The following is a 55,002-nucleotide window of genomic DNA, read 5'->3' on the forward strand; positions in this document are numbered from 1 at the left end:
GGACGGAATGGAGCGGGAGCGCTTTTATAACGATTATGCAACGGCCCAAGGTACAATGAAGTCCGTACTTGAGCTGGTCTTGTCCATTCAATCGGAGCTCAAGAAAATTGCCGAGCGTTTCCGTACAACGGATGAAGACGCGTTGAGCAAGGCTCTTTTGGTGGCTTTGACTGCGGCACAGACTCTTACGTCCCTCGGTAAACATAAAGGCGATGGATCAGGCAAAACGTCTGGTCCTCCGGAGAATATGGATGATTGGAAGAAGAAGGATCCCGAAGATTACAAGAATTATGAGGAAATGTTGAAGAAGGCTGAGGAAGTGGGTGACGAAAAACTGGCGCAGCAGCTTCAGGCCAGCATGAACAGAAGAGGGCGAGACGCGTACGATGATCTACCGAACCAACAAGGATACGGGCAAAATTGAGAATATGATCGTGGTCACGCGTGGAAACAACGATATAGAATATATTCCGTGGCGTGAGTATAACTAAGCCACGGAGTCAGGCCTTGTAGCCTCCGTTTGGGTACAAGGCAGGTAGAACCGAGGGCAGGCATATAGGGAGCCTGCCCATAAACAAACACCCGCGCAACCTTCATCACAGGATGGAAAGGTTGCGCGGGTGTTTGTGGTTTGGCTTACCGTCCAGCCACGGTCAGGTGACCGGGCCAGTAAGGGGGCTTTTTTTACCCAAAGATTAATGTGTCTCTTCGTCCAGAAACGGTTTGTTCACCGCATAATACATGAAGCCCATCAGCAGCACGCCGCCCACCAGATTGCCGAGCGTTACCGGAATCAGGTTGTGAATAACCCCGCCGAATGAGATAGTCCCCGGATGGTTCAGCACCAGCGCAATCGCAAATGTACACATATTGGCGACGCTGTGCTCATATCCCGAGATGAAGAAACAGAAGACAAAGAGCATCATGGCGAACATTTTGGCTCCATTCTCCTTCATGAACATCGGCACAAAGAACGCCAGACATACGAGCCAGTTACACAGGATACCCCGGAAGAAAAGCTGCATGGCCGGAGCTTCCATCTTGTGCTCTACAACACTCAGCAGAAAACCATTCACTTGAGAAGAATCGAACAGACCCGTCAGATAGATTAACAGGGCAAATACCGCCGCACCCATCAGATTCCCACTGTAACTCGCAATCCACAGCTTCACCACTTCGAACCATTTCAGTTTTTTGCGTAAGGCTGCATACGTGTAGTAGAACGTATTTCCTGTGAACAGATCACCGCCACCATAGGCGATCAGAATAATTGCCGCGCCGAACGTGAGGGCAGCCATAGGGTATGTAAAAGGGGAATCCTCCATATAAAAGAAGTTACCCGTCTTGAACGCCACGATGACGCCAAACCCGATAAACATGCTGGCGAGCATGGAGCGTGCAAGGTACCTGATCAAGCTTTGTTTATAAATCTTGTGTTTCTTCAGAGCTAATTGTTCGACGTTGCGTAAACCTTCCGTTTCCATAATTCGCCTCCTGTTTTCCTGATGTCTTGTTTACATTATAACGAAATTATGGAAGTTGGGGAGAGGTGGTCTGGATTTGTGGTGTTTATTTAACGGGATTAAGTCTGGGGCGGAAGAATGATCGGACGAGCAGCCAGCGCCTCTTCCACAATCTGTTCGGGTGTCAGGTCTCGATCATCCCAGAAAATCAGATTGCTGATCTCCGCATAAGGCGTCTCTTGCTCTAACTCGGTTAGCATGTCATCCAGCTCATCTTCGGTTCCTTCGGCATTCATCAGCTTGCGAACCCATTCTACCAAATGCGAATGATTGGACATATCGATACCTCCTGAATGATTCATAGAGTGAACAATCTAGTCTTTCATGGGTTGATCCAATGAATCGTACGTAACGATCACCGGTAAAAATTTGGGCTCAAGCATCAGGCTTATGAGTTGTTCGTCTTCACCAGCATAAGAAATGAAATAGCTCCCAAAATGAGATTCATAGATGAAATCCCTGTATTGAAAGGAGCGTTCGGGGTGCTTTATGTTCACATAAAGCGTAATTACCCCTCGGGCAAAGGTTGCTTTCAACATAGGAATTTGGGCCAAAAGTATAATAGCGACAAGAACAATTGCTGTGCGTTTAGCGAGACGGGTCAGATGGATTCCCCCATTATCGTAAGATTATTTTTACTAATTAATGAAGGTCCATCTAAAACAGATGTCACTCCACAAGTATAGCAAGATTGCCAAACTGCTCTGTCTTTTCCATGCGTTCGAATGCTTTCGCTGTTTCCTGCAGCGGGTATAGGCCATCGATTACAGGATGTATATCATGTTGCTCCACCCATTGCAGCATCTGGGAAAACTCTTCACGGCTGCCCATGGAGGTACCAATCAGACTAACTTGAGGGAAAAAGATCGAGCGAATTGGAACAGTCAGATCATCTCCCGAGCTTGCACCGTACATCACGATACGTCCATCTGGTTTGATTATATCAAAATATTTCGGGAACATGGCTTGTCCGATGCTATCCAAGATGAAGTCAACAGAATCGAGATCGTTCTGCAGACTCCAGTCTGCATGACTGTCCAGAGCTTGGAAAGCGCCCAGGCGCAGGGCCTCTTTTCTCTTGGCTTCACTTCTGGATGTAACGGTTACCTTGGCACCAGCGACTACAGCCATAAGCAGGGCATAGGTCGCTACACCGCCGCCAATGCCAGGAATGAGGATATGCTCACCGTGCTTAAGTTCGCCACGAGTGAATAAGGCGCGGTATGCTGTCAAAGCCGAAAGGGACAATACCCCTGCTTCCGCCCATGATAGATGAGAGGGTTTGGGTAAGGCATTTCTGGCAGGCAGCGTAATATATTGTGCGAGAGTTCCATCCGTAGGGCCCCCTACAATATCGGGCACAATGGGTACGTCAACTGTGTGGTCCCAACCGAGAGTAGGGTGGATGATGACCTCATCACCTACAGATAAGCCGTTTACACCTTCGCCAATCTCCACGATTACGCCTGCTCCATCGGAACCAAGAATGAGTGGTGTGTCCTGGGATGTACGTCCTGCCATGATGAACAGATCACGATGATTAATTCCAGCGGATTTTAGTTGGATCTGCACTTCCTCGGCTTCTGGTGCCCGAGATATTGACTCTGTATATTGAAGCCCTTCAAGGCCGCTTTGACCTGAATGTATAATAGCTTTCATTTTCAAAATTCCTCCTTGTGTATATAAAACTTCACTACTGAGCCTCATTGTACAGATGGGGCAGATTCACGTAAAATGAACAAAAATGAAGGTCAGTATCAATTCAGATAATAGATAACAAGCAGGTGATCAGGGCATGGATGCAGGAGATTTAAAAATATTTCAGGCGGTTGCCCGCGAAGGCAGTATCAGCAAAGCAGCGTTAGCGCTGAATTATGTACAATCCAATGTAACAACACGGATTAAACAGTTGGAAGATCAACTGCAAGTGCTACTGTTTTATCGCTCCAATCGGGGAATGTCGCTCACACCAGCGGGTGAGAATTTGCTTGGATATGCGGATAAAATATTACAATTGTTATATGAAGCGGAGCAGGCAACGCAGATCGGAAATCCACCTGCAGGGATGCTTCGTCTTGGAGCGATTGAAACGGCGGCCTCCCGTTTTCTGACGCCGCTGCTTGCTGCATACCGTTTATGTTACCCCGGGGTGCAGCACTCCCTAACGACAGGTGGTACACATGAACTCAATCAGAAGGTCATTAAACATGAGCTGCACGGAGCTGTAATATATGGGCCGGTGGATCACCCTGAGCTGAACTATATGAAAGTGTATGACGATGAATTGGTACTGATTGCGGAACCCGGGACCCATATAATGCATGATTTATTGCGTAAACCCATGTTATTCTTTGAAGTAGGCTGTACTCATCGTGAACAGGCAGAAGCCTTTTTGCAAGATCAAGGCGTCCATATCCTCAATGTCATGGAATACGGAACACTGGACGCTATTCTGAATGGCGTATCTGCCGGGTTGGGTGTGTCATTACTCCCATTCTCCTCGGTTACCAAGGCAGAACAAAGAGGTGAGGTTGCAGTATTATCTTTGCCTGATCCGTATCGCAGGTTGGAAGTGGGATTTGTGCATTCCCGGAGTGAGCATCGATCCGGAGCGCTGGGTGCATTGGTGCAGATGATGACGAACCAAAAAAACAGAACAATAAAGGAGTAAATAACCTTGAAGAATACAGAGTTAACATTAGCAGAAGCTTTTAACCAGGCAGAGTTTATTATAGGCGGTCACGGCAGTCGTAAAGTCAAAGTACTTCAGGAAGCGCTGAAACAGATGGATGGGGAACAGTATAGTGATCATTATGGCAACGGCAAAATCATTGATCAATTTCACCAGCAGATGGCTGATGTTCTGGGTAAGGAAGCGGCTGTATTTTTCCCTAGTGGTACGATGGCACAGCAAATTGCCCTGCGTATCTGGTGTGACCGCAAAGGCATCAAGCGGGTAGCCTATCATCCTTTATCTCATCTGGAAATCCATGAGGAGGATGGACTGAAGGAACTGCATCACATTGAATCCATTTTGCTGGCGGATAAGGACCGATTGATTCGATTGGAAGATGTGGAGGGGATGAGTGAAGAGATTTCCTGCCTGCTGCTTGAATTGCCACAACGTGAGATTGGTGGACAATTGCCCGCATATGAAGAGTTGGAGGCCATCTCGGCCTACTGTCGTGAACGTGGAATCAAGCTTCATCTGGACGGGGCACGCCTGTTCGAAATCACGCCTTATTATCAGAAGACACCAGCGGAGATTTGCAGTCTGTTCGATAGTGTCTACGTATCTTTTTACAAAGGCATTGGAGGCATCGCTGGGGCTATATTGGCAGGGGATACGGATGTCATGCAAGAATCGAAAATATGGAAGCGTCGGCACGGCGGCGATCTGATCGGCCTATATCCGTATATTCTTAGTTCTCAATATTATTTCAATGAACGAATTGGCAAAATGGGGCTTTATTATGAGCAGGCCAAGGAATTGGCCACCTTGTTGAATGCGTGTCATGGTATAAGTACATTGCCAGAAGTACCCGTCTCCAATATGTTTCACGTACATTTTCCCTTGGCTCAAGCCGAGGTGGAGCGTATGCTGGCATCCATGACTCAGCAATTCGGCATAGGGATGACTTCATACTTGCAGCAGACAAGTGCTCATAGCTGTGCCTTTGAATTGTCAACGGGGGATCGTTATCAGAATGTGCCCAAGGACAAGCTGCGTTCGGCGCTGGAATGGCTGGATGAAGAGCTGCGGAAACATGTGAACTAAAATAAGCTATGGTTATTCTGCCTTATCCACTTGCTGGATAGGGTATTTTTGTTGTCTTTTTAACAGTCCCATTGCATGAATGAGCATTGCACCTTAGCCCAAAGTCCGATTTGTTTATAAACATAGTGATTGAACGGATGCACGAACCTGTAGCAAAAACAGGTATGTAGATTCATTCCAATATTTTCTTTATCATGTAAAATATTTAAAGTAAATATATTCCATATAAGGAGTGGCGAGCAAAACAATAACGTTTTACTAATTTCAGGAAGAGAAAGGATGAGTATGATGTTTTCACGTCAAAAGTTTACGTTAGCTGTAATGTCACTCGCTTTATCTGCAACAATAATGGGAGGTAGTGCAGGATGGTCCGGAGAGGTGTCTGCAGCCACTGCAACCGATTCAGGAATATCAATCAATGCCGTCTTATCAGACATGCCTTCGGAATTGAGATCATCCATTGAGTGGGTGTATACCAATCGCATGATTAAGGAAGGGTCAGTTAACCGGAAGAACCTGATCTATGACCAGATCTTTGCAGGCAAAGGCACCATCAATTATGTGGTACGCTGGCAATCGACCAAGAACCTGACGTTGCAACAGCGCAAGGATATTGAGAAGATGCTTGGACGACAAATGAATAACTGGACCAAACACCTGAAAGGATACGATGGTTGGCCTTATGGCGATATTGCGGTCAAAGTTGTTGGGTGGGCTGTAGCCAATCCAGCACAAATGCTGGACAAACAGTCTAATGAAATCGTGTATACGACCACAACCGTGGATGAGCTAAGTAAATCAGATCCGCGCATTCCGGCAGCTTTACCTTATGCCCCAAGTGCACTGTCACGATTTGAACACTTCACCAATCCGAACTATGTCTATCCTGGGGGACTGGACAAGCGGTTTGACATGTATCTGTGGGGTACATCCAACTTTGGCGGGGGTGCTGGTGGAGACTGGGGACAACGGGTATCTGATGACTACATTTTGAGTACGGTGAACAATAATGAAATACAAATTACCGAGCATGAAATTGGACATGGTTTCGGAATGCCAGACTTCTACGAAACACAGGATCGTCCGCCGGGTGGTTTCCCGTTACCTACGATTATGTGGGCAGGCAACTCACCTACAATTACAAATTGGGATGTATGGTTGCTGCGTTATATATGGAGCCAACTGAAGAAGGATACCGCCCGTTTCCCGATTACACCATCCACCAATCAACCTGGTAATGTAGCTTTGAGCGCCCGAGTGACAACCTCCTATGTTTCTCCATGGGAAACGATTAGTGCACTGAATGATGGTTTGGACCCGGCGCATTCCAATGACCGTACTCAGGCTGTGTATGGGAACTGGCCTGAAACGGGAACGCAATGGGTGCAATATGAATGGGATCGTGAGTATACGGTGTCACAAAGTGATGTTTACTGGTTTAAGGATAATGGGGGGATTGATGTGCCTCGCTCGTACAAGGTTCAATACTGGGATGGGAATGCATGGCGTGATGTGAGTAACGCCAAAGGTTTGGGCACACAGGCGAACACGTATACTACCACGACGTTTGATCCGGTAAGCACGACAAAGATCCGTCTCCAGATGGTGGCGAATAATCCGGCCTCCACAGGCATTCTGGAATGGAAGGTAACAGGTGTCGCGTTATAAGATAGGATTCGATTAATGTGAAATGGCTGATCAGTGGCGAGAGTCCTGATTCAGCCTTTTTGTGCAGGAAAAGAAAGATAGGTGACGAAAGGTACTTTAATGCTGCAATAATGCAGCTTCTGGTATCACCACGTCATTAATAGTGAACATATTCGTGGACCTCAATTTCATTGATTTTCATTTATAGAGGGGGAGTTCAAGTGGAGTCGATAAGTTTTGAGCAAAAGCATAACGTGAAATTGCCCGCTGAGCTACAACCATTTCCAATTGGTGGATTTGGCGAAGGAAGCATCGCTATACTGAATCAGCCATTTGGGTTCAGGAACAGATGAAGTAACTCAGCTATCCATTCACTGATCCCAACATAGCAAGGTTTGCTCATTGCTCCTGCATGTATTTGCGATAGAGGGCAGGCGTAATCTCCTCGAATTTTTTGAATGTTTTGATGAAATACCCCGATTCATTGAACCCCAGTTCATCACTGATCTGTGATACGGGCATGTCCGTAACTTCCAGTAATTGCTTGGCCCATTTGATTTTGAGTCGTGCAATATAAGTCGTGAAGTTCTCTCCCGTTTCCTTGGCAAACAGCCTGCTGAAATAACTTGGACTCAGGTGGCACAGATCGGCCATTTGTTTGAGCGAGACTTGCTCACTCTTGTGACTGTGAATATATTCAAAAGCAGGCTGGAGCACCGGGCTGGAGCTCTCTGTGTCACTTGGGCTGTTCTTAAGATAGGCATCCGCAATCGCATTGGTCATTTCTTTTTTGATCGACTCAATATTACGGATCGAGTATCCAGGCAGAATGGTGGACAGATTCAGAGACTCCTGATGACCCGAAGCTTTCTCGAACATTTCCACCAGCAAATTTTTGTTGAGAGCTTCCTCCACAATGTAGTTACAGAGTAAAGAAAGCATGTTGGAGATTTTTACAACCTCTTCATAGGTCATGACAGGCAGTTGGTCATAATCGTCTTGTAATTCCTTTAGCTTCGCAGCATGCATAGGTACGTTTTTGGACGTGACGATCTGTTCCAAATCCGTCCCTTTCTCCGGGTCAGCGAGCTTCACTTGTCCTGCCATTACGGCACCGATATATTTCCCATCGATCGTGATCGGAATCGCGATATCCACGATATTGAAATGACACAGGTAGACATAAGGCTCATTCAATCGAACGGCTTCCAGACCACCACGAGAATCACATTTCTGGCAGTAGGGGAGCAGTTCGGGATCTTTGCGAACATTTTGGCAAAAGGCCTGACAGCTGCTATGGCTGGTAACGGGAATGCCTTTATAGTCGACAGTTAGAATAGCCAGCTTGGTCACAGTGGCAAGAGAATCCTGTAGACGTTTCCATTTATTCAGATCAAGGATTTTATTGATATGCAGATATTCTTTAATCATGGGTGATCCTCCATAGCTAGCCTGATGAATGATTTTGTTCGTTAAAAGTTAGCAAGTTGTACATATTAAGATGAGTTAATGACGGGTAATGTATAGATGATGTCAAAATTAACCCATTGCATGACAATAAGATACCATGATTCCGTTGAAAAGCAAAAAATTACGATTGCAAATTATAATAATTTGTTATCAAATTCCACTGTAACCCTTACATGCATGGTATATATTTAGGTTAATTGTGAGCATTCAAAAATTAATGTATAAGTTCATCCAAGAATTACACCAGGTAGCCTTGTTGAAGGTACGTAGGTCATTTATGCAGTGAACGAACTTAACTTATATCATCCATAGGAGGTTTATATCATTATGAGAAAAGCATTTATTAGTCCAACGAAATATGTGCAAGGTGAAGACGAATTGTTGAACCTCGGTTACTTTGTGAAGTCCTTTGGTGAATCTGCATTGCTGATCGCACATCCGGATGATGTACAGCGGGTAAAGGCGAAGCTTGATGCAACGGCACAGAAATTCGATATTACGTTTGTTGAAAGCGGTTTTAGAGGAGAATGTTCGCGCGAGGAAGTCGCTCGTCTCCAGGAAATTGCGAAAGAAAAAGGATGCACATGTACCATCGGTCTTGGTGGCGGTAAAGCGATTGATGCAGCCAAATGTGTGGCAGAGGGCGAAGCGTTAATCATCTGTCCAACCATCGCAGCAACAGATGCACCAACAAGTCACTCGGCTGTGTTGTACACGCCGGAAGGCGCTTTTGATGACTACGCTTATTTCAAACAAAGCCCAAGTGTTGTTCTCGTGGATACAACGGTTATTGCAAACGCACCAACACGTTTCCTCGTATCGGGTATGGGTGATGCATTGTCTACTTATTTCGAAGCAAGAGCTACAGCGAAATCATACTCTCGTGTGAACGCAAGTTTGCCAATGGGTTCCCGTGAAGGATACACACCATCCGCAGTAGGTACGAATGCAGCACTTGCCCTTGCAAAACTGTGTTATGAAATGCTACTGACTGACGGATTAAAAGCGAAAGTAGCCAGTGACAGCAACGTCGTGACTCAAGCGCTGGAAAACATCGTTGAGACAAACATTCTGTTGTCTGGTCTTGGATTTGAAAGTGGCGGTCTGGCCGCAGCACATGCGATCCACAACGGTTTGACTGTTCTGGAGGGTACACATCACTTCTTCCACGGTGAAAAAGTATCCTTCGGTACGATTGCACAACTCGTCCTTGAAAATGCACCGACCGAAGAGTTGCATGCAGTCATGGACTTCTGTCTTGCAGTGGGACTGCCTGTAAGCTTGGCGGATATCGGTGTAGATACCATTAGTCAGGAAGAGTTATTGAAAGTGGCCGAGATCGCATGTATTCCGGAAGAATCCATTCACGCCATGCCGTTCCCGATCACTGTTCCTGAAGTGGCTGCTGCTATTGCGGCTGCTGACCGTATGGGACGGGACTACAAAGCAGCTCGCCGGGAGATGAAATCGTGAAGAAAATCATCAATCAGGCTGAAAATGTTGTCATGGAAATGTGCAACGGGATTGCGCTGGCGCACCCGGAGCTTGAATTTTTGAAAAAATATAAGGTCATTAAACGCAGAGAGATTAATGCCGATAAAGTCAGCCTAATCAGCGGCGGTGGTAGTGGTCATGAACCTGCTCATGCAGGTTACGTTGGCAAAGGTATGCTGGATGCTGCGGTCTGTGGAGATGTATTCGCATCTCCTTCCCAGATTCAGGTGTATCAGGCGATCAAGGCCACAACCAGCAAGAAGGGTACGCTGCTAATCATCAAGAACTACAGCGGCGACATGATGAACTTCAAGAACGCGGCGCATCTTGCAGAGGAAGATGGCATTGACGTGCAATATGTCCGGGTTGAGGATGACATTGCTGTACAAGACAGTCTGTATACGGTAGGACGCCGCGGCGTTGCCGGAACCGTACTGGTGCACAAAATCGCTGGAGCCGCAGCCGAAGAAGGCCGCAGTCTGGCAGAGGTGAAATCCGTTGCCGAGAAAGCAGCCCAGAACGTACGCAGTATCGGATTTGGATTCACTTCCTGTACCGTGCCTGCCAAAGGAACACCGACATTTGAAATCGCTGAAGATGAGATGGAATTCGGTGTAGGAATTCATGGTGAGCCAGGCATTCGCCGCGAGAAATTAGTATCTGCGGATGAGCTTGCAGGACGCATGGTCGAAGCGATGCTTGCAGACATGAAGCTGGACAACGATGCATCCGCTGAGATTGCTGTGCTTGTCAACGGATTTGGTGCTACACCTTTACAGGAGCTTTATTTGCTCAACAACTCGGTTCAGCGTGAGCTGGCAAAGCGTGCAGGTCTAGGTGTAGCCACTACGTTTGTTGGTAATTACATGACGAGCATCGATATGGCAGGCGCATCGGTAACCATCCTGAAACTGGACGATGAACTGAAAACGTTGCTGTTCAAGGAAAGTGATACACCCGCTTTCAAAGTGTCTGGTCCTCCAGAAGCGCAAGTGGCATATTCCGAAGTGTTGGAAGCCGTCGTGACTGAAGATGCGCAAGTATCCTATGAAGTGGAGACACCTGCATCTTCTGCGGTAATCAATAACAATCAATTCTTCCTGGATAATATCGTCTACCTGATCGATAAGATGGGTGAGATCATCATCAAGAACGAAGTGCCGTTCTGTGAACTGGATTCCCATGCGGGTGATGGCGACTTTGGCATGAGCGTAGCGAAAGGGTTTAGACAACTCAAGCGCGAATGGAACCATATCGTGAACGAAGAGAAAAAGAATATCGGTTCATTCCTCGATGCCTGCTCTCTTGTCATTATGGAATACTGCGGCGGTGCATCCGGCCCAATCTGGGGTTCGGCATTCCGGGCAGCAGGCAAAGCTGTAGGTGACAAGCAGCAATTGAACGTTGCAGATTTTGCTGACATGATGCAGGCGGCAGTGCAAGGGATACAGTCCACAGGCGAACGTTCCTTCGGACGTGGTGCCGTTGTGGGTGACAAAACATTAATTGATGCACTCGTTCCTTGTGCCGATGCCTGGACGCAAAGTGCGAAGTCTGGAGATGACTTCCAAACGGCATTTGCCAAAGGTGCAGAAGCGGCGGTAGAAGGTGCGAAGAAAACCAAAGACATCGTGGCACGTATGGGGCGCGCGGGTGCTGTTGGCGATCGCAGTCTGGGCTATCCGGATGCTGGTGCGTATGCGTTGGGTGTTATTTTCACAGAGCTTTCCGAGTCAATGAAATAAAAATGTGTGCAGTCGGTAACTTTAAAAAAATCGACAATAAAACGAGCCTCTAGAATCGCTTCTAAGGCTCGTTTCGCATTTCGGGAACATATTTAACCGATAGTTTTCAGTGGCCTCAATTTTAATTGGTGGCTTTTTTTATTGATCGTTTACGATCTGACTCCTATTTTAACGTGGTTTTGCTCTGCTAATTTATTGAATGCGCTAAGTAGATTCATTTTAAGAATAGGGTGTTACCCCTTTTGTATATAGGTTATCCACTAACTTGAAAAATTCTTCTGGAGATAAATCCTTTTGTCGCTGAAGCCAAAGACGAAATAAAGAAAGTGATGTTGATATGTGAAACTCAATCAAGTATGGCGTTATTGAACTGTTTGACGGTAAGTTTAATTCCAATCTATCGAGGGTGATTTCTCTCTTCAAGCGTTCTATAAAACGAATACTGCCATAGTCGCCCAAGAGGGCATTGAGAACCGAGAGATATTCCTTTTTTTCCAAACAATGAAGCGCATTTTGAATAGTATGTGTAGATAGTTCTTTATTCGCCAATTCTTCTTTTATGTAATTCAATAAATTATTTTCAACAAAGTTTAACAATTCGTAAATATCAGTAAAGTATTGATAAAATGTGCTGCGGTTATACCCCGCCTTATTCGCAATCTCTTGAACCGAGATTTTTTCAATCGGCTTTTGACTATATAACTCACAAAAAACATCTATAAATATTTGTCTTGTTTTTTCTGTTATTTGGGGCTGCTTTTTCATTTTTTACACTCCTATTGTGAACAAGAATATCATCCGACAAATCATAAAAAACTGACGTTTGATGAAGGCATAATAAAGATATATGATCACATCATACAACACGTTGTCTGATAGTCAAGATGAATTGTTTAAAAAAGGGGTGACTTTTATGTCAGTAAAACAAAATAGAATTTTAATTTTTGGTGCAGGTGTCATAGGAAGCATATATGCAATGAAATTCATTGAAGCAGGGCTTGACGTTACTATGTTTGCACGTTCTAATCGATTTAAAACATTGAAAGAAAATGGCCTGCAATATAATGAAAAAGGTGCGGTTAAATCTATAAAAGTTAATGTCATTGATACGATTGAAAATGATGATGTATATGATTATATTTTCGTTACAGTTCGTTATGATCGATCCGAATCAGCGTTGTTAGCACTAAAAGACAATCAAAGCAAAAATATTGTTACAATGATTAGTAATTCAATTGGATTTTCTTCGTGGCTAGATATTGTTGGGGATAGACTTTTACCAGCTTTTCCCGGTGTTGGTGGACAGATTAAAGAAGGAATATTGTATGCTCGATTTCCACCAAAGATTCTAGTATCTACTGTGTTTGGAGAAATTAGTGGTTTAGTGACAGAACGTGTAGAGCACCTGGCAAAAATATTTAAAACAGCAAAACTTCCTTACGCAATTAATAAGGATATGAGAGCGTATCTTATAACACATGCAGTATCGGACATTGCAATGATTAGCGTTTTACATTTTGAAAATCAAATCATTGACGAAAAAACAGCCAGAACCAGAAAAACGGCACACCAAATAACATTCACTTTAAAAGCGTATTTAAGGGCAATACAAAAAGCGGGCGTAGCTATTGATCCATCTGCATTTAAAATGGTGCTTAAATGTCCAGATTTGATTTTGGATTTGTTCTTTATGATATGGCTACGGACTAAAATGGTGAAGGATATGATGTTGCCGGGCTATGCGAGTAATGCAAACAACGAAATTGTGCAGCTGAAGAACGGTTTATTGAAGTTTTTAAGTCGATATGATATCACACCCTAAGAACGAAAACAGAGATAAGGTGCTGTAACAAACCATTTTTTCTAATGGCAGCATCCTGATCCATCAATTTTTCATAGGCGTCCATGGCCTTCATACTCAGCTTCTTGTTTCATACACTTGTTCCACAATCGATATCATCGGATGTTTTTCCATCGTTTGCGCGAAGGAGTAGAACGTTTCCTCATCCCGGAGCAGATCGCCATTCTTATGCTGCTCCAGCCGTGCCCAAACCCGTTCAATCGCATCTACCATAAAGTTGGCGGTCACTTTTAAGAATTAGTGAACAATTTTGGGTTAGTAAGTTGTGACGTCATGCTACTAATAAAAAAGGTGAATCTGGTGATAAAGTTGAACGCTTCGTTTGATCAATTCATATCCTTAACTTTGGAGGCAAGTAAGGAGACCGCTCTGTAGCCATTTGGCTTGCAAGAGCGGTCTTTTTAATAGGGGAGGTAACTCGCAGATGAGAAACTTGGCGTGCCAATGCCAAATAGTGTAATCTGGAGAACAGATGTAGAAGGAGGCTTCACCAACTATTTAAGATAATGAAGTCTTTATACAAGTACCCCACTTTGAACGAGAAGGGATCGGGATGATTCGATGACGCAAAAAATCTATTATGACTCCGCGTACACACGGGAGTGGCATACACAAATTACAGGCAGAGTGGACAAGGAAGACGGTATATATGTCACGCTGGCGGAGACGGCTTTTTACCCCCATGGAGGCGGACAGCCTTGCGATCTGGGGCAGATCGGCGGCGTTGACGTGTTGGATGTGATTAGTGAAGATGGTGAGGTGCTGCACAAGCTGGAGCGTGCACCGGAGCAGAACGACGTGGATTGCCAAATCGATTGGCAGCGCAGATTCGATCACATGCAGCAGCATACCGGGCAGCATTTGCTGTCGGCTATTACGCTGAAGCTGGCAGATGCGATGACGCTCAGTTTTCATCTGGGGACAGATTATATCACGATTGATGTGGCCGCAGCCGAACTGGGAGCCCATCAACTGGCTGCAATTGAATTGGAGGCCAATCAGCAGATTTACCGAAATGCCAAAATCAGCAGTTCCTGGGTCACTGCGGAAGAAGCGGCACGACTGCCGCTGGTGAAGCAGCCTTCCGTAACCGAAGATATTCGAATCGTGGAGATCGAGGGTGTGGAATATAACGCTTGCGGTGGAACACATGTATCAGCCACAGGTGAGATCGGAATTATTAAACTGTTAAAAACCGAAAAAGTGAAGGGTGGCACCCGCATTTATTTTAAATGTGGATACCGAGCACTGAATGAGTTCAACGCTGCGCAAAGCGTGCTGACCGGAATTTCCGCCAAATTGAAGACCAGCCGGGAAGAGCTTGCGGATCGAATCGACAAAATGGAAGCAGAACAAAAGCAGCTGCAATCAGAGCTGAACGCTGTGAAAGCTTCCAATGACGCTTATTATGCGCAAGAGCTTTTATCTGCACGGGAAGGGCTTGTCATTGCTCAAATCTTTGAAGACAAATCGCTCAAGGATATGCAGAGTCTGGCCACCAAGCTGACATCAGAACATGAGGGACTTGTACTCTTTGCGAGCATCTCGGAGGCCAAAGTTGTTTTGGCACAGAACGGACAGCCGCCGGAGTGGGCTTGTGGACCTTTCTTCAAGGGCAATCTCGGAGCCTACCAGGGCAAGGGTGGCGGAAGCGACAAGATGGCTCAGGCGGGCTTTGCCAGCAGCGAAGATGCAATCGCATTTTATGAATTTACGAAGGACCAATTGGGACATCACTAATCAACAAGCCGGCTGATTGATAGGGATTGTGTTCATCGCATCTTGAGGCGGATCATACATGCAAAGGAGGTACCCATGGATGACAGAACGCATTCCGTGCATACGAGAGGGGTGCCCAAATACGATTTTGCCAGCAACGGCTGCCAGAACAGGTGGGTACTGCATGCCTTGCAAGCAGGAGATGGAACGTGAGGCACATCAAAGATACATTGAAGCCAATCGGCGCGACGTGAACTTGTATGAGGGAATGACAGATCCTGTGGAGATTTTGAAAATCATGCATACACGTCAGGTTCATAATCCACTAATCCGTTATGTGGCATATGAGCAATCCAAAGAACAGGTATATCTGTCCTTGTCTGCGGAGCAGCAAGCACTAATGATCGATTATGCGATGCAGCTGATTCGTGCAGGGGATGATGATACAGGTAAAGATATTTTGGTATATCTGATCTGTTATCATGATACCTCGATGTGTGCACAGATTCCTGAGCTGCTGGAGCACAAAATCTACTACCCTGTCATTTTGTATAAGAGTGCCTCGGCCGAAGTGCGTGATCAACTCTTGCAGCAGGTGAACACCGATGATGAGCATCGGAATAATCTGTTGCTCATGCTCGCCTATATTGGAGATGAAGTGGTCGTACGTCAGTTCCAGCAATGGAGTCAGTCGCCACCTCGTTGGGCAGATCAGCTGCATGTCGCACCAGAGCACTATACAACCGAGGCTGGTTGGGAGCTAACGAATGAAGGCCGGCGCAGGGATTTATTCATCACCCCAAGTTATTCACTCTATAAAGTAAAAGAGAATGAAGGGGCTGATGACACATCAATTGGCGATCCGATCTCCATGCTGTTGACCCGTGCCGATAACTGTGAGTGGTGTGGCAGTCCGTTAACGACCTTAATTGATATGGATGTACGGCATCCAGCACTGCAGAACGTTGCTTGGAACAGTGAGCGACTTCAAGTGCAGACTTGCGTTATATGCAGTTGTTATGGCGTCGTTTATATGGAGATGGATTCAGCAGGTGAACCGTGCTGGAGTGTGCATAATGTGATGCCGATGGGAGCGGATGATCTTGACCCGGACGACTATGTTCAGCTTGCACCGGATGAAGGCCGGCACTTTCGGATTCCGACTGCACCACGTCATGCGTTCCATGGCAGTGAGTGGGCGATGGAGCCTTCTACATCCCAGATTGGGGGCCATCCCGGATGGGTTCAGGATGCGGAATATCCGAATTGTCCATGCTGCTCTTCAAGGATGAGGGTCGTTGGACAAATCGATTGGAGCGAGGTTGAGGAATACGGGGATGGCATGTATTACATGTTCATTTGCGAGCCGTGTCAGATGACTGCGGTATCTTATCAACAATCCTGATGAAGGAAGCAATGATCTGTTTATTTCATAGATGCGATTTAAATTGTAATGACAGCTGCATACCCAAAAGGGGCTATCCCATATGTTTTCAACATTATGGGAAGCCCCTTCGTATGATCAGAGGCTGTCCTCTAAGTCATGAGCATGACACTGGACGCCCCTTGTTCTCGTTACTTTGGTCTAACGAACCTGGTACACGTTATTTGCTCCCATTTGTACCTTTCTGAGATGTAACGAACTACAGAGTCGTTATTTCATCGATGGGGTCGATTTTAAGGCTCTGACGCCGTTGTTACACCGAAATAACGTCACTGAGATTCGTTAAAATTTACATGCTTTGAGAATCTGCCATTTAGGGTGTAACAGGTTCGTTAGCGTCTCGGCAAATGGAGAAATGATACTTCAAGATAGTCTCACTATTGACCTTTTTCTTTAACGTCTAGAGTTCTGCCGATGCCTGTGTCAGAAGGCCAGCCAGCCACTCATAGTCTGGCGTATCTTTTTCCTTAATCTTGATTGTTTTACGTTCCGCTGGGCCTTCAAATATCCCATCTGGCAGCTCAAGTCCGGTTGCATTGAAGATTGTGAAGGATACTGCCGGCTTGGAAGGGGAGATGACCGCCGCATATTTACCGTTTTTCAGAAAATGAGGTTTCTTGTACTGCACACGTTCCTGTACTTCGGGGATGGACTCATGTACCAATTCCCGCAGTTTACTTGCAACCTGGGCTTGCCAGGGAACCGTGATCTGTTCGATAAAATCAGTGACTTCCGCATTCCTATTCATGCTTGTCCACCCTCCACATTGATCTGATTGTGTGCTTCCCATTCCGGTCTTAGAATTCCCATCAATAAGCGATCATAGCGTTTTCCATCACGATACACGGCTGATCTGGCACGACCTTCCAACTGAAAGCCGACCTTTTCATAGGCACGGATGCCCTTTGCATTATAGGCGATGACATCCAGACCTACCCGATCCAGATTTAATTCATGGAAGGCATACCGCAAAATAAGATTCAAGGCTTCCGTTCCGTACCCCTTGTTGCGATGCTCTGCGAGTCCAATGCCAATGGCAAGTTGTCCGCAGCGGTTGTTCCACTCAATGCTGTGAATGACAACGAATCCGATTAGTTGTTCATCCCCAAGCGTTCGAAGCCGAAAGTAAACTTCCTTGTCCTTCGTCTCGCCTTCGTCTTCAAGCTGCTTTTCCGAATAAGGGATGGCAATATCCGTATCCACATTTCGCAAATATTCAGGATCTTCATTCCATTGCAGCATGGTCTGCACGTCTTCTGCACGGGGCGGAGTCATTTTCAATCGTTTGCTATAAAACAGATTTTCAGTTGATAGTGTCATGATGGTCTCCTTTTCACAAATGAAGTTCGCTTCACCTCAAAACGACAATAAGCTATATGGCTGCTACGCAATATTCCTCGCTCCTTTTGGTTTCAGATAGCCTCACTATAATGGAAATTTCAGGGTATCTCAATAGACATTTCATTCGTGTATTTGAAGCTGTTGTCAGAAAACCTGTCATGGTAGTACTATATAAACAATAGTCATGTATTCAGTGATACAACACACAACAAAATTGTCGGCAGGAGTGGTAGATATGGAGATCAAAGTAGACGATTTGAGCGGTCATCAAGTCATTGGATTAATTGCAGAACATTTGCAGGGTATGGCAGCAGATTCGCCGCCGGAAAGCATTCACGCCCTGGATCTGAATGGATTGAAGAAACCTGAGATTACATTCTGGTGCGCATGGGAAGCGGAAGAGCTGCTGGGCTGCGGTGCCATGAAAGAATTGAATTCGGAGCATGCAGAATTGAAATCGATGCGTACAGCATCGGCTCATCTGAGAAAAGGCGTGGCGAGACAAATGCTTGCTCATATTATCGAGGTTGCCAAGGATCGGGGCTATAGACGGATTAGCCTGGAGACAGGTTCGATGGATTCTTTTATCCCGGCGCGGAAGCTGTATGAGGACTTTGGATTTGTATACTGTGAGCCATTTGCAGATTATATTTTGGACCCGAACAGCGCTTTTATGACGAAGGAATTATAATTGCATGATAAGCAGAAACGAATTGCAGGGACACAGGAAACCAGTATTCTGTTGCATACAGACCGCTGGTTTTTTTGCATGTAAATGTTTGTTTTTTTTCGAAGTGCTGGACTGCAACAAATCATACATATTGGAGATCGCAAGAAGAGTAGAATGTATTCAAATGAACGAATTGGATTGCTTACAGATTGCTTTGTATCATTGTGGGGTATAAAACATAGGTTATGTCAGCATTCGTTTGGGATGAATTGGCCTTACGGAACTGCTGGGCTGAGGCATGGACAATAGGGTATACTGGACATTATGTTTATGTAAACATGAAACAGAATCGTATACGTTTTTTACATCAGGAGGATTGGAATTGGCTCAGACAGAAGGAACATTGCAGAAGAAACTTAAACCAAGACATATTAGCTTTATGGCTATGGGCGGTGTCATTGGAACCGGAATTTTCAAAGGAAGCGCTGAAACGATTGGACTCGCAGGTCCAGGCGTCATTGTAACGTACATTTTTGCAGGATTATTGCTACTGGTTGTCATGGCTGCGATGGCGGAGATGGCTACGGTGTACAAGAACAAAAATATGAAAGACTTTGTGCAGGAAGCGTTCGGCAGCAGAGTCTCCTTTATTATGGGATGGATGTATTGTTTCCTCTGGTTATCGGTATGTGTCATTGAGGTGATCGCAGCAGGGAGCTTTTTGCAGTATTGGTTCACGGAAGTGCCGCTGTGGGCGTTGAGCCTGGCGTGTGCGGTGTTTATTATACTGATTAATCTGCTGAGTGTAGGCGTATTTGGGGAATTCGAATTTTGGCTGGCTGGTATTAAAATCGCTATGATTATTATTTTTATTATCCTTGGGGCGGGTCTGATCTCCGGAATCATTCCAAGTGACAACACGCCTTATCTGCATAATTACACGCAAGCAGGCGGTTTCTTCCCTAATGGATGGTCATCGATCTTCTCGGCATTATTGGTCGTCATGTTCTCGTATGGAGGATCTGAGCTCATTGGCTTAACCTTAACGGAGACGGAAAATGCGGACAAGGTGATGCCCAAAATTGTGGGGAACTTCATGCTGAGAATCATTTTGTTTTTCACGCTGCCGATTCTCATCATCTGTGGGCTCATTCCGTGGAATGAGTTGGGGCCCGAAAGTAGTCCGTTTGTACAGGTACTGGCTTCTACAGGGCTTCCGGGTGCAGCACATATTATGAACTTTATTTTGGTGACCGCCGTTCTGTCTGCTGCAAATTCGGGCATTTACGGTGCATCCCGTATGATGCACTCCATGGCGGTAGGTGGTGAAGCTCCCAAAGCATTATCACAAACGAATCGCAACGGCAGCCCGGTAAATACACTGCTGGTATGTGCTGTGATTCTGCTTGGAGGCTCCATGCTGGGGCTGTTCGCACAAGATCAGCTCTTCCGCGTGTTGCTGGCAGTTCCGGGGTTTGTCGTGATGCTCGTGTGGATTTGTATCGCCACATCACAGATGAAGCTGCGCAAGAGATATCCGGTACAACCGACATTTAAGGTCTGGGGATTTCCTTACGTAACTGGAGCAGCTGTGCTGTGTCTCGGCGTCATTGCCGTCATGTTCGTATTTGATGAAGGCAACCGTTTCAGCATCAGCATCTGTCTATCTGTACTCGTGTTACTGATTCTCTGGTCTCTGATTCGATTCAGAAAGGCAGATTAAAACGGCATCTCGGCGTTCGCGCCGAGGTGTTTTTTTATCGCTATCCTCATCCAATATTTTCTTGCCTAATTCGACAACTTCATATACTATTTTCACATTACATAGTGCTTCAAGCATGTTGTTTTTGGGTAGGGAGTAGTCGAAAAGGCTTACATACAGGCGTGAGAGGAAGAGGATTGGATGGTCGGGTTTTTCAAGAAACGTTTGGTTGTTCGTATTGTTGCCATTGTTACATTGGTCATTATGATTATATCTGTGGGAAGCATGTTGCTTCAGCTGGCGAATATGAAGCTGGCCGCGCAGGAGGCCATATCGAGTTACAATATTCAAATTGCCGAGAGTTATGTGAAACAGCTGGATACAGGGCCGTATGTGGAATTTGCCAAAGATCCCAAGGAAAATGACGTGTTCTTGAAGATTCGTGATGAGCTGGATGATTTTCGTGTGAGCATCGGTGCGATGTATGTGTATTTTGTGAAAATAGACGATACAGGCATGCCTCTCATTATGGTGGACGGCATGAAAGATGCGGATAAAGCATCACCGATCAATGAAGTGACAGATATCCCAGGTGATGCAGTCCAAAAGCTTCTGCAAGGGAAAACAGCCAGTTCTCCCATCATTAATAATGAGGAGTATGGCGAATACATTTCCTCATACGCTCCGATTTTGGACAGTAATGGGGCCTTAACGGGTGTGATAGGAATCGATACAGCTGTGTCGGTCATTGGAAGCATTGAGTCAGATATTATGAAATCCAGCATTCCATTGTATGCCCTGTTGTTATTCATTACGCTTGCAGGCATCGCGGTTGTATTGTGGTTCATCGTAAGAGGGCTGCGACCGCTGAAACCGCTGAAGGCAAGCGTCGAACAAATGGCGCAAGGTGAGCTGGCGGAAGCCAACCGAATCCTGACGGCGTATCGGCTGCAAAGTGAGGATGAGATTGGCAGTACATTCAAGGCGATGATTCATATGTCGGGGGACTTAAATAAAATGATCGGCGATATGGTCGCGGGTGTCTCGGTTACCACCGATATCCTCGCTAAATCAACGGAACAATTCAGTCGTGATGCAGAAGACATGTTAGTGATGAATAAGAGCGTTGACCAGTCCGTGCAGCAGATCAGACAGGGGGCACACACCCAGAAGCAAGGTGCTAGCGACAGTGCAAATGCGATGGAAGAAATCGCAAAAGGAATTACCGACATTTCAGAGTCTTCTACAGCTGTGTCCGACGCTGCAACAAGTGCGCTTGCTACGGCACAATCGGGTAAGCAGAGCATGACGCAAATGAAGAAACAGATGGAGAGCATTTCCGCTGTATCCGCTGAAGTTGTAGCCATGGTCCAAGTGCTTAACAACTTCTCGCAGCAAATCGGCGGTGCGCTTCATACGGTGCGGGATTTTGCGAGTCAGACCAAGCTTCTGGCGCTGAATGCTTCAATTGAAGCCGCTCATGCAGGAGAGCATGGGAAGGGATTTGCCGTTGTTGCCGATGAAGTACGGAAGTTAGCGGAGGCTTCAAGCACATCCGTGCAGACGATATCGGATTTGTTACTCGGTATTCAGCAGGAATCCCGGCACATCGGAACACAGATGGATGTTACCTCGCAAGAAATCAGCCAGGGGGTGACGAGCACAGCAGAAGCAGAGCTTGCCTTCACGCATATGGTCGATGCGTTTCGTGTGGTGACACATCGTATCCAGGAGGTATCTGCAGCAGCGGAGGAGATATCGGCGGGTTCCGAGGAAGCAGCAGCATCGGTCAACACGATCTCGCAAATTTCATCTAGCGTTTCAGATCATTCAGATGAAATTTACCGTTTGACAGGTGAACAGTCAAGCATGTTCCAGATGGTCGCACAGACGTCTACCCTGCTGAGGCAGCAAACGATTGAGTTGAGCGAAGCTGTAAGAAAAGTAAAGGTATAAGGGAAGCAAACAGCAAGCTGAATCCTTTTCAAATATGCAACACTCCGGTGCAAGCACCGGGGTGTTTTTTTAACACCCCAATTATGCCTCAGACCCTGTCATCATAACTGATCCAGCTCAATCGCCTGTCTGAAGCGTTGGGCAAAGCGCTCTGCGGCTGCAGCGACTTCCTTGGATTCGGTCTGTACGAAGCCGATTTGCATTTTAGGTTGGTCGATCGAGGCGATCTCTACCATTTTCGCAATGCCTTCTTTCCATAGCGGATGTTGGTGGAAGGAGAAGTCATGACCAATGGTGGCGGCAATATTGTTTCTTAGAACGGTGCTGATCGCTTCCGAGTTGTTCGTTTTGAACAGGATGGACAGAGGGCCATGATCATACGTGAATTCCTGAAGGAAATCTTCAATGAATCCATCACGATACAGAGCAAGCTTATGTTCTTTTAGTTGTTCGGGAGTAACCCGGTTAAGCTTGGCTAGTTCGGATTGGTGATGAGTGCATACAACCAGTTTGCCTGAATACATGGGACTGAAATGCAGTCCATCGAATTCCCGTAATTGTTTAGCGTAGATGGCGATGAAGCCCAGGTGGGTTCTGTTGTTACGGATGTCCTCAATAATTTCCATGGAACCTTTCTCTTCAATGGCAATATTCAATTGAGGGTGCTCGCGTTTCATATCTGCAGCCGTTTGCACAAGGTAAGGCATCACACTTGGAAAGGTGGCAACATGCAGGTCTCCGGTTAAATATGATGTCTCGGCATTCAGTGATTTTAATTCATCAATTCGCTGCAAAATATCGAGTGCCTTGGCAATAAACGGTTTGCCTTCAGGGGTGGGAAACGTCCCATGCCGCGAGCGTTCAAACAGAATCATACCCAGCTCATTTTCAAGACGATGCACAGATTGGCTGATCGCCGACTGAGTGACATGCAGATGCACCGAGGCAGCCGAGAACGATTGGGTTTTGGCAATTTCAACGACATATTCAAGCTGTTCCAGATTCATAGGTTCATCTCCGTTTTAGCATTAGTACAAGTAATATTAACATTAGTATCTATAAATATGAATAATACGTGAACAGCGATATAATTAATAGACAGTAGTTGAATTTCAGATATGGATAACATTAACCAAAGGGGATGTATCTCATGAAAGCAGCAGTCTGGTATGCCAAAAAAGATGTCCGGGTTGAAGAACGGGAAATACCGGTAGCCCAATCAGGACAAGTGAAAATTAAAGTCGAGTACGCAGGAATCTGCGGCAGTGATTTGCATGCTTACCATCATGGCGTAGGCATTCAGGAAGGGCAGAACCACCCGCTTTCAGGACAGAAAGCGCCGCTGACACTTGGTCATGAGTTTGCAGGAACGGTCAGTGAATTGGGAAGTGATGTAAGCGGTATCAGTGTAGGGGACCGTGTTGTTGTTGAACCGCTGTATCATTGCGGACAGTGTGAGTACTGTATTCAGGGGCGTTATAACCAATGTACCCAATTCGGATTTGTGGGACTGAACGGCGATGGTGGCTTTGCTGAATACGTTGTGGTTGAGGCGTATATGGTGCACCAATTGCCGGATAACGTATCCTTTGAAGAGGGCGCACTGGTTGAGCCTACAGCGGTAGCTTTTCATGCGGTTCGCCATAGCAAACTAAAAGTAGGTCAGAAGGTTGCTGTATATGGTGCAGGTCCGATTGGACTCCTGACGATCCTGTCAGCCAAAGCTGCAGGGGCTTCCACGATCTATGCAGTCGATGTATTTGAAGAACGCCTGAACCTGGCTGCCAAGCTGGGAGCCATTCCGGTGAATAGTGCCAAAGTTAATGCCACTGAAGTGATTTTGCAGCAGTCTGGCGGAATAGATGTAGCATATGAAGCGGCAGGTGTACAGCCAACCATGGATAGTGCCGTAGCCGTGATCAAAAAAGGTGGAGAAGTTGTTGTCATTGCAGCAATTCCGAATCCACTTCAGGTGAATTTCTTCGACCTGTTAGTGAAAGAAGCGAACCTGACAGCAACGCTGGCCTACCGTCATATCTTCCCTGAAGTCATCTCGTTGATTGCTGAGGGAGCACTTGATGTGAAGCAGGTGATCACCAGAAAAATCAAGCTGGACGACATCGTTCAGGAAGGACTTGAACTGCTCATGACCGACAAGAGCCATGCGAAAATTCTGGTGGAAATCGGCGGTTAATAGTGTGGAAAATGGTGCGAATAGCATTTGCTGCTCGATTTCGATTCTTTAGCTTAGAATAACGCTAAAAAGGGATACCCTCCGTCATGTTCATGACCGATGGGCATCCCTTTTTTGTGCTATCCTCGCTGATTACCATTTGCAAGAGTTATGAATCATAACGGTAGCAGATTGCTTTCCCTCCACCACTCTCGGAACTGAATTCCGGATCTTCTACAAAACCGAAACGTTCATATAATCGAATTGCGTTGACCATCTGGCCGCCCGTATATAAATACACCGTATTTTTGCCCATGTCTTTGGCAGATTCAACACATTGTTGAAGCAATTCTCTGGCAATACCGTGACCTCTCCACTTGGGATCAACGCCCAACAGTCGAATAAACGGATAATCAATAGGCAACTCGAAGTTTGGGTAAGCCTTATGCGCGGTCTCAAACAATTGGACTGTTCCAACAATCTGATTATCCATTTTGGCAATCCATAATTGCTTGATATAAGGATTGCTCGGCGATTCCCGAATATCCTTCAAATAATGTTCCCATTGTTCCTGTGTTTGGAATGTGTCCCGGTACTCGGAGTAACTTTCAATGAGAATATGTACAATTTCTTCATGGTCAGCTTCTGTAGCGGGATGAATCGTTACTGCCGTTGTCATCTCAAGTTCTCCTTCTGATCTTGGTTTGATAATAGATATAGTTGACTTGAATTGTATCACACCTGATGGTACTGGATTAATTCAAATTTTCTATATATGACTCATGAAATTCTATGAGTTGGTATATCCGCACAAGCATATCCAAAGTTCGCACGTATTTGGTTCATTATAGGCGGTTGAGCTGTGTGGAATACAAATTATTGCGATATTCGGTGGGGGTATTGCCCTCGTATTGCTTGAACATGCGCAGGAAGAGTTTGTAATCGGAAAAACCGCATTGTCCCGCTATTTCTTTTACACTGGCATTGGTATTGAGCAGCATCTGCTTGGCCCGGCGAATCCGTTCCGTGAGGATATAGGTTTTGAGGCCAATGCCTTTCTCGCGTTTCACCATTTTGGAGATATAGTCCTTGTTAAAATTAAAAGTCTCGGCAATCTTGCCAACTGTAATGTCAGTATGCAGATGAATATCCACCCACTTGCAGATGTGGTCAACGATCGCATTGTGCGGTCGATAACCCGCCTGTGTGTTGCGTTCCAGTTCTTTGAGCAGCAGCAGCAATGCCGCGTCTGCTTCTTCCGGCGAGAACGATGAACTATGAAGTAACTGCTTGAACAGCTGATTGGCCGTGGACGGTACCTGAATGGTCGCATGGGTGGGATACTGGTCGAACTCTTCCTCAATCGAATCATAATGAACCCAGTAAAAGCTGACGGGAGCATCGCTGACCTGATAGCCGTAATGGGTGCGTCCAGCCCTCAGAAACAGCAGATCATTTGCACGAACCACGAACTGTTCTTCCTCCTCCGCAATGTACATCTCGCCTTCTAGCATCAAAATGACCTCATGAACAGGCATGCTGCGCTTCATGTGGCTCCAATTGCCTTCGGATATGAACTTGCCGCACAGGTAATGTTCCAATCGCTTTTGCATAGGACGGATTTCTCCACCTTTTCTTGGATTATGAGTCTGATGTAGTTGTATTTTATTTGATAATATGAGGATATTCAAGGCCTGTATGAAGAAAGATCGCAAGGGATGCATGAATCGCAACACGGATTTTACCCTTTTTACATCCATATAAGTACTTCTAAATATCCACTATATACCGAGGAGGAGCGAGCAGAATGATTGAAACCAAAAAGGGATTTCTGGGACCTGAGCATGTAGATCTGTTAAATGGCGTTTTTCAAACGTCACAGGAAGTTGGAGAAAAGTATTTGTTATCTTTGGACATTGACCGTTTTCTGGCACCATGTTTTGAGGCCCATGGGTTACCTGCGAAAAAGGAACGGTACGCGGGTTGGGAGGCACGTTCCATCAGCGGGCATTCTCTTGGACACTATTTGTCTGCCCTGGCAGTGACTTATCAGGCGACAGGTAATGAAACGTTAAAGCAAACGCTGGATTATGCCGTTTGCGAGCTTGCCTCCATTCAACAGCATACAGGCAGCGGGTATATCGGCGGATTGTCCGAAGAAGCCTTCCACATTGCATTTCGGGCAGAACATATCGGCGGTTTCAACATCGGCGAATACTGGGTGCCTTGGTACAGCGTACACAAAATCTATCGCGGGCTAATTGACGCCTACAAACTAACGGGTAATCAACAGGCGCTTGAGGTGGTAACACGGTTTGCTGATTGGGCGGTGGACGGTCTAAACCCGATGACAGAAGATCAGATGCAAGTCATGCTTCAATGTGAACACGGCGGCATGAATGAAGTATTTGCACACTTGTATGGAATCACGGGGAAATCTGTATACCTTGAGATAGCCAACAAATTCACACATCAATTGATTCTGGAACCGTTGGAACACAAACAGGACGATCTTCAGGGCAAACATGCGAATACGCAGATTCCGAAAGTCATCGGTGCAGCCGAAATCTACAACCAGGACCATAACCATGAGAGTTACCGGACAGCGGCGGAGTTTTTCTGGGAGACCACGATTCATCACCGTTCTTATGTATTTGGGGCTACGAGCATTTCGGAGCATTATGAAGCGAAAGACATGGAGAGCCTGGGCATCAAAACCGGAGAGAGCTGCTGTACCCACAACATGATGCATCTGACGAAGCAGCTCTACACCTGGAATCCGGACAGTGCCTACATGGACTATTATGAAAATGCGATCTACAACCACATCCTGGGCACACAGGACCCGGACACAGGGAACAAAACGTATTTTGCATCCACGCTGCAAGGTCACTACAAAATTTACGGTACTCACGATACCGCCTGGTGGTGCTGCACAGGATCTGGCATGGAGAACCCGGGCAAATACGCCGAGGCAATCTATTTCGAGGATGAGCAGGATCTGTACGTTAACCTGTATATCGCTTCCCAGCTGGACTGGAGATCCCAAGGCATATCGCTGAAGCTCGAAACCGACTTTCCTTACTCGGAAAAGGTAACCCTTATGATCACCGAAGGCAGTGCCTCGGCCAATCTTAGACTACGTGTGCCCTCATGGCTGCAGGAGCCAATGACGGCAACGGTCAACGGGGATACGGCTTATCCGCATACCCGGATGGAACCCGGATACCTCAACATCGAGCGCACATGGACCGCTGGCGATGTCATTACAATCACGCTGCCGATGTCGCTCCACCAATACACGTCCCGGGATGATGCACACAAGGTGGCATTCCTGTACGGCCCGATTGTACTGGCAGGCGCTTTGGGAAGCGAAGGGCTGCCCGAGGATACTATCGTGGACGAAACGGCACTGAATCCCAAAACTGCACCTGTACCTGTAATCTGGACAGAGCAGGAGGATGTGCGCGAGTGGATCAAGGTGGTGGACGCAAGTACGTTGACGTTTGAGATCAGCAAGGACGTCACCTCGGATGGCAACCCGGTGAAACTGATCCCGTTCTATGATGTGCATCATGAGTTCTATACGGTCTATTGGCCGTTTAACGATGAAGGCGATGCACTGGAGAAGGAATTGAATGATATCACCATCGACAGGGTGCAGCCCGATGGTCAGCAGGATGAGATTGGACATCAGCTGGATAGCAATTGCCGTGCAGAACATCATAACGGTTCCTATACAGACAGCCGCAACAAGCTGCATATGTGGCGGGAAGCTTTTGGTGTCAGCGGGGCTTACTTCAGCTACCAGCTGGCGGTGGATGGTTCTGCATCAAACTATGTATGCGTGGCATACTGGGGCGGGGATCATTCTCCTTTTGAACGGGAAGGAACACTGCATGAGAGAATATTTAGTATCGCCGTCGATGGAAATGTGGTCGGTGAACAGCGGATTCATATGAACAAGATCGGAGAAGTATTCTACGTTACCTATGATATCCCAGAGACGGTTACGTCAGGTAAAGACAGTGTGCAAGTTGCATTCCAGGCGTTGGACGACAATGGATGTGCCGGGAAAGTCGTGGAGGTACGCACAACGCGCAGCAAACCGGAATCCATTTTTTCGTAAAAGAGGTATTGTATGAAATTGGGCAAACACATTGGTATAATAATAGCAAACTGCTGATTAGGTAAAAGAGGAGGTTGGAAGTGTGGCCAAACCGGATAATAAAGGCATCTATAGTTTTCAGGATTGGTTAACTTGGGAGGGTGCATGGGAGTTAATTAACGGCAAAGCGTTCAATATGTCTCCAGCACCCACCTCAGTACACCAGTTTATTGTGGGTGAGCTGCACTTCTCCTTGGGTACTTTTTTTCAGAATCGGAAATGTATCGTATTTGTTGCTCCCTTTGACGTGTATTTCAGCGAGAATGAACAGTATGACGTACCTGACCATGTTGTCCAACCGGATTTATCGGTGGTTTGTTCCAAAGACCAAATATCCAAAAATGGCTGTCAAGGTGCGCCGTCTCTAATCATAGAAGTACTGTCTCCATCAACTGCGCTGAAGGATTTTAACGAGAAGTTTAATCTGTATCAGAAATATGGTGTGAATGAATACTGGATTGTTGACCCTGGCAATCAGACCGTTCATGTGTACACATTGGAAGAAGGCAGTTACCAGAACCGTCATCTGTACACGGAGCAAGAGACGATTCAATCGGTGTTATATCCGGAACTTGATATTCCGCTTCGGAGTTTATTCAAGCTGAATTAGATTAGACAACATCATCATCACTCCGACGCTGGCGTCCGGGTGTTTTTTTGCTTTTTATCGAATAAGCCCTATATAAAAAATGACACGCACTGCAAATTTCCACGTATTACCTGATAACATTTCTTTTTCCGCTACCGATTCATCAAGACACCAGGCTCATTTCCCAGAGGTTACAAAATCTTATCCACGTTGTCCCTGTAAAGATGAAATGGGATAAGCCCATGCCACGTATATTATGAATATCCATATTAATCCACCCGAATGCGGCAACATCATGTACAATGAAATAAAGTTCCAATGGTAAATATCGACATAAAGGTCCAGCACATAGCGCGAAAGGAGGTCTGATGATTTACATGATAAAGTACATAAAACTGCTGGGGCTGATCTTCGGCGTTGTGGTCATGAATGTTCTGCTGTTCTCACCAGGATTCATCGGACTGGAGTTTGGCGGGGGAGCATTTACGACAGCGCTCTCGGTGACATTTCTGTTCGGCAGCGTGATGGCGCTCTTCTATGGAAGCTACACCTTGTTGTTCAGACAGCCAGTAGTCTTGCCCGTGAAGCATATCGAAACCCATGAAGATTATGTGGAAGCGTTATCCTTTTATCGTCGCATTAAAGTGCTTGAGGAAGATATCACATTGGGATTATCCCAACTGAGCCGCATGAAGAAAAAGAAGGAAACCCTCCTGAACGTGCTGAATCAACGATTTGATCCGGGGGAACTAAGCTACAAGAAATTTGCTTCGGTCACCCTCGAAGTGGAGAAGCTGTTATACCTCAACATCCGAAGTGTACTTAACCGACTCAATGTGTTCGATGAAGCGGAGTACGCCAGCCTGATGAAGTCCAAATCCGCAACACTTCCCCAGAAGCTCTTTCAGGAAAAGACCAAAGTATATAACGACTATCTGAGCTATGTGAAAAACTCGCTTCATACCAATGAGGAAATTCTCTTGAAGCTCGACCAGTTGATGCTGGAAATCTCCCGCCTGGACAGCTTTGAAGCTGGCGATATCGAACAGATGCCTTGTATGCAGGAAATTGACCAATTAATCAAGCACACCAAATTATACAGACAGTGAGGGGTTGTACGTATGGCGAAGAAGGGAAAGTTTTTTTTCATATCGATCTTGATGTTGGTGCTCGTGTTCGGCTTAGTATATGCAGGCATTACGCTGACGTCGAACGTTGGTAAATCCAGTACACAGGTCACGACAGAGAATGCAGGCAAAGAGTTAGGCAAGCTGTATGCGGACATTGCTCCGGCAACGGCTGAACCCGTGAAGGGACAGATTGATCTCGATCCGGTGGATGTGGCTGAATCACTGCCGGACATCTCCAAATTTCCGATCACGGTCGAGAATACATCGAATGATTATGTAGAGATCTTTTCTTCCATCGAAAAGGCGGGAACCGGAGCGGATGGCTGGTTAACCGAAGTAACCGAAGAGTTCAACAAGGCTAACATTACCGTTGGCGGCAAACAGGTTTCGGTGAAATTACGCAATATCGCATCCGGAACGGCTGCCGATTATATCAAGTCAGGCAAATATGTGCCTGATGCGTATACTCCCTCGAATGAGTTATGGGGCGAGATGGTAGCCGCAAGTGGTGTGAAGACCGATCTGGTATCCAAAAGATTGGTGGGGAACGTCCCCGGTATCGTCATCTCCAAAGCCAAATATGATGCGCTGGTCGACACGTATGGCTCAGTTAATGTAAAAACCGTGACCGAAGCGATTGCGAACAATGAGCTCGCGATGGGGTACACCGATCCGTTTGCCAGCTCTACGGGGCTGAACTTTCTCGTGACGGCACTGAACACATACGACAGCTCCAATCCGCTCGGAGAGAAAGCTATTGAGGGTTTTGAGAAGTTCCAAGCGAACGTACCGTTTACGGCTTCCACAACCATTCAGATGCGTGAGGCAGCCAAGTCAGGGCGACTGGACGCATTTGTACTGGAATACCAGACTTACGTAAACACCGCAGATCTGAAAAGCGGATACGTCTTTACACCTTTTGGCGTAAGACATGACAGTCCGCTATATGCATTGGGGCAATTGCCGCAGAACAAGCAAGAGATCATTAAAAAGTACGCGGAATTCGTAACACAAGCGAAGTATCAGCAATCGGCTGAGGAATTCGGCTTCAACGGATTGCAGGATTACAAGTCCGAATTGAACACAGTGGATGGTGGCACCTTGTTGTCCGCTCAGAAAGTATGGAAAGAGAAAAAGAACGGCAGTAAACCCATTGCAGCCGTATTTGTAACCGACGTTTCCGGAAGTATGGACGGCGAACCGCTGAACCGACTTAAGGAATCATTACGCAAAGGCCAGAAGTTCCTGGGCACAGATAACAGTATCGGCCTCGTCTCCTACTCTAGTGGAGTAACTGTGAACCTGCCGATTGCCAAGTATGATACGAATCAGCAGTCCATGTTTGTCGGTACGGTGGATAGCCTGCAAGCGGGTGGTGGTACGGCAACCTTCGATGGAATCGTTGTGGCGATGAAGATGCTGGAAGATTATATGGCTACTGATCCAAATGTGAAGCCGCTGATCTTTGTCCTAAGTGATGGAGAGACCAACGAAGGTCATACACTGAAGGATATTCGTGATCTGGTCGAGACGTACAAAGTGCCAATCTACACGATCGGTTATAACGCGGACATCAAGGCGCTGGAGAGCATCTCCAGCATTAACGAAGCGGCGAGCATTAACGCGGATACCGACGATGTGGTGTACAAAATCGGTAACCTGTTCAACGTGCAGATGTAGCACATGTATTGCACTCGAAGTGACCTAATGTAAGGTTCATTATTCCATTTATATAGCACGTAATTGAAGGGGGAACTTGGATGTCGTTTTCGATGGAGATACCTAGCCAGAAGGAAATTCAGAAGGTGATTGAGGAGGAAATAAAGCCCGTACCTGCCGAGGTGGCGGAGCTGCAGCAAGTCGCAAATGCCAACGTGGAGATGATCATGACACTGGATCTCGAATCGTTGGAGAAACGCAAGGAGATTCTGCAATCCATTGACGGTTTTGGCATGAACACGATGAGATCCTCTTCCGAGAAAAACGCGTTGCTTCAAGTCTCCGTTGGACATCTGTCCAAGACGGGAGACGAGGGCGGTCAGGTCGCCAAAGGCTTGACCGAGCTGCATATGCAACTGAAGGATCTCGACCCGAGCGTGGTCGATTTCGCCAAGACCGGATTCCTCGGCAAATTGTTCAATCCGCTGCGGGCCTATTTTCTGAAATACCAGAAGGCTGACGCGGTCATCGCCGACATTGTGACCTCTCTGGATAAAGGCAGAGCGACCTTGAGAAATGACAATACAACCCTGGAGATTGAACAGCAAAATCTGCGGGAACTCACCAAACGACTGCAAAAGGAAATTCAGCTGGGTGTGCTGATGGATGAGTCGATTGACGCACAGATCGAAGCAGCCAAAGTCCGCAACGAGGACCCGGAGAAAGTCCGTTTTATCACGGAAGAAGTGCTTTTCCCGCTTCGTCAGCGGGTTATGGACTTGCAGCAAATGCTGGTGGTGAACCAGCAGGGCATCATGGCGATTGAAGTTGTCATCCGGAATAACAAGGAATTGATCCGCGGTGTGGATCGGGCCAAAAATGTAACGATCTCGGCCTTGAAAATTGCCGTCACCGTCGCGAGTGCACTTTACAATCAGAAGATTGTATTGCAGAAAATTGAACTGCTTAACCGGACGACCAACGACCTGATCGCAGGTACGTCCAAAATGCTCAAGGATCAAGGCATTGCCATCCAGAAGCAGGCTTATGAGGCCAGCATTTCGGTTGATACGATGAAGCAGGCGTTCACAGATGTGTTGTCCGCGCTCGACTCCATCAGTGTCTATAAGCAGGAGGCACTGCCACGGATGCGGGAGACCATCAATCAGTTCCGTGAACTGGCGGATACCGGGGAACAGCAGATTCAGCGGTTGGAGAAAGGGCAGAAGCTGGGGCTGTAGTCTGAATGGAAGTCAGAAGAACACAAGAAATTTGTACGCATGACATCAAAAAACGGTTGAACACAGATAAACTCTGGTTCAACCGTTTTTTTTTGATTCCATTTTGAGGATATAAAGATTCCCAATGGACATATACACGAAAGCCATACATCTACTAGTTAGGTCAAATCACGTTGAATATAGAGGACGTAGGGGATCAGCAGGAGAAGCAGAGCCAGTGAGGCGATCAAGGCAAGAAGCAGGCTTCCTTGGGTTAGTAGCAGTGCTCCCAGAGCTGCACCGATCACAAATATAACCCAGGACAGGGCGAGTACTGCCCATTCGGAAGCAGGAGCCTTACCCCGAACCGCTTTGGCCAGTGCCTGTCCTACTCCGAATAATGTGCCTGTTACAAATCCTTTGCCCACATCAGCATGAGCAACCATCTGGTGCATGGTGTTTTGCATGCCCATGGCGATGGCAATCGGGAAAAGCACACTCTGTGTATGGAGGAACAGCAAGAATACAATGGCGCCGGCAAACAGCAGGGATTCAAAGCCCAAGATGCCCGCCAGTCGCCATTTTCCCGATCGGTCCGTGATCAGGGTACCGATAAAGGCGCCTACAACGAATAAAAAAATGACCAGACCTATATTCGTTAATACAGCGCTGTCTCCCTCAAATAGCGCGATGCCAAGCTTGGTACTGTTACCACTCATGAAAGACAGATAGATTTTCCCCAGCTGCAGATAGCCGACCGCATCAATGAAACCGGAGATCAGCACAAGTACACATGACAGCAGAAGCCGGGAAAGACCCGGCTCCAGTCGTTCTACAGTATGTCCCACACGTTTGCGGTCACTGGTCGAATCGGAAGCAGAAGCCATGATGTCCAACCCCTTTTCCATGATAATGGATTGGTTCCGTGGTATATGACAGATGGATCACTAACCCAAACTTAAATTCCATAGTTCCGGTAGTAGTTGGACTATGACTTCGGCTTATTCGGGTCCGGTGCGATAAAAAGGGTGTCGTTCGGAAGCTGTTCGGCTTCCTCTTTGGACATTTCCAGATTGGTGGACAGCACATCATCCGGATTGCCTGCGAGCCACTCGCTCAGATCAATAGCTTCATAGTGTCCGTTGTTGAACCCGATTAACACACGGCAGACCTCATCTCCCGTATTTTTGATATAGTGACCTGCGCCCATCGGGGCATAGCCCACATCCCCTGCTTCGAATTGCTCTGTCACTGCATGACCTTCTGCAAGAAATACCGTCATTTCGGCAGTGCCGCTAATGTAATACTGCCATTCGTCAGCGTTGGGATGCCAATGCATCTCTCGTAATGCGCCTGGTTGCAGCTCGATCAATGATCCGGCCATCGTGGTGGAGATTGGGAAATCTTCGACAGTAACCGTGCGCTGGGTTCCGCCGCCTGGCGCACGTCTTGGCTGCTTGGCATGCAGCGGGTATCGGTGGGGTGTCGTTAGCTCCGAATTGCGGCGATAGGTTCCAGAAGAGGAGCTGTCATTGGGGACAGGCCCTTTGACGAAATAAGCTTCTCCCTGAGGCAGCTTGGCTGCGCGCTCCGGGGTAATCCCGAGATTCTGGGCAACAATGTTGTTCGGTGTATGAGACAGGAAATCGGTAATGCTGAACGTATGATCTTCCGAGAAATCGCCATTATCAAAAATCAGAATAAAATGGCACTCGTCCGGTCCCAATCCCTGAATGGAGTGTCCGTAACCACGTGGGAAATACCACACATCTCCTGGCTCAAAAGTATCGGTGTACGCATGTCCGTCCGGATGAATGACGGTGGTGCGACAGGAGCCGCTGATCACATAAGCCCATTCTGCTGCATTGGCATGCCAGTGCAATTCACGCATGCCTCCCGGTTCCAGGCGCATGGATACGCCGGCTATTCCAATGGACGCAGGAAAATCCCGAACGGAAGCACCGCGGGTAATACCGCCAGGGCCCGTACGGGGTTCTTTTTGTTCAAGCCGATATTTGAAAGATGTCATCATGATTCCTCCTCATATTATATTAGGTACACATGTAAATAGTTAAATATGGCGTTCATATCTTTTACCCATATTTTACGAAACTATTCAATTGATTCCTGATTAATATGAGAAAGAAGGGAGATTTTCATTCAACCTCTATCGTTGGTCAGTATGCACATGTTGTACTCAAGGTGCCTTATGATTGGTGTAACACACCATATTGCCAGGTTTAAAATTAATGATTTTAAATAACTCATCTGCCATATAAGCGGGAGTATGTTTGAAATCCTGTCGAATCCATTCAATAATCATGCCAAAGATCGCATGGGATTGATAACTTGCCAGCAGCTCGCGATTGATGTGGGACGGAAATATTTCGTTCAGGTCCTGAAGGGCAAGGTCACGCAGAACATCGCAGATCATTTGCTGAAAATTGGACGATGCCTCCGATTTCACGACAAGGGTGTAGAATTGCGCATGCTGATGCACATGTTCGAATATTTTGATTGCAGAAGAGGGCATATGACTTACTTCAAATATTTCTTTATCCAGATAAGGCTCACGATAGGAGAAGACCAGATCCTTAATGATGTCATCGATGATCTCATTGAACAGGTCTTCTTTGTATTGATAGTGTCTGTAAAACGTTCCCCGATTCAGATCAGCCAGCTGCACGATATCGGTAATGGAGATTTCCTTAAATGACTGCTTTTGCATTAATTGAATAAGGGCATCCTTCAGCGCCGCTTTGGATTTCTTGATTCTTCGATCCATGGAACTCGGAAGTTCGGTCATATGCAGTACTCCTCATAAATAGGTATTTTAAGATAAAGTACATTCAGAATTAGAAGTGTTGATTAACGTACAATTGGGCAAGCTTTTACTGATTGAACAGGAATGCTATGACTTATTATACTAAGGATAAGAGTTAATGAACATTTGTTTGTTAACTTATTGTAAACGAATACATGGAGGATGATACAACATGAGACTTCAAGATAAAGTTGCTGTAGTAACAGGTGCGGGTTCCGGCATGGGCAAAGCAATTGCAACACTGTACGCGCAAGAAGGTGCTAAGGTGGTTGTATCGGATATCAATGAGGCTTCAGCACAGGCGGTTGCTGAGGATATCAAAGCAAAAGGTGGAGAAGCGACGTTTGTGGTTGCCAATGTTGCGAAGGAAGAGGATATTCAGAACCTGATCGATACGACGGTTAATACCTATGGAACAGTGGATATTCTGGTCAATAATGCAGGCATTATGGACAGTATGGAACCAGCTGGCGACATTGTGGATGACAAGTGGGAGCGGATCTTTGCAATCAACACAACAAGTGTCATGCGTGCTACCCGCAAAGTGCTACCTATCTTCCTAGAAAAACAAAAAGGAGTTATTGTCAACATCGCCTCAGCAGGCGGATTGCATGGTGCACGTGCAGGCGCGGCTTACACGGCTTCCAAACACGCAGTGGTTGGATTCACCAAAAATACAGGCTTCATGTATGCCGAACAAGGCATTCGTTGTAACGCAATTGCTCCAGGAGGGGTGGCGACCAACATTAGTTCGTCCATGACCGGAATAAATCCATTTGGTGCAGGGCGACAACAGCTGGGCATGGCGATCAACCCACGCGTAGGAACTAGTGAAGAAATTGCACAGGTGGCCCTGTTCCTTGGTTCGGACGAATCCAGCTTTGTGAACGGAACGGTCGTAACGGCAGATGCAGGATGGAGCTCTTACTAATCCGTCGTTAATAACTGAAATATGCAAAGAAGCTCATACCCGTGTATGGGCTTCTTTGCATGTCCACAACAGGCGAGAATGTGGGACATCAGACCAGTAGGACAAACGTTTGCACAAACATGTCTACGCATTCCCGGATAATGTAAACAGGGACGAATCCCGAACAATCAAGCGGTGCGGAATAATAACCGGATTTTGAGGCAGGTGTTCACCATTCAGGATTTTTAACAATACCTGAACCGCAGTATAGCCCAGCTGATAAGTTCCGATATCAATGGAACTGAGCGGCGGCGAAGCGAGTTCCGACAAGGCAATATTGTTGAAGCTCACGACACTTATATCTTCAGGGACGTTATAACCCAACTCGGCCAAAGCGCGGAGTACTCCAAAGGCAACATTGTCGTCAATAACAACGAGGGCGGTTGGTCTGTCCGGTAGTGACATGAACAGGGACATGGCCCGGAAACCGCTCTCCTGCAGGAATTCTCCTTCCACGATCCAATCATTGTTAGCGTCAAGACCCGCTTCTTCAAGCGCGTTTTTGTATCCTCGCATGCGATCATGAGACAACGTCAGATCGGGTGGCCCGCTGACAAATCCGATGCGTTTATGTCCTTGGGCAATCAGATGCGTAGTTGCATCGAATGCCGTCTGCACATTGTTATTGTCCACCATCGGCGCATTGGGATGCGTTTCGCTGCGTCCAATCAGCACAAAAGGAAACTTTTCCGCCTCCAAAAACGAAATAATCGGATCTTCCCTTTTGGAGCCAAGCAGCAAAATGCCATCCACGCGTCGCCCATGTACCAGGCGGGATATGGCATTCAATTCATCGCTGGAAGACGTTTCGGTGGAGAGAAGAAGTTCATAATTCATGCGAGTGGCATGCGTAATGATTCCCCGAAGCAATTCTCCGAAAAAGTAGTTCTGAAACAGCTCTTCAGCAGGTCGGGGCAGCATGATACCCAGGGTTTGAGTCGTTTTGGAAACAAGGCTTTTGGCCATCATATTTGGATGATAATTCATTTCTTTCATGATTTGCTTCACTTTGAGTGACGTTTCCGAACTGATTCTGGGATGGTTGGAAATAACCCGTGAGACCGTAGAAGGGGATACACCCGCCAATTTGGCAATATCTTTGATTGTAATCATGTGAAAAATCCCTTCTGTACAAGCATTTCAACATGTCTCCTATGTTAATTCAAAGACTTCGATAAATCAATTGCTAACTGCATCCTGGTGAAGAGGGGAAAGCAAAATAAAGGAAGACGGCGGGAGATCAAGCAAATCGGAAATTACAGGGACATAAGCCACAAAAGTGAAGGAAAATGGACGAAAATGACTTGTGCAAACGTTTGTGCAAATAAAGTTCGCTATTGTATGATGTGATTGTTATTATAGCGCTTACATGGCTTGAATCAACATACTTCCTAGATAATTCATCCCGATTACATAAGGATTGTACCAATCTGAGGTTAATATGAGCAAACGTTTGTATTGCATTCAAACGGAACCACGCCAAACTTCGGAATACAGGAACAGTACACAGAAAAACGGGTGAAAAGCGCGAGTACAGCATCGATCATGACTACGAAAAGGGGGAAATTCAATGAGAAAATGGCAGCAAGCAGCACTTGCAGGATTCATGGCACTCACACTTACCGCATGTTCAAGTGGAGGTGGAGGCGCTGCGCCAACCACAACGGACAGCGGTGAGACTGGAGAAACAACAGTGACCGCGGAAAATATTCAGCCAGAAGAGGGCGCGAGCCTTGTTATATGGGAGGATAAAAATCAGCGCAGCTTTATCGAGGAACGGGCGAAGAAATTTGAAGAGGAGTACGGCGTATCTGTAAAAATCGAGGAATTGCCGCCGACCGATCAAGTGACCAAGCTCACAACGGACGGACCCGCGGGATTGGCTGCGGATGTAGTCGTGTTCCCGCATGACAAGATTGGTAGCGCCTCAGAAGCGGGACTGATCTTGCCAAATGATATTTTTGAGCAACAGACCACGCAATCCACCAGTGACAATGCGGTTAAAGCCGTAACCTTTAAAGACATCTTATATGGCTATCCCTACAGCGTAGAAACCTATGCGTTGTTCTACAACAAAAAGCTTTATCCCGAAGCACCGAAATCATTTGATGACATTATCAGCTTTGCCAAAACCTTTAATGACACCAAAAACAACAAGTACACTCTGATGTGGGAGCTCCAGCAGTTCTATTACAACTTTGCTTATCTGGCTTCCCAGGGCGGATATATCTTTGGCGATGAAGGCATGAACAGCGAGGATATTGGCCTCAATAATGAGGGAGCCATCAAGGGCGGTCAGTTCTTGCAAACGCTGAAATCGGAAGTACTGCCTGTGAAAATGGGCGATGTGAACTATGACATCAAGAAAGGTCTCTTCTCAAGCGGGAAACTGGCCATGGATATTAACGGACCTTGGTCCATCGCCGATTATCGCAATGCCGGCATTGACTTCGGGGTTGCTCCACTCCCGGCAATTGAAGGCAAACCGATGACCTCCTTCTCTGGAGTCAAGGCATATTACGTCAATGCATTTACAACCTATCCGAATGCTGCCAAGCTGTTTGCAGCTTATCTCTCCAGTGCCGAATCCCAAATGGTCAACTTTGAGCTGAACGGAACTCTCCCGGCCAATAAAGACGTGGCAGCAGATCCGAAGATTCAGGGGGATGAAATCACGAAGGCATTCCTTGAGCAATTCAACAACTCCACCCCAATGCCTTCGCTTCCTGCCATGGATAGCGTATGGGGTCCCATCAGCGCGGCAATTACCGACATATGGGATGGAGGCAAGGATGTGAAAACCTCTCTGGATAACGCAGTCAACCAAGTCAAGGAGAGCCTTGCAACTGTCCAATAAAAAAAAGAAAGAGCAGGTGCAGAGGAAGTCAACATATCCTCTGCACTCTGCTATAACTGATCGGTAACTTCGCTTGCCGGGAAGGAGTAGGAATGAATGAAACAACAGCATGTTCCAGTCACTGTTAAACCGAATCGAGAAAGACAGCATCGCATGACAGCGGCTGTGTTGTCCCTTGTCCTGCAAGGACTTGGACAGTTGTATAACCGTCAATGGATTAAGGGAATCTGTTTTCTGATCCTAGAGGGAGTGGGACTCGTATATCTGATTCCCCGTTTGAATCAGGCTGTATGGGGCGTATGGACGCTGGGCGAGCAGACGCAGCGTTTCGTCAAGGTCAATGGATCAACGGTGCTGCAGCAGGGCGACCATTCCATCTTTTTGCTGCTCAATGGAATCATAGTACTTTTGGTATTTTTCGTTTTTCTTCTTCTGTATATTTTCAATATCCGGGATGCGTACATCACGGGAAAATTAAGAGAGGAAGGTAAGCAGGCCACTGGAGCTTCTGCTTCCCTGAGATATCTGCTCGATAAACAATTTCCGTATCTTTTCTTATCCATCCCTGCGCTCGGCATCCTGTTTTTCACCATTATGCCGATTTTGTTTACGATTACCCTGGCCTTCACCAATTACTCGGCACCGGATCATATTCCCCCTGCCAAGCTGGTGGATTGGGTCGGTTTCAAGACTTTCACGGATCTCATCCAGCTTAAATCGTGGAGCCATACCTTTTTTGGGGTATTAACGTGGACTGTGATTTGGGCCATTCTGGCAACGGTCACCACGTATTTCGGCGGGGTGCTGGTTGCACTTCTCATCGAGCAGAAGGGTATTCGCTTCAAAAAGGTGTGGCGGACGATATTCATTCTTCCTTATGCGATTCCACAGATTATCTCACTGCTCCTAATGCGTAACCTGTTCAACGGACAGTTTGGTCCCATTAATACGTATATGAAGGCTTTTGGCCTTGAGGGATTGCCATGGTTAACCGATCCATTCTGGGCAAAAGTTACAGTCGTCATTGTAAACATGTGGATCGGAATCCCGGTCAGCATGGTGCTCATACTGGGCGTGCTGACGGCGATTCCACGGGATTTGTATGAAGCGGCTGAGGTGGACGGTGCGTCCGGCTTTCAGAAGTTCCGCATCATTACGCTTCCTTTTATCATGTTCGCTACAACTCCGGTGCTCATTATGCAATTTGCCGGGAATTTCAACAACTTCAATGTCATCTTCCTGCTGACGAACGGTAATCCGCTGCGTGGTGATTATCAGTATGCGGGATCAACTGACCTTCTCGTGACCTGGTTGTACAAACTGACGTTGGATAACAACAAGTTCAATATGGCTTCGGCGGTCGGCATTATTATTTTCCTGATTATTGCGTCGTTCTCCATCTGGAATTTCCGTCGTTCCAAATCGTTCAAGGAGGAGGACATGATTCAATGAAAAAGCGCAACAATCCCATGCGTCTGACGATCAGCTATGTGCTGCTGGTTATCATTGCAATCGTATCGGTGTATCCCGTCTTGTGGATATTTCTCTCGTCACTGCGTCCAGGTGCGGCCCTGTTCAGTGAACGTCTGTGGCCTGAAGCGTTCACGCTGGCACATTATGGGGAACTGTTTAACAACCCATCGTTCATGTATGGAACGTGGTATCTGAACACGTTGAAGATCGCTTTTTTCACGATGATTTTCTCAACGCTCATGGTCACTTTGGGCATGTATGCATTATCCCGGTTCCGGTTTCGCGGTCGCAAGACCATTCTATCCACCATGCTGATCCTCGGGATGTTCCCCAGCTTCATGAGCATGATTGCCATTTATATTATTTTGCTTCAGATCAAATTGCTGGACACTCATGCCGCGTTGATTCTGGTCTATTCGTCTGGGGCCGTGCTGGGTGGATTTATTGTCAAAGGGTTCTTTGATACCATCCCGCGCAGTTTGGATGAAGCAGCACGAATTGATGGTGCCAGTCATCTGCGTGTGTTCACCAGCATCATTTTGCCGTTGTCCCGGCCAATGCTGACCTATGTAGCCTTAACCAGCTTCACCGGTGCGTGGATGGACTTTATCTTTGCTCGGCTGGTACTGCGGACGAAAGAGAACTGGACACTTGCAGTTGGCATGTGGGATCTGGTGAGCCGCTATCAGGACAGTAACTTTACGATGTTTGCTGCTGGGGCGGTACTGATCGCTATTCCGATTACGTTGTTGTTTGTATTCCTGCAACGCTTCCTTGTGCAGGGGTTGACCTCTGGCGCCTCCAAAGGATAAAAGGAAAAACAATTAACCGCATAGACAGCCTGTAGAACATACCCAGGCCACCAATCAGGCGCTTCTGAGAGGTTCCATTCATCGCTGGAACTGCTTCGGAAGCGCCTGCCTGCTGTTTGAGATCCGAATGACAAGAGGAGGAAAAGATCGATGGGAACGCTACAGTCCCCAGAACCGGAATTGGGGCCAAACGGGGCTCGTGCTGCTGCGGAGAGTCAGAAAATGGTAAGCAAGGCGCTTTGGCGCAATGTTGCTTATCGCAGAATTTTGTGCGGCTATGGGATCTCCGTATTTGGTGATTGCTTCAACGGCATTGCCATCAGTCTGTGGGTGTTGCAGACCACGGGAAGTGCGAAGAGCATGGCAGCTGTACAAGTATGTAATATGGTCGTCAGTTTTCTGTTCGGATCATTCGCGGGTACGTTTGCCGACAGGCTGGATCGCAGAACATTGATGTTGTCGTCGGATTTGTTTCGTGGGGCTATGGCGTTTATCATCGCGGTGAGTCTGTTTGTGCTGCATGCTCCTTTTCCAATCGTACTGCTCATGCTATCCCTTTCGATGTTCTCCAGCCTCTTTCAGGCGCCTGCATTTCATGCTTCGGTAACCAGTCTGGTGGGCAGGGAGCATCTGCAACAAGCTACAGGAACCATTCATCTGGTCGATAATATTGCCCGGATCAGCGGACTGGCAGCAGCGGGGATTGCGGTTTCTGCATTTGGAGGATTTACGGCTATTATGATTACGGGTGTGACCTTTCTGCTATCTGCGATATGTGTAATGTTGGCCGGGCGTTTTCCGGATGTACAACGCTCTTCCCTACATAGAGGATCGTTCGTAAAGGAGTGGGGCGGTTCGTTTACCTACATCTTTGCACATCCCCTGATTCGCTCCATCGTTATTCTTAATCCGCTGCTGATTCTTTTCTTCATGTCAGCCATCATGCTTGTTCAAGTCATGGCCGTTAAAGTATGGCAGGCGAATCCTGTCCAGTTCGGACTAATCGAGACTTGTATTCCATTGGGGTACATGCTGGGTTCCGGAATTCTGATTGCCTCAGGCAACCGGCTGAAACGAAAGGGGCGATGGGTGTTCATCGGTCTGCTGGTTCTCGGCCCATTGTATATGCTGCTAGCCAATGTATCTTCTCCTTTGGTGGCCTTGCCACTGATCATTGCCGGGGGAGCCATGTTTGCGTGCTGTACAATGTTAACCCAGATCATGATGCGTGCCGAGGTTCCCGATGAACTGCAGGGAAGAATCTACGGGGTGCTCGGTACCATAACAAGTACAGCCCCGATCCTGGGGCTAACGGTGGTTTCCGTTTTGGCTGATCAGTGGGGTGCCCAAACCGTGCTGGAAAGTTTGGGAGCATTGCTGCTGGTGGTAGGGATTATTGCGGCAGCAGGATTAAAATCCATTCGGACCTATCGGTAGCAATGCATGCCATGCCAAAGGTAAAGACAAGCCTAATCAAAGAACCCGGAGCAGGCGCTTATCGCGTCTGACTCCGGGTTGAATGATAAGACGAAGAAGGAATGACTATTGCCAGTCCACTGTAACGGTCGCGGTTCCACTGGTTGGTGTGGTGAAGGTATGGTTATTGCCATTTTCCCACGTGATGGTAGAGCCGTTCTTTTTGAAAAACTTGAATTCCAGATTCGTTCCGGCAGGAACGCTGACGTCATAATACCAGGTCGGATAGGAATAGATCACCTGATTGAACGCTGGACCAATGGCGAGAGGACCTGTGGACCAGTTACCCAGCTCCGCGACATTACCTGTCAGATAGAGATTCTGACCGAGTGTGGTGGATGCATTGTTGATGACAAAACGGACGGAAACCTGGTTGCCACTAAGAATCGTGAAATTGTTATAAGTGTTGCTGTTGACTCCGCTCGCTGCGACTTTAACGGCATAGTTGCCCGCGGCAACAGCAGGGATGGTTACTTTGATCTGAGTATCTTCCCATGATGTAATGGCTGAACCGGTAACAGCGGTTGTACCGAAATAGACCGTGCCTTTGGTCGTGCCGAATCCGCGACCGTCAATGGTAACGGTATTTCCTGCTTTACCCATTGTTGGGCCCACGTGTCCGATGGTTGGCGTGGTGGTATTGGCTGTATACTGCCAGACCGCTGTAGCTCCTGCTGCCAAAGTGAAGTTAGCCACGTTACCGCCAGTAGAGGTGATGTTATTACCGTTTAGCGCACCTGCCAGTACATCGTTGTATGTTCCCGAAGGGAGTGAAGTGGTCAGACCACTGATGGAAGTGGAAGTCGAAAGATTGCGGTTAACCGCTACGACGGCCACGTTGTTGCCAAATTTACGTTCATACACATACACATCGTTGTTAATCCAGCGCTGCTGGGTTGTTCCATAGGCGATGGCTGGATTGGTTTTGCGCAATGGAGCCAGCTTGCTGATGACGTTAAAAGCGGTTGTTGTTTTGGAGAACGAAGGCATTTTGGCACGGTTATCCGGGTCGCCATTACCTGTCAAATATTGTTCCGTACCATAATAGATGGCTGGCACGCCACGCGAGGTGAGTGTAAATGCAAGAGCTTGTTCCAGGCGGCGGTTGTTGACGGCACTTGTTTTGAAGCGATCCATGTCATGGTTATCAATGAAGGTCACCTGGTCATTCACCTGGGCATAATCAGCGGCAGTGCTGGTGATCATGGAGTCCAGGGCAACCATCGTGGATGTGTTATCACGGAACACGTTACGTACTTCATTGTTGAAACGGAAGTCGAGCAGACTCATACCGGATTGGTTGGCGAAGTTGGTGTTGTCCGCATCCGATGCGGATGAACCCAGGAACCATTCACCAAACGTGAATACCGGTTTGTAGCCATAAATGGAGGACATCCAGTTCTTTTGCCATCCCATCGGCATATGCTTCACCGCATCCACCCGGATTCCGTCAATGCCCATATCCAGCCAGAGCTTGATCGCATCCTTGAAGTAGGTGTCAATGGTGCTGTTATTGTGGTTCAGGTCAGCGAGATCATAGAGATTTTTGTAGATACCGTTCTCCAGCGTGGAGAAGTCGGAGCCGCCATTGTGGTGGAAGTATTTGTTCGTATCATTGGTGTAACCACCGAGCAGAGTACCGTTATTGTATAACTTTCCATTCTCTGCGAATGAGGTGTCGGTTTCCATGGCAGGAGAGGTATGGTTGGGAGCAAAATCAATGATGACTTTAATACCTTTGGCATGTGCCGTATTGATCAGGTTCTGGAAGTCGGTCATCGTACCGAAAGCAGGATTGGTCTTCTTGAAGTCACGTGCCCAATAGCCGTGATAAGCCGTATTGTTGACACCGGAATAGTTAATCAGTGAGTAAATGTTCTCCACAGGCTGGGAAATCCAGAGTGCCGTAATGCCGAGATCGGAAAAATAGTTGTCGTTTATCTTATTGATCAGTCCTTGCCAGTCGCCCCCGCAATAGAGCTTTAGGTTGGAACAGGAGGCGTCATAGGCCGCCCCAGTAGGGTTGTTGGAGGGGTTGCCGTCCAGAAAGCGGTCGGTAAATACTTGATAAATAACATCGGTGCTGAAGTTCTGCTTGTTGCTTACAGCCGTATCAGCATCTGCGAATACGGAGGCCGCCGGGAATATGGGCAGTGCACTTCCGGCCAGCAAGCTGAAGCTCAGCGTGGTACTGAGGATGATTCGCTTGGTCCATTTGAACATTGGTAATCCACCCTTCGTTTATTATATAAATTGAACTAAAGAATATTTACACTACCACTCCGATGACAGAACAACCTTCCGATCGCTGTTATCCCCAGATTTTTTTGAATCCCGTTTTCAAAGGGGAAAATCCGGGGATAAAGGCGAACGTTTCACTTCTTCAGGTTATTTCTGTCCTCTCCGTTCTCGTGCAAATGTGTAGTTCAATTTATATAGATTTGTGATCTCTTTTTTGATTAGAAAAGCGCTTTCAAGTTAAGCGTTGGTTCTTTATTCTTAACGACATCCCCCCCTTTATGAATGCCAACAACCCCGGCACCTCCTGCTGGAGTTACCGGGGTTGTCCTAAACCGATTGGGTTTAAAAGCATGGCCCTCTAGTTATAATCACACCGTTATGATAATTAAATAATGGTTTGGTTGTCAATAACTTTTTCTTGAGCATTTTTTTTCTATTTCTATATTTACAAATCAGGCTCAACAGATTTAAACTATTCGCAGACCCACCAATATAAGGGCTATGCATTTTAGAACATTTCGGTGTTTTAAAACAACCCCGTCTCTTCAGAGACGGGGTTGTTTGTCGATTCAGCCGAGGGAAGAACGAAGCAGAAATAACAAGAAAACCCCGGTCAATTAACAAGGAAATCTATAGGAGAGGCGGTTGATGGCTCAGTGAACACTCATTCTGTCATCGAATGTGTGGAAGGTTTCAAGGCATCCAGGCTGGACAACACGAGAAAGATTTTTGTCTATTTGCCACCAGGCTATAAGGAGCATGTGGATCATCGTTATCCGGTGTTATACATGCATGCGGGTCAGAGAGCCTTCGGCTCGTCAACGGCGGGAAATGAAACCTGGTACGTAGATCAGGCGGCAGACCAACTGATTGCTCAAGGCTTGATGGATGGGCTGATCATTGTCGGAATTGCCCATGTTCGTCCGGTTACACACAATGAATTCTATCATTTCATTGCGCCTGCAAGAGAAGCGGTGAGTGTGGGCTGCTCAGGCCTGGATTATGAACACTTTATCATTCATGAACTGAAACCGTTCATTGACGAGCATTACCGCACACTTCCAGACAAGGACAATACGGGACTGCTTGGTTCTTCCGCAGCGGCGCTCAGCACCTTTCATATGGGAACACGTCATCCCGATATTTTTGGAAAACTGATCATGCTCTCTCCCTTCTTCGTGGACGTGCAGCTGGACGAAACGTCGGAGAGCAGATTACAGGAAGAGAATATGTACCTCATGCCTGAGGGCAGTGCTCCGATTCAAATGTGGATGGATATTGGGGACGCAGAAGGATTGTTTCTGCCTTCCCAGGTAAGAGATATGGTTCATCAGATGCTCGCACTGGGATACAAGCCTGACAAGGATATCGCATTTCTGGAACAGCCGGATGCAGGTCATCAGGAAGCGGATTGGGGAGAGCGGGTTCACCTTCCGCTACTGTACATGTTTGGCCGAATCGGCAAACCGGTCTCTCTTGAGCTTAAGGGAAGGGACGTTATTGGATTGAAGGGCGGAATGAGCGGTCACATCAATGCGCTGCTTCATTACGACAGCGGGTTCACCATGAGTGTCCTTGAAGGAGAATATCATTCCGATCAACCCGATGTTCTTGAGGTACGACCCAATGGGAGACTGGTTCCTGGCAAGATGGGTAATGCAGTGGTTACCCTCACGGTGGGTGAGCTGTCCGCATCACGCATGTACACGGTTGTGGAAGAATTATCGGGTCACGTGACAGTCTGCATGAGTGCAGAGGTACCGTTTCAGGACATGTATGATGACTCGATCTACGGTGGCATGGGCATGAAGCTTCTGCACGCAGGCGGCGGCCGTTATGAGGGCTGCTTTGAGGTTCCACGTGACAGCGGATTTCGGTTCAGGTTCACGCGAGGCTTCCGGCAGTTTGAAACCGATGCAGATGGCAAGGCATTGCCCAATCGGGTGTTTCGTGCCCATGATAACCTGTCTCTTCATTACAAAATCCAGTCTTGGGGCAGCACGGCTGCCAAAGCCGGGAACAGGAGGTAGCCATGATCAGTCAACCATTTCAACCAACGATGGATATTCCGTATTATTATCCCTGCAATTTTCCTTTGATTCACGAAATCCTTCAGCGTCAGGGCTCGATAAGCAGTCTCGGCCTGTTGGCTTCCAGCCGCTTGTATAGTCTGCCTTCCTGTTCGGATCGTGGCCTGATCAAGCCTTACTTTCATAAGCTGGATTATGAGGAGCCGATGTGGGAAGTGTTTGGAGAACGGGAGTTTGACAGCTTCGAACAAGGAAAGGCATATATTCGGGAGCGGCTTGAAAATGAGGGCCTTTTAATCGTCACAGGCACAAGTTATTGCTTGCCTTATGGGGATGATTATCGAAATCCGGAGTATATTCATAAACTCGTTAAACAAGGCTCGCGCCTTCATCTGGTCGATCATTGGCTGGCTGTGTACGGGATGGATGAGGAGAAATTCTATGTCTATGATCCCGTTCCCTCCAAATACATGGGAGTTGTATCATCAACTGATTTCCAGGAGTTCTGGAAAGGAAACAAAAATATCTCCGAGCTCGAAATAGCCCGTCGCAAAGAAACATTACGGACCTATGGCACGATGGAGATCCGTGCTGTGGAAACACTCGACGCCGCAGGCTATCGGAACATGTTGCGCTCTGCGCTGGCGACACAGGCCCATGAATTCATCGCGGGCAGAACGATCTGGCAGGGCAATCGAAGCTATTATTTTGGACAGGCTGTTACATCACAATTGTTACAAAGATTGCACCCGGATGCCGAGGTGGATCGGGAACAGGAGAAAGCCATCTCCGCGTTCCTGTTCGACATGCGCTGGAGCCGCTACTTTTTCCGCGATTTGCTGGAAGAGGCCGCCAAATGGCTCGACTCTCCCCATGATCAATATATTGCGGAATTCGGTGCAATGATAGCCCGGTGGGAACAGGCGCACAAGTTGCTACAGATCGCCAGAATGAAACGAAGCCCTGAATGGCGGGAGCAGTTAACGGATATTATCGAACAATTGGCGGCGGACGAATTGCGTTGGTACGAAGCGCTGATGACGACACATCAGCATGCCGATCGTTTCAGACAGACCTCATCGACTGCAGAGAACCCCGCGCCTTCACATCGGGAAGTTATTGAGCGGATTGTGCTGGATAGCTGCGATGAGATTAATCGGTACCATAACGCACCCATTCCTCTGGAGCATGGCTTGCAGGCGCCCCTGTATGGAAGTCGGGGAAGACTGGACTCCCTTGAACTTGTAACTTTACTTGCGGTTGTCGAGCAAGGGGTTGAAGATACGTTCGGTGTAGGGATAACTCTCGCGGAAATAGCGGCTGCTTCCATGCCAGAAAGTCCTTATCGAACGGTGGAATCGCTGGTTGAATATCTGGAGGTGCAATTGAATCATTGCCCAAAGGATGATAAGGGATGAATATCACTTTTCTTCTGGAACGGTTCGCCGCGTATGGTAGTCGCCCTGCGTTGATATGGAAGGACGAGCAGTATAGTTATAACTGGTTATTGGATCAGGTCAACACCCTTAGCCAGTGGATTTCCACAGAAGGGCTTGAAGGCACGATCGTTGTGCTTGAAGAGGGTTATTCTCCTTATGCGGCAGCAGCATTAATCGCTCTTCTGGAACGGAATTGTATTGTGGTTCCGCTGGATCGACACTTGGTTGAGGCCAAACGGAATGAGTATACAGCGCTCGCTCAAGCAGAATGGCGCATGAGTGTTGGGGAAGGGGAAGCGATTGCCAGACGCTGTTCCGTGCAAGGCAGTCGGTCCCCGATTTTGGAAAGGCTGAGTCAGGAAAAGAACGCAGGTCTGGTAATCTTCTCATCCGGATCGACAGGGCAAAGCAAAGCTGCTGTTCACAGCGCGGATCGTCTGTTGCACGGGTTCAGGCGGCAAGTTCGGCCGCTCTGTACCATTCCGTTCATGATGTTTGATCACATTGGCGGCTTAAACACAATGCTGCAATCCCTGTCCAGCGGCGGCTGTTTATGCGTCATACCGGATCGCTCTCCCCTGGAAGTATGCAGGACCATTGAAAAGCACCGTGTTCAGGCATTGCCAGTCTCACCAACGTTCATGAATTTGCTGCTCCTTAGCGGAGTCTATCCGGAGTTTGATCTATCCAGTCTCGAAGTGATTTCCTATGGATCAGAGGTTATGCCGGAGGCGCTGCTTACCGCATGGAATAGACAGTTTCCGAATGTACGTACGGTGCAGGCTTATGGCATGTCGGAGCTTGGCATTCTGCCGACACGCTCCAAGGATTCGGGTTCATTGCTATTTACGGTTCGTGATGGGGAAGTCCGGTATCGGATTGTGGACGGGCTGCTTGAGATCCAAACGACAACGGCCATGATCGGGTATCTGAACGCTCCATCTCCGTTTACGGAAGATGGCTGGCTCCAGACCGGCGATGAAGCGGAGATGGAGGGTGGTTACATTCGCATTTTGGGTCGCCGCTCCGAGATCATTAATGTAGGCGGGCGTAAAGTTTACCCTGCGGAAGTGGAGAGTATTCTGGAGCAAATGGATACCATTGAAGTGGCTGTGGTGAGCGGGGAACCGAGTGGTATTATGGGGCAGATGGTAAAGGCCACGGTCAAACTTACAGGTGAGCATCCTCTTACGGAACTGCGCAGACAAATCTGGGACTATTGCAGAGACAAGCTGCCCCAGTACAAAATCCCGCAAAAGATTGTAATTACCCAGGAGACATTAACAAGCCCAAGAATGAAGAAAATAAGAAATCCCGGTCCAATCTCCTCCGTTCGGGATGAGGTTGCGGCAAGCCTGGAGGAGGATTCGCAAGGGACTCAATAGGGAATGAACGAATGGATAAAGTGACTCATGAATGCCAATGCAGCAGGGGACATTATGAGTTGTAATAGGAGAGGGGAACCCTCGGATGCGCGACGCACCGAGGGTTCCCCTTTTCACTTTGAGAGATAAACATACACAGTATTCTTGCGAATGATCTCAAATAGCTTCGAGAAGGCCTGTGATTAATGTAAATGTTATGCCTTCACGTGTGATTTGACATCCAACTGCAACAGGGAGAAACCGTACGCGTCTAGGTCCAGCTTCAGCTTGTTCTGCTGAGTTTCCCGAGTTGTGGTTGAGAATACATTACGCCAAGTTCCTTGGTGTAGTGGCAACTCCATACTGCGTGGTTCTTCACTTGCATTCAGGACGAGTACGAATTGTTCCCCTGTATCTTGATCCTTGCGTCCGATGGCAATGCACGGGTCTCCGGCTTCCGCGTAAATCATGGAGATGTCCGCACTGCGCAATGCAGCGTGTTGTTTACGCAGGGCAATGGCTTGGGTGAAGAAATCGAGCAGATCCTTGTTCTGCTTCTGTTCGTCCCACTCCATACATTTGCGACAACCTGGATCATAGCCACCATCCAGCCCTACCTCGTCACCATAGTAAATACAAGGAGCACCTGGGTACGTAAGCAGCAGAATGACAGCCAGCTTCATCTTGCGTACATCCCCTTCACATAGGGTGAGCAGTCTTGGCGTATCATGACTTCCGAGCAGGTTGAAAGCTGCTTCGGTTACAGGCTGTGAATACGCAGCAAGCAGTTTGCCAACCTCGTTGGCAAATCCGAGGCCGTCCAGCTTGCCAAGCACAGCGTAATCCATGACTGAATTCGTGAAAGGGTAGTTCATGACTGCATCAAACTGATCCCCCTGCAGCCACATGATGGAATCATGCCAGATTTCACCTAGTAGATAGGCATCCGGGTTAAGTGATTTGACCGTTTGCCGGAATTCACGCCAGAATTGATGGTCTACCTCATTGGCAACATCCAGCCTCCAACCGTCGATACCCATATCCTGAATCCAGTAGCGGGCCACCTCCAGCAAATATTCCTTAACCTCGGGATGCTCCGTGTTCAGTTTGGGCATAAGGGGTTCAAAGGCAAAGGTATCATATGTGGGAATACCGTCTTCGATACGTGCCGGCCATTCTCTGACATGGAACCAATCCGCATAACGGGAAGCAGCCCCTTTTTCAAGCACATCCGCGAATGGAAGGAACTCTCTGCCTGAGTGGTTAAACACCGCGTCCAGAACTACCCGTATCCCACGTGCATGGCATGCATCCACAAGTTCCTTCAATTTCTCATTGGTGCCAAAGTGCGGATCGACCCTCAGGTAGTCTGCGGTATTGTACTTATGGTTGGTTGTAGCCTGGAACACCGGGCAGAAATAAATGGCGTTAATGCCAAGTGCGCTCAGATGATCGAGGTGGTCCAGAACTCCTTGCAAGTCACCTCCGAAAAAATTGACAGGCGTCGGTTCACCGCCCCAGGGTTCAGCATTCTTCGGACTGATCGACGGATCACCATTGGCAAAACGTTCAGGGAAGATCTGATAGAATACAGCATCCTTAACCCAAGCAGGTGCCTCGAAGAAATCCACCGGATTCATAAATGGAAAATCGAAAAATTCCAACGGATGATCAGGCAGAGCCTGTTCGAATCCCCGTTCCGTCATCCAGACCGATTCCTCTCCTTCGATCAGTTGGAAGCCGTAGCGTAATCTGCGGTAAGGTGGTTGCGCTTCCACTTCCCAATAATCGAACAGGGCATCACGGGCAAAGATTCGCATCGGAAGGTGGAGGACCGTACGATCCCACGCATATTTATCCCCGATGATGGCGATAACGGCATCCAGGTCGCCCCGCTTGGAACGGAGTCTCAAGTGCATGGTCGAACGGTCATATACGTAGGACCAATTCATTTTGGGACGATGATAAATAGCTTCAAGTAACATAGCATTCACTCCTTATCTGGGATGAATCATGCGGCTATAAACGCAAAAAAGGCACAACCCCAATGTTCACGAGGTTGTACCTTTCGGCAGCATAGCCTTTTGATTATAGTGCTATTATACGAACTAAATTGGAAAAAGAAAACACTTTTTTTTCCTGTAAAGGTGAGTTGAATTCACCGTTTAAATTTGGGTACTATTATTTAAAAATCATACCCAAGCTTATTGGCATAAGCAGAGATTTCTTTATGATATTTCTCGATATTTTTCTTGCCGGCATCAATTTTGGCGTTGGCTTGTTTCAGGACAGCGCTGTTTACCGTTGTTTTGGAGACCGCTTTTTTAGCGAGTTGGAATCCTTCCAGCTGTGTATAGCTACCTTTGATCAAGTTGGCATGGATTTTTTGCAACTCCGCATTTTGCGGTTTAATCAGCTTCAGCTTGGATACATATTTGGTGTAGTTAGGAATCGCTGTGTTGGTCAATTTCAAGAAAACGGACTTTCGATTGGAAGATGTAATGTAAAATCCACCGCCCAAAGCGTTGAATGCTTTCTCCTCATATACGGATGCGCTATCCAGTTGATCCAGGTAGTTCAAGAAATCTTCTTCTTCGGCTGTAGGGATCGGTTCTTGTTCTGACGTGTCAACTTCTTCATAGTATTCGTCTTCCGAATATGTAGTAGTTGAGACATCCGCAGCAGCGGCATAGGACCCTGCAGGTGCGAATACTCCGCCGAGCAAAACAAAACTCATAATGATTGATAGTACCCATGATTTCTTCACGTTCTAATTTCCCCTATCTATATATGTGATATTATTCCAATGGATAATCTAACATAGCACGACAAGAAATTACAGGAATCGATTGACAGAGATGGAATCTATGAATAGCAATAAAAGGATATAATAACGTTGTGAATCAACAAAAAGGGAGGAAATCTTGATGACTGTTGGACGTTTTCATATTCATGTCTCCGATGAGATTCTAGACGATCTGCAATATCGGCTGCATCACATCCGTTGGCCTGATCAATTGGCAGACTCGGGCTGGGGGCGAGGAACAGATATTAGTTATTTAAAATCACTAGTTTCCTATTGGAGAGATCATTATGACTGGCGAGCACAAGAGTCCAGGTTGAATCAATTTTCCCAGTTTCATTGCCAGTTGGATGGGGTGGATGTGCACTTCGTACATGAGCGTGGTAAAGGGCCTAACCCTCTGCCGATTATTCTTACCCATGGATGGCCCGATAGCTATCTTCGTTATCAAAAGATTATCCCTCTCCTGACCGATCCCGCGAGTCATGGAGGTAATCCGGAGGACTCTTTTGATGTCATTGTGCCTTCACTGCCTGGATTTGGATTCTCTAGTCGCCCTGACCAACCTGGCGTCAACAATTCTTATGTCTCCCAGATGTGGGCTAAACTAATGACCAAAGAATTAGGCTACAACAAATTCGCTGCTGCAGGTGGAGATATTGGCTCTGGCGTTACACGTTATCTGGCTTCCAATAATCCTGAACTTCTAGTTGGAATCCACTTAACGGATATTGGTATTATAAGAGATCTCTTATCTTCCCAGGATGAGGCAGAACGCTCAGAGGAAGAACGAGAGTACAAGAAACATGCTTCAACATGGATTTCACAAGAGGGCGGTTATATGTCCATCCAATCAACCAAACCTCAGACACTTGCGTATGGACTTTCCGATTCCCCAGTAGGTTTGGCCGCTTGGATCATTGAGAAATTTCGTGCATGGAGCGACTGTAAAGGTGACCTCAATCAACTATTTAGCAAGGATGAGTTGCTGACTCATATTATGATCTATTGGGTTACGAACACCATAGGATCATCCACACATATGTACTACGAAAATTCGCATTCCTTGCCACCACTGGGCCGTATAGAAGTTCCGACAGGCATTGCCATATTTCCTGCGGATATCGTGCTGCCGCCCAAGTCTTGGGCGATGCAAAACCTGAACGTAACGCGTTGGACCTCCATGCCTAGTGGAGGGCATTTTACGGCTTTGGAAGAACCGGAGTTGCTGGCTGATGATATTCGGGCATTCTACAGACCTTTTCGAGCAATGAATAATTAATGTAGTTATTATATATGGTAGAATTCGTAAGGTCCCGACTTGGATATTAAAATGTACCCTATAAGATAGACACTTTGAAAAAGGTCATCTTATAGGGCTTTTTTTTGTTTATAATGAAGAAAACATGAGCGGTGGTAGGATT

The 55,002-nt window shown here is 47.1% G+C and carries 44 protein-coding genes and 1 pseudogene (1 of these 45 cut by a window edge); 27 read left to right on the forward strand and 18 right to left on the reverse strand.

Annotated elements, in window-relative coordinates:
* A pseudogene (locus ACFVQB_RS32450) lies at positions 1-424 on the forward strand (WXG100 family type VII secretion target) (its annotated part extends 101 nt beyond the left edge of the window); the annotation flags it as partial.
* A gap of 271 nt (positions 425-695) precedes the next feature.
* Here ACFVQB_RS32450 and ACFVQB_RS32455 read toward each other — a convergent pair.
* The 3 genes from ACFVQB_RS32455 to ACFVQB_RS32465 all read right to left on the reverse strand — a co-directional run bounded on the left by ACFVQB_RS32455 (position 696) and on the right by ACFVQB_RS32465 (position 3,182).
* Entirely contained in the window at positions 696-1,484 is a 789-nt protein-coding gene (locus ACFVQB_RS32455; protein WP_379449149.1) for a formate/nitrite transporter family protein, read from the reverse strand.
* A 98-nt stretch (positions 1,485-1,582) separates the two neighbouring features.
* Positions 1,583-1,801 (reverse strand): hypothetical protein, encoded by a 219-nt coding sequence (locus ACFVQB_RS32460; protein WP_379449151.1) that lies wholly within the window; start codon positions 1,799-1,801, stop codon positions 1,583-1,585.
* A gap of 391 nt (positions 1,802-2,192) precedes the next feature.
* Positions 2,193-3,182 carry a quinone oxidoreductase family protein gene (locus tag ACFVQB_RS32465; RefSeq protein WP_379449153.1) on the reverse strand — a complete coding sequence of 330 codons (990 nt, stop codon included), beginning with the start codon at positions 3,180-3,182 and terminating at the stop codon, positions 2,193-2,195.
* Between the two features lie 136 nt (positions 3,183-3,318).
* Here ACFVQB_RS32465 and ACFVQB_RS32470 point away from each other — a divergent pair, with 136 nt between their 5' ends.
* The 3 genes from ACFVQB_RS32470 to ACFVQB_RS32480 all read left to right on the forward strand — a co-directional run bounded on the left by ACFVQB_RS32470 (position 3,319) and on the right by ACFVQB_RS32480 (position 6,969).
* The gene (locus ACFVQB_RS32470; RefSeq protein WP_379449156.1) at positions 3,319-4,194 is read left to right on the forward strand and encodes a LysR family transcriptional regulator; all 876 of its coding nucleotides are present in this window, start codon (positions 3,319-3,321) and stop codon (positions 4,192-4,194) included.
* Between the two features lie 6 nt (positions 4,195-4,200).
* On the forward strand, positions 4,201-5,301 hold the full coding sequence (locus ACFVQB_RS32475) for a threonine aldolase family protein (protein ID WP_379449159.1): 1,101 nt from the start codon (positions 4,201-4,203) through the stop codon (positions 5,299-5,301).
* A 288-nt stretch (positions 5,302-5,589) separates the two neighbouring features.
* Complete coding sequence (locus ACFVQB_RS32480) at positions 5,590-6,969, forward strand: discoidin domain-containing protein (protein ID WP_379449268.1); 1,380 nt, start codon at positions 5,590-5,592, stop codon at positions 6,967-6,969.
* Positions 6,970-7,347: 378 nt separating this feature from the next.
* Here ACFVQB_RS32480 and ACFVQB_RS32485 read toward each other — a convergent pair whose 3' ends face one another.
* The gene (locus ACFVQB_RS32485) at positions 7,348-8,379 is read right to left on the reverse strand and encodes a PocR ligand-binding domain-containing protein (RefSeq protein WP_379449162.1); all 1,032 of its coding nucleotides are present in this window, start codon (positions 8,377-8,379) and stop codon (positions 7,348-7,350) included.
* Between the two features lie 366 nt (positions 8,380-8,745).
* Here ACFVQB_RS32485 and ACFVQB_RS32490 point away from each other — a divergent pair, with 366 nt between their 5' ends.
* Entirely contained in the window at positions 8,746-9,891 is a 1,146-nt protein-coding gene (locus ACFVQB_RS32490; protein ID WP_379449164.1) for a glycerol dehydrogenase, read from the forward strand.
* Positions 9,888-11,657, forward strand: coding sequence for a dihydroxyacetone kinase subunit DhaK (gene dhaK, locus ACFVQB_RS32495; RefSeq protein ID WP_379449167.1), 1,770 nt, complete (start codon positions 9,888-9,890; stop codon positions 11,655-11,657). The genes ACFVQB_RS32490 and dhaK overlap by 4 nt, the downstream gene beginning before the upstream one ends.
* 219 nt (positions 11,658-11,876) lie before the next feature.
* Here the strand turns inward: dhaK and ACFVQB_RS32500 are convergent, their stop codons facing one another.
* On the reverse strand, positions 11,877-12,422 hold the full coding sequence (locus ACFVQB_RS32500) for a TetR/AcrR family transcriptional regulator (protein ID WP_379449169.1): 546 nt from the start codon (positions 12,420-12,422) through the stop codon (positions 11,877-11,879).
* A 148-nt stretch (positions 12,423-12,570) separates the two neighbouring features.
* Here ACFVQB_RS32500 and ACFVQB_RS32505 point away from each other — a divergent pair, with 148 nt between their 5' ends.
* Complete coding sequence (locus ACFVQB_RS32505) at positions 12,571-13,479, forward strand: ketopantoate reductase family protein (RefSeq protein ID WP_379449172.1); 909 nt, start codon at positions 12,571-12,573, stop codon at positions 13,477-13,479.
* A 96-nt stretch (positions 13,480-13,575) separates the two neighbouring features.
* Here the strand turns inward: ACFVQB_RS32505 and ACFVQB_RS32510 are convergent, their stop codons facing one another.
* Positions 13,576-13,731 carry a hypothetical protein gene (locus ACFVQB_RS32510; RefSeq protein WP_379449174.1) on the reverse strand — a complete coding sequence of 52 codons (156 nt, stop codon included), beginning with the start codon at positions 13,729-13,731 and terminating at the stop codon, positions 13,576-13,578.
* 348 nt (positions 13,732-14,079) lie between these two features.
* On the opposite strand from ACFVQB_RS32510, the gene ACFVQB_RS32515 reads away from it, so the two are divergent.
* Positions 14,080-15,258, forward strand: coding sequence for an alanyl-tRNA editing protein (locus ACFVQB_RS32515; RefSeq protein WP_379449177.1), 1,179 nt, complete (start codon positions 14,080-14,082; stop codon positions 15,256-15,258).
* A gap of 79 nt (positions 15,259-15,337) precedes the next feature.
* The gene (locus ACFVQB_RS32520) at positions 15,338-16,642 is read left to right on the forward strand and encodes a DUF1963 domain-containing protein (protein WP_379449180.1); all 1,305 of its coding nucleotides are present in this window, start codon (positions 15,338-15,340) and stop codon (positions 16,640-16,642) included.
* A gap of 439 nt (positions 16,643-17,081) precedes the next feature.
* Here ACFVQB_RS32520 and ACFVQB_RS32525 read toward each other — a convergent pair whose 3' ends face one another.
* Positions 17,082-17,429: a DUF1801 domain-containing protein gene (locus tag ACFVQB_RS32525; protein WP_379449183.1), complete on the reverse strand. Its 348-nt coding sequence runs from the start codon at positions 17,427-17,429 to the stop codon at positions 17,082-17,084.
* Complete coding sequence (locus tag ACFVQB_RS32530; protein ID WP_379449185.1) at positions 17,426-18,001, reverse strand: GNAT family N-acetyltransferase; 576 nt, start codon at positions 17,999-18,001, stop codon at positions 17,426-17,428. Before ACFVQB_RS32530 ends, ACFVQB_RS32525 begins: the two co-directional genes overlap by 4 nt.
* A 256-nt stretch (positions 18,002-18,257) precedes the next feature.
* On the opposite strand from ACFVQB_RS32530, the gene ACFVQB_RS32535 reads away from it, so the two are divergent.
* The 3 genes from ACFVQB_RS32535 (at position 18,258) to ACFVQB_RS32545 (ending at position 22,350) form a co-directional block, all read left to right on the forward strand.
* Positions 18,258-18,713, forward strand: a complete 456-nt coding sequence (locus ACFVQB_RS32535; RefSeq protein WP_379449188.1) for a GNAT family N-acetyltransferase — start codon at positions 18,258-18,260, stop codon at positions 18,711-18,713.
* A gap of 361 nt (positions 18,714-19,074) precedes the next feature.
* Complete coding sequence (locus ACFVQB_RS32540) at positions 19,075-20,415, forward strand: amino acid permease (RefSeq protein ID WP_379449191.1); 1,341 nt, start codon at positions 19,075-19,077, stop codon at positions 20,413-20,415.
* 180 nt (positions 20,416-20,595) lie between these two features.
* Positions 20,596-22,350, forward strand: a complete 1,755-nt coding sequence (locus tag ACFVQB_RS32545; protein WP_379449194.1) for a methyl-accepting chemotaxis protein — start codon at positions 20,596-20,598, stop codon at positions 22,348-22,350.
* Positions 22,351-22,451: 101 nt separating this feature from the next.
* Here the strand turns inward: ACFVQB_RS32545 and ACFVQB_RS32550 are convergent, their stop codons facing one another.
* Positions 22,452-23,357, reverse strand: a complete 906-nt coding sequence (locus tag ACFVQB_RS32550) for a LysR family transcriptional regulator (RefSeq protein ID WP_379449196.1) — start codon at positions 23,355-23,357, stop codon at positions 22,452-22,454.
* A gap of 143 nt (positions 23,358-23,500) precedes the next feature.
* Between ACFVQB_RS32550 and ACFVQB_RS32555 the strand changes: the two genes are divergently transcribed.
* Positions 23,501-24,544 carry a 2,3-butanediol dehydrogenase gene (locus ACFVQB_RS32555; RefSeq protein ID WP_379449198.1) on the forward strand — a complete coding sequence of 348 codons (1,044 nt, stop codon included), beginning with the start codon at positions 23,501-23,503 and terminating at the stop codon, positions 24,542-24,544.
* Positions 24,545-24,692: 148 nt separating this feature from the next.
* Here the strand turns inward: ACFVQB_RS32555 and ACFVQB_RS32560 are convergent, their stop codons facing one another.
* Positions 24,693-25,202 (reverse strand): GNAT family N-acetyltransferase, encoded by a 510-nt coding sequence (locus ACFVQB_RS32560; RefSeq protein ID WP_379449201.1) that lies wholly within the window; start codon positions 25,200-25,202, stop codon positions 24,693-24,695.
* Positions 25,203-25,368: 166 nt separating this feature from the next.
* Positions 25,369-26,136: a helix-turn-helix transcriptional regulator gene (locus tag ACFVQB_RS32565; protein WP_379449204.1), complete on the reverse strand. Its 768-nt coding sequence runs from the start codon at positions 26,134-26,136 to the stop codon at positions 25,369-25,371.
* 194 nt (positions 26,137-26,330) lie between these two features.
* Between ACFVQB_RS32565 and ACFVQB_RS32570 the strand changes: the two genes are divergently transcribed.
* From ACFVQB_RS32570 to ACFVQB_RS32590, 5 genes are all read left to right on the forward strand, one after another.
* Entirely contained in the window at positions 26,331-28,652 is a 2,322-nt protein-coding gene (locus ACFVQB_RS32570) for a beta-L-arabinofuranosidase domain-containing protein (protein WP_379449207.1), read from the forward strand.
* 82 nt (positions 28,653-28,734) lie between these two features.
* Entirely contained in the window at positions 28,735-29,301 is a 567-nt protein-coding gene (locus ACFVQB_RS32575; RefSeq protein WP_379449209.1) for a Uma2 family endonuclease, read from the forward strand.
* A gap of 356 nt (positions 29,302-29,657) precedes the next feature.
* Positions 29,658-30,389, forward strand: coding sequence for a hypothetical protein (locus ACFVQB_RS32580; protein ID WP_379449212.1), 732 nt, complete (start codon positions 29,658-29,660; stop codon positions 30,387-30,389).
* Between the two features lie 12 nt (positions 30,390-30,401).
* Positions 30,402-32,090: a vWA domain-containing protein gene (locus ACFVQB_RS32585; protein ID WP_379449214.1), complete on the forward strand. Its 1,689-nt coding sequence runs from the start codon at positions 30,402-30,404 to the stop codon at positions 32,088-32,090.
* Positions 32,091-32,170: 80 nt separating this feature from the next.
* Positions 32,171-33,310: a toxic anion resistance protein gene (locus tag ACFVQB_RS32590; RefSeq protein ID WP_379449216.1), complete on the forward strand. Its 1,140-nt coding sequence runs from the start codon at positions 32,171-32,173 to the stop codon at positions 33,308-33,310.
* A gap of 158 nt (positions 33,311-33,468) precedes the next feature.
* Here the strand turns inward: ACFVQB_RS32590 and ACFVQB_RS32595 are convergent, their stop codons facing one another.
* The 3 genes from ACFVQB_RS32595 to ACFVQB_RS32605 form a co-directional block, all read right to left on the reverse strand.
* Complete coding sequence (locus ACFVQB_RS32595; protein WP_379449219.1) at positions 33,469-34,176, reverse strand: YoaK family protein; 708 nt, start codon at positions 34,174-34,176, stop codon at positions 33,469-33,471.
* A 101-nt stretch (positions 34,177-34,277) separates the two neighbouring features.
* Entirely contained in the window at positions 34,278-35,321 is a 1,044-nt protein-coding gene (locus ACFVQB_RS32600; RefSeq protein ID WP_379449221.1) for a cupin domain-containing protein, read from the reverse strand.
* A gap of 165 nt (positions 35,322-35,486) precedes the next feature.
* Positions 35,487-36,074 (reverse strand): TetR/AcrR family transcriptional regulator, encoded by a 588-nt coding sequence (locus ACFVQB_RS32605; RefSeq protein ID WP_379449273.1) that lies wholly within the window; start codon positions 36,072-36,074, stop codon positions 35,487-35,489.
* A gap of 211 nt (positions 36,075-36,285) precedes the next feature.
* On the opposite strand from ACFVQB_RS32605, the gene ACFVQB_RS32610 reads away from it, so the two are divergent.
* Positions 36,286-37,044, forward strand: a complete 759-nt coding sequence (locus ACFVQB_RS32610) for an SDR family oxidoreductase (RefSeq protein ID WP_379449224.1) — start codon at positions 36,286-36,288, stop codon at positions 37,042-37,044.
* A 123-nt stretch (positions 37,045-37,167) separates the two neighbouring features.
* Here ACFVQB_RS32610 and ACFVQB_RS32615 read toward each other — a convergent pair whose 3' ends face one another.
* On the reverse strand, positions 37,168-38,196 hold the full coding sequence (locus tag ACFVQB_RS32615) for a LacI family DNA-binding transcriptional regulator (RefSeq protein WP_379449227.1): 1,029 nt from the start codon (positions 38,194-38,196) through the stop codon (positions 37,168-37,170).
* A 457-nt stretch (positions 38,197-38,653) separates the two neighbouring features.
* On the opposite strand from ACFVQB_RS32615, the gene ACFVQB_RS32620 reads away from it, so the two are divergent.
* The 4 genes from ACFVQB_RS32620 to ACFVQB_RS32635 all read left to right on the forward strand — a co-directional run bounded on the left by ACFVQB_RS32620 (position 38,654) and on the right by ACFVQB_RS32635 (position 43,662).
* Positions 38,654-39,940, forward strand: coding sequence for a sugar ABC transporter substrate-binding protein (locus tag ACFVQB_RS32620; RefSeq protein ID WP_379449229.1), 1,287 nt, complete (start codon positions 38,654-38,656; stop codon positions 39,938-39,940).
* A gap of 96 nt (positions 39,941-40,036) precedes the next feature.
* Positions 40,037-41,392: a carbohydrate ABC transporter permease gene (locus tag ACFVQB_RS32625; RefSeq protein WP_379449231.1), complete on the forward strand. Its 1,356-nt coding sequence runs from the start codon at positions 40,037-40,039 to the stop codon at positions 41,390-41,392.
* Positions 41,389-42,225: a sugar ABC transporter permease gene (locus tag ACFVQB_RS32630; protein ID WP_024628944.1), complete on the forward strand. Its 837-nt coding sequence runs from the start codon at positions 41,389-41,391 to the stop codon at positions 42,223-42,225. Before ACFVQB_RS32625 ends, ACFVQB_RS32630 begins: the two co-directional genes overlap by 4 nt.
* 150 nt (positions 42,226-42,375) lie before the next feature.
* Positions 42,376-43,662, forward strand: coding sequence for an MFS transporter (locus ACFVQB_RS32635; RefSeq protein WP_379449243.1), 1,287 nt, complete (start codon positions 42,376-42,378; stop codon positions 43,660-43,662).
* A gap of 105 nt (positions 43,663-43,767) precedes the next feature.
* Here the strand turns inward: ACFVQB_RS32635 and ACFVQB_RS32640 are convergent, their stop codons facing one another.
* A complete protein-coding gene (locus tag ACFVQB_RS32640) occupies positions 43,768-45,924 on the reverse strand; it encodes an alpha-amylase family glycosyl hydrolase (protein WP_379449245.1) in 2,157 nt (718 codons plus the stop codon).
* A 674-nt stretch (positions 45,925-46,598) separates the two neighbouring features.
* Between ACFVQB_RS32640 and ACFVQB_RS32645 the strand changes: the two genes are divergently transcribed.
* Genes ACFVQB_RS32645 through ACFVQB_RS32655 form a run of 3 tightly spaced genes read left to right on the forward strand, consistent with a single transcriptional unit; the run spans position 46,599 to position 50,796 of the window.
* The gene (locus ACFVQB_RS32645; protein ID WP_379449247.1) at positions 46,599-47,972 is read left to right on the forward strand and encodes an alpha/beta hydrolase; all 1,374 of its coding nucleotides are present in this window, start codon (positions 46,599-46,601) and stop codon (positions 47,970-47,972) included.
* Positions 47,973-47,974: 2 nt separating this feature from the next.
* The gene (locus tag ACFVQB_RS32650; protein WP_379449249.1) at positions 47,975-49,390 is read left to right on the forward strand and encodes a cysteine peptidase family C39 domain-containing protein; all 1,416 of its coding nucleotides are present in this window, start codon (positions 47,975-47,977) and stop codon (positions 49,388-49,390) included.
* Positions 49,387-50,796, forward strand: a complete 1,410-nt coding sequence (locus ACFVQB_RS32655) for an ANL family adenylate-forming protein (protein WP_379449251.1) — start codon at positions 49,387-49,389, stop codon at positions 50,794-50,796. Before ACFVQB_RS32650 ends, ACFVQB_RS32655 begins: the two co-directional genes overlap by 4 nt.
* 194 nt (positions 50,797-50,990) lie before the next feature.
* On the opposite strand, the gene ACFVQB_RS32660 is transcribed toward ACFVQB_RS32655, so the two are convergent.
* Together ACFVQB_RS32660 and ACFVQB_RS32665 are read right to left on the reverse strand one after the other, a co-directional pair.
* The gene (locus ACFVQB_RS32660; RefSeq protein WP_379449253.1) at positions 50,991-52,760 is read right to left on the reverse strand and encodes an alpha-glycosidase; all 1,770 of its coding nucleotides are present in this window, start codon (positions 52,758-52,760) and stop codon (positions 50,991-50,993) included.
* A 200-nt stretch (positions 52,761-52,960) separates the two neighbouring features.
* Complete coding sequence (locus ACFVQB_RS32665; protein WP_379449256.1) at positions 52,961-53,542, reverse strand: hypothetical protein; 582 nt, start codon at positions 53,540-53,542, stop codon at positions 52,961-52,963.
* 160 nt (positions 53,543-53,702) lie between these two features.
* Between ACFVQB_RS32665 and ACFVQB_RS32670 the strand changes: the two genes are divergently transcribed.
* Positions 53,703-54,860, forward strand: coding sequence for an epoxide hydrolase family protein (locus ACFVQB_RS32670; RefSeq protein ID WP_379449257.1), 1,158 nt, complete (start codon positions 53,703-53,705; stop codon positions 54,858-54,860).
* Positions 54,861-55,002 lie beyond the last annotated feature (142 nt).

This window comes from Paenibacillus sp. NPDC057886 (assembly GCF_042796655.1).
In the GTDB taxonomy this organism is placed as follows: Bacteria; Bacillota; Bacilli; order Paenibacillales; family Paenibacillaceae; genus Paenibacillus.

Excerpts from the sequence above, each read along its gene's own strand:
- ACFVQB_RS32455 (WP_379449149.1), bottom strand. The coding sequence starts at position 1,484 with ATGGAAACGGAAGGTTTACGCAACGTCGAACAATTAGCTCTGAAGAAA.
- ACFVQB_RS32460 (WP_379449151.1), bottom strand. The coding sequence starts at position 1,801 with ATGTCCAATCATTCGCATTTGGTAGAATGGGTTCGCAAGCTGATGAAT.
- ACFVQB_RS32465 (WP_379449153.1), bottom strand. The coding sequence starts at position 3,182 with ATGAAAGCTATTATACATTCAGGTCAAAGCGGCCTTGAAGGGCTTCAA.
- ACFVQB_RS32470 (WP_379449156.1), top strand. The coding sequence starts at position 3,319 with ATGGATGCAGGAGATTTAAAAATATTTCAGGCGGTTGCCCGCGAAGGC.
- ACFVQB_RS32480 (WP_379449268.1), top strand. The coding sequence starts at position 5,590 with ATGTTTTCACGTCAAAAGTTTACGTTAGCTGTAATGTCACTCGCTTTA.
- ACFVQB_RS32485 (WP_379449162.1), bottom strand. The coding sequence starts at position 8,379 with ATGATTAAAGAATATCTGCATATCAATAAAATCCTTGATCTGAATAAA.
- ACFVQB_RS32490 (WP_379449164.1), top strand. The coding sequence starts at position 8,746 with ATGAGAAAAGCATTTATTAGTCCAACGAAATATGTGCAAGGTGAAGAC.
- ACFVQB_RS32500 (WP_379449169.1), bottom strand. The coding sequence starts at position 12,422 with ATGAAAAAGCAGCCCCAAATAACAGAAAAAACAAGACAAATATTTATA.
- ACFVQB_RS32505 (WP_379449172.1), top strand. The coding sequence starts at position 12,571 with ATGTCAGTAAAACAAAATAGAATTTTAATTTTTGGTGCAGGTGTCATA.
- ACFVQB_RS32510 (WP_379449174.1), bottom strand. The coding sequence starts at position 13,731 with ATGGTAGATGCGATTGAACGGGTTTGGGCACGGCTGGAGCAGCATAAG.
- ACFVQB_RS32515 (WP_379449177.1), top strand. The coding sequence starts at position 14,080 with ATGACGCAAAAAATCTATTATGACTCCGCGTACACACGGGAGTGGCAT.
- ACFVQB_RS32520 (WP_379449180.1), top strand. The coding sequence starts at position 15,338 with ATGACAGAACGCATTCCGTGCATACGAGAGGGGTGCCCAAATACGATT.
- ACFVQB_RS32525 (WP_379449183.1), bottom strand. The coding sequence starts at position 17,429 with ATGAATAGGAATGCGGAAGTCACTGATTTTATCGAACAGATCACGGTT.
- ACFVQB_RS32530 (WP_379449185.1), bottom strand. The coding sequence starts at position 18,001 with ATGACACTATCAACTGAAAATCTGTTTTATAGCAAACGATTGAAAATG.
- ACFVQB_RS32535 (WP_379449188.1), top strand. The coding sequence starts at position 18,258 with ATGGAGATCAAAGTAGACGATTTGAGCGGTCATCAAGTCATTGGATTA.
- ACFVQB_RS32545 (WP_379449194.1), top strand. The coding sequence starts at position 20,596 with ATGGTCGGGTTTTTCAAGAAACGTTTGGTTGTTCGTATTGTTGCCATT.
- ACFVQB_RS32550 (WP_379449196.1), bottom strand. The coding sequence starts at position 23,357 with ATGAATCTGGAACAGCTTGAATATGTCGTTGAAATTGCCAAAACCCAA.
- ACFVQB_RS32555 (WP_379449198.1), top strand. The coding sequence starts at position 23,501 with ATGAAAGCAGCAGTCTGGTATGCCAAAAAAGATGTCCGGGTTGAAGAA.
- ACFVQB_RS32560 (WP_379449201.1), bottom strand. The coding sequence starts at position 25,202 with ATGACAACGGCAGTAACGATTCATCCCGCTACAGAAGCTGACCATGAA.
- ACFVQB_RS32565 (WP_379449204.1), bottom strand. The coding sequence starts at position 26,136 with ATGCAAAAGCGATTGGAACATTACCTGTGCGGCAAGTTCATATCCGAA.
- ACFVQB_RS32570 (WP_379449207.1), top strand. The coding sequence starts at position 26,331 with ATGATTGAAACCAAAAAGGGATTTCTGGGACCTGAGCATGTAGATCTG.
- ACFVQB_RS32580 (WP_379449212.1), top strand. The coding sequence starts at position 29,658 with ATGATAAAGTACATAAAACTGCTGGGGCTGATCTTCGGCGTTGTGGTC.
- ACFVQB_RS32585 (WP_379449214.1), top strand. The coding sequence starts at position 30,402 with ATGGCGAAGAAGGGAAAGTTTTTTTTCATATCGATCTTGATGTTGGTG.
- ACFVQB_RS32590 (WP_379449216.1), top strand. The coding sequence starts at position 32,171 with ATGTCGTTTTCGATGGAGATACCTAGCCAGAAGGAAATTCAGAAGGTG.
- ACFVQB_RS32595 (WP_379449219.1), bottom strand. The coding sequence starts at position 34,176 with ATGGCTTCTGCTTCCGATTCGACCAGTGACCGCAAACGTGTGGGACAT.
- ACFVQB_RS32600 (WP_379449221.1), bottom strand. The coding sequence starts at position 35,321 with ATGATGACATCTTTCAAATATCGGCTTGAACAAAAAGAACCCCGTACG.
- ACFVQB_RS32605 (WP_379449273.1), bottom strand. The coding sequence starts at position 36,074 with ATGGATCGAAGAATCAAGAAATCCAAAGCGGCGCTGAAGGATGCCCTT.
- ACFVQB_RS32610 (WP_379449224.1), top strand. The coding sequence starts at position 36,286 with ATGAGACTTCAAGATAAAGTTGCTGTAGTAACAGGTGCGGGTTCCGGC.
- ACFVQB_RS32615 (WP_379449227.1), bottom strand. The coding sequence starts at position 38,196 with ATGATTACAATCAAAGATATTGCCAAATTGGCGGGTGTATCCCCTTCT.
- ACFVQB_RS32620 (WP_379449229.1), top strand. The coding sequence starts at position 38,654 with ATGAGAAAATGGCAGCAAGCAGCACTTGCAGGATTCATGGCACTCACA.
- ACFVQB_RS32625 (WP_379449231.1), top strand. The coding sequence starts at position 40,037 with ATGAAACAACAGCATGTTCCAGTCACTGTTAAACCGAATCGAGAAAGA.
- ACFVQB_RS32630 (WP_024628944.1), top strand. The coding sequence starts at position 41,389 with ATGAAAAAGCGCAACAATCCCATGCGTCTGACGATCAGCTATGTGCTG.
- ACFVQB_RS32635 (WP_379449243.1), top strand. The coding sequence starts at position 42,376 with ATGGGAACGCTACAGTCCCCAGAACCGGAATTGGGGCCAAACGGGGCT.
- ACFVQB_RS32640 (WP_379449245.1), bottom strand. The coding sequence starts at position 45,924 with ATGTTCAAATGGACCAAGCGAATCATCCTCAGTACCACGCTGAGCTTC.
- ACFVQB_RS32650 (WP_379449249.1), top strand. The coding sequence starts at position 47,975 with ATGATCAGTCAACCATTTCAACCAACGATGGATATTCCGTATTATTAT.
- ACFVQB_RS32655 (WP_379449251.1), top strand. The coding sequence starts at position 49,387 with ATGAATATCACTTTTCTTCTGGAACGGTTCGCCGCGTATGGTAGTCGC.
- ACFVQB_RS32660 (WP_379449253.1), bottom strand. The coding sequence starts at position 52,760 with ATGTTACTTGAAGCTATTTATCATCGTCCCAAAATGAATTGGTCCTAC.
- ACFVQB_RS32670 (WP_379449257.1), top strand. The coding sequence starts at position 53,703 with ATGACTGTTGGACGTTTTCATATTCATGTCTCCGATGAGATTCTAGAC.